Origin of the sequence: Cellulomonas sp. ATA003 (assembly GCF_031582905.1) — a bacterium.
GTDB lineage: Bacteria > Actinomycetota > Actinomycetes > Actinomycetales > Cellulomonadaceae > Pengzhenrongella.
The window spans coordinates 2231999-2289669 of sequence record NZ_CP133990.1; the positions used below are offsets into that span (position 1 = coordinate 2231999).

The 57671-nt window shown below is 74.9% G+C and carries 47 protein-coding genes and 12 pseudogenes (2 of these 59 running past the window's edge); 28 read left to right on the forward strand and 31 right to left on the reverse strand.

What is annotated here, in order from left to right:
• Positions 1–39, reverse strand: a pseudogene (locus REH70_RS20680) (DivIVA domain-containing protein); its annotated part reaches 90 nt to the left of the window's first position; the annotation flags it as partial.
• A 220-nt stretch (positions 40–259) separates the two neighbouring features.
• On the opposite strand from REH70_RS20680, the pseudogene REH70_RS20685 reads away from it, so the two are divergent.
• Together REH70_RS20685 and REH70_RS20690 are read left to right on the forward strand one after the other, a co-directional pair.
• A pseudogene (locus REH70_RS20685) lies at positions 260–1015 on the forward strand (DNA glycosylase AlkZ-like family protein); the annotation flags it as partial.
• A 119-nt stretch (positions 1016–1134) separates the two neighbouring features.
• Positions 1135–1458 (forward strand): DNA glycosylase AlkZ-like family protein, encoded by a 324-nt coding sequence (locus REH70_RS20690; RefSeq protein ID WP_396134745.1) that lies wholly within the window; start codon positions 1135–1137, stop codon positions 1456–1458.
• A gap of 121 nt (positions 1459–1579) precedes the next feature.
• Here the strand turns inward: REH70_RS20690 and REH70_RS11080 are convergent, their stop codons facing one another.
• Together REH70_RS11080 and REH70_RS11085 are read right to left on the reverse strand one after the other, a co-directional pair.
• Positions 1580–2452: a hypothetical protein gene (locus REH70_RS11080; RefSeq protein WP_310747232.1), complete on the reverse strand. Its 873-nt coding sequence runs from the start codon at positions 2450–2452 to the stop codon at positions 1580–1582.
• Between the two features lie 82 nt (positions 2453–2534).
• Positions 2535–4826, reverse strand: coding sequence for a beta-L-arabinofuranosidase domain-containing protein (locus REH70_RS11085; protein ID WP_310747234.1), 2292 nt, complete (start codon positions 4824–4826; stop codon positions 2535–2537).
• Positions 4827–5362: 536 nt separating this feature from the next.
• Here REH70_RS11085 and REH70_RS11090 point away from each other — a divergent pair.
• Positions 5363–5961 (forward strand): annotated as a pseudogene (locus tag REH70_RS11090) (alpha-galactosidase); the annotation flags it as partial.
• Positions 5962–6054: 93 nt separating this feature from the next.
• Positions 6055–6300, forward strand: coding sequence for a hypothetical protein (locus REH70_RS11095; protein WP_310754241.1), 246 nt, complete (start codon positions 6055–6057; stop codon positions 6298–6300).
• Positions 6301–6371: 71 nt separating this feature from the next.
• Here REH70_RS11095 and REH70_RS11100 read toward each other — a convergent pair.
• Both REH70_RS11100 and REH70_RS11105 read right to left on the reverse strand, forming a co-directional pair.
• Positions 6372–7101, reverse strand: a pseudogene (locus REH70_RS11100) (glutamine amidotransferase).
• A gap of 66 nt (positions 7102–7167) precedes the next feature.
• Positions 7168–7746 carry a TIGR03086 family metal-binding protein gene (locus tag REH70_RS11105; RefSeq protein WP_310747236.1) on the reverse strand — a complete coding sequence of 193 codons (579 nt, stop codon included), beginning with the start codon at positions 7744–7746 and terminating at the stop codon, positions 7168–7170.
• A 197-nt stretch (positions 7747–7943) separates the two neighbouring features.
• Here REH70_RS11105 and REH70_RS11110 point away from each other — a divergent pair, with 197 nt between their 5' ends.
• Entirely contained in the window at positions 7944–8726 is a 783-nt protein-coding gene (locus REH70_RS11110) for a helix-turn-helix domain-containing protein (protein WP_310747238.1), read from the forward strand.
• A 7-nt stretch (positions 8727–8733) separates the two neighbouring features.
• Here the strand turns inward: REH70_RS11110 and zapE are convergent, their stop codons facing one another.
• A complete protein-coding gene (gene zapE, locus REH70_RS11115) occupies positions 8734–9762 on the reverse strand; it encodes a cell division protein ZapE (protein WP_310747240.1) in 1029 nt (342 codons plus the stop codon).
• Positions 9763–10059: 297 nt separating this feature from the next.
• On the opposite strand from zapE, the gene REH70_RS11120 reads away from it, so the two are divergent.
• Both REH70_RS11120 and REH70_RS11125 read left to right on the forward strand, forming a co-directional pair.
• Complete coding sequence (locus REH70_RS11120; protein ID WP_310747242.1) at positions 10060–10719, forward strand: dihydrofolate reductase family protein; 660 nt, start codon at positions 10060–10062, stop codon at positions 10717–10719.
• Between the two features lie 9 nt (positions 10720–10728).
• Positions 10729–11262 carry a hypothetical protein gene (locus tag REH70_RS11125; protein WP_310747244.1) on the forward strand — a complete coding sequence of 178 codons (534 nt, stop codon included), beginning with the start codon at positions 10729–10731 and terminating at the stop codon, positions 11260–11262.
• Between the two features lie 68 nt (positions 11263–11330).
• Here the strand turns inward: REH70_RS11125 and REH70_RS11130 are convergent, their stop codons facing one another.
• Entirely contained in the window at positions 11331–12587 is a 1257-nt protein-coding gene (locus tag REH70_RS11130; protein ID WP_310747246.1) for a hypothetical protein, read from the reverse strand.
• A pseudogene (gene gndA, locus REH70_RS11135) lies at positions 12584–14019 on the reverse strand (NADP-dependent phosphogluconate dehydrogenase). Before gndA ends, REH70_RS11130 begins: the two are co-directional and overlap by 4 nt.
• A 116-nt stretch (positions 14020–14135) precedes the next feature.
• Between gndA and REH70_RS11140 the strand changes: the two are divergent.
• The 5 genes from REH70_RS11140 (at position 14136) to REH70_RS11160 (ending at position 20309) form a co-directional block, all read left to right on the forward strand.
• Positions 14136–14711: a DUF3000 domain-containing protein gene (locus tag REH70_RS11140; RefSeq protein ID WP_310747248.1), complete on the forward strand. Its 576-nt coding sequence runs from the start codon at positions 14136–14138 to the stop codon at positions 14709–14711.
• A gap of 234 nt (positions 14712–14945) precedes the next feature.
• Positions 14946–15521 carry a LuxR C-terminal-related transcriptional regulator gene (locus REH70_RS11145; RefSeq protein WP_310747250.1) on the forward strand — a complete coding sequence of 192 codons (576 nt, stop codon included), beginning with the start codon at positions 14946–14948 and terminating at the stop codon, positions 15519–15521.
• Between the two features lie 49 nt (positions 15522–15570).
• Positions 15571–16830: a ribonuclease D gene (locus REH70_RS11150; protein WP_310747251.1), complete on the forward strand. Its 1260-nt coding sequence runs from the start codon at positions 15571–15573 to the stop codon at positions 16828–16830.
• 94 nt (positions 16831–16924) lie between these two features.
• Positions 16925–18175: a thiolase family protein gene (locus REH70_RS11155; protein WP_310747252.1), complete on the forward strand. Its 1251-nt coding sequence runs from the start codon at positions 16925–16927 to the stop codon at positions 18173–18175.
• Between the two features lie 52 nt (positions 18176–18227).
• Positions 18228–20309, forward strand: coding sequence for a 3-hydroxyacyl-CoA dehydrogenase NAD-binding domain-containing protein (locus tag REH70_RS11160; protein WP_310747254.1), 2082 nt, complete (start codon positions 18228–18230; stop codon positions 20307–20309).
• A 16-nt stretch (positions 20310–20325) separates the two neighbouring features.
• On the opposite strand, the gene REH70_RS11165 is transcribed toward REH70_RS11160, so the two are convergent.
• Complete coding sequence (locus tag REH70_RS11165; RefSeq protein ID WP_310747256.1) at positions 20326–20490, reverse strand: hypothetical protein; 165 nt, start codon at positions 20488–20490, stop codon at positions 20326–20328.
• Positions 20491–20600: 110 nt separating this feature from the next.
• On the opposite strand from REH70_RS11165, the gene REH70_RS11170 reads away from it, so the two are divergent.
• From REH70_RS11170 to REH70_RS11185, 4 genes are all read left to right on the forward strand, one after another.
• Positions 20601–21098, forward strand: coding sequence for a DUF2975 domain-containing protein (locus tag REH70_RS11170; protein WP_310747257.1), 498 nt, complete (start codon positions 20601–20603; stop codon positions 21096–21098).
• Positions 21098–21316 carry a helix-turn-helix transcriptional regulator gene (locus REH70_RS11175; protein ID WP_310747258.1) on the forward strand — a complete coding sequence of 73 codons (219 nt, stop codon included), beginning with the start codon at positions 21098–21100 and terminating at the stop codon, positions 21314–21316. Before REH70_RS11170 ends, REH70_RS11175 begins: the two co-directional genes overlap by 1 nt.
• Before the next feature lie 113 nt (positions 21317–21429).
• Positions 21430–22008, forward strand: a complete 579-nt coding sequence (locus REH70_RS11180; protein ID WP_310747259.1) for a helix-turn-helix domain-containing protein — start codon at positions 21430–21432, stop codon at positions 22006–22008.
• A 156-nt stretch (positions 22009–22164) separates the two neighbouring features.
• Entirely contained in the window at positions 22165–22794 is a 630-nt protein-coding gene (locus REH70_RS11185; protein WP_310747260.1) for an SRPBCC domain-containing protein, read from the forward strand.
• A 39-nt stretch (positions 22795–22833) separates the two neighbouring features.
• Here REH70_RS11185 and REH70_RS11190 read toward each other — a convergent pair whose 3' ends face one another.
• A complete protein-coding gene (locus REH70_RS11190; protein ID WP_310747261.1) occupies positions 22834–23427 on the reverse strand; it encodes an MOSC domain-containing protein in 594 nt (197 codons plus the stop codon).
• Between the two features lie 7 nt (positions 23428–23434).
• Complete coding sequence (gene dxs / locus REH70_RS11195; protein ID WP_310747263.1) at positions 23435–25315, reverse strand: 1-deoxy-D-xylulose-5-phosphate synthase; 1881 nt, start codon at positions 25313–25315, stop codon at positions 23435–23437.
• A gap of 161 nt (positions 25316–25476) precedes the next feature.
• On the opposite strand from dxs, the pseudogene REH70_RS11200 reads away from it, so the two are divergent.
• The 6 genes and pseudogenes from REH70_RS11200 to REH70_RS11225 form a co-directional block, all read left to right on the forward strand.
• Positions 25477–26923, forward strand: a pseudogene (locus REH70_RS11200) (GuaB1 family IMP dehydrogenase-related protein).
• Positions 26924–26930: 7 nt separating this feature from the next.
• Positions 26931–27649, forward strand: a pseudogene (locus REH70_RS11205) (NUDIX hydrolase).
• Positions 27650–27654: 5 nt separating this feature from the next.
• On the forward strand, positions 27655–28542 hold the full coding sequence (locus tag REH70_RS11210) for an aminoglycoside phosphotransferase family protein (protein ID WP_310747265.1): 888 nt from the start codon (positions 27655–27657) through the stop codon (positions 28540–28542).
• 160 nt (positions 28543–28702) lie between these two features.
• On the forward strand, positions 28703–29602 hold the full coding sequence (locus REH70_RS11215) for a DUF4349 domain-containing protein (protein ID WP_310747267.1): 900 nt from the start codon (positions 28703–28705) through the stop codon (positions 29600–29602).
• A gap of 85 nt (positions 29603–29687) precedes the next feature.
• On the forward strand, positions 29688–30083 hold the full coding sequence (locus REH70_RS11220; protein ID WP_310747268.1) for a type II toxin-antitoxin system VapC family toxin: 396 nt from the start codon (positions 29688–29690) through the stop codon (positions 30081–30083).
• A 70-nt stretch (positions 30084–30153) separates the two neighbouring features.
• A pseudogene (locus tag REH70_RS11225) lies at positions 30154–30534 on the forward strand (rhodanese-like domain-containing protein); the annotation flags it as partial.
• A gap of 148 nt (positions 30535–30682) precedes the next feature.
• Here the strand turns inward: REH70_RS11225 and REH70_RS11230 are convergent.
• The 4 genes from REH70_RS11230 to REH70_RS11245 all read right to left on the reverse strand — a co-directional run bounded on the left by REH70_RS11230 (position 30683) and on the right by REH70_RS11245 (position 35219).
• Positions 30683–31330 carry a dihydrofolate reductase family protein gene (locus tag REH70_RS11230; RefSeq protein ID WP_310747270.1) on the reverse strand — a complete coding sequence of 216 codons (648 nt, stop codon included), beginning with the start codon at positions 31328–31330 and terminating at the stop codon, positions 30683–30685.
• A 133-nt stretch (positions 31331–31463) separates the two neighbouring features.
• Positions 31464–31913, reverse strand: a complete 450-nt coding sequence (locus tag REH70_RS11235) for a DUF1801 domain-containing protein (protein WP_310747272.1) — start codon at positions 31911–31913, stop codon at positions 31464–31466.
• 108 nt (positions 31914–32021) lie between these two features.
• The gene (locus REH70_RS11240) at positions 32022–34847 is read right to left on the reverse strand and encodes an aconitate hydratase (RefSeq protein ID WP_310747273.1); all 2826 of its coding nucleotides are present in this window, start codon (positions 34845–34847) and stop codon (positions 32022–32024) included.
• Positions 34848–35027: 180 nt separating this feature from the next.
• The gene (locus REH70_RS11245) at positions 35028–35219 is read right to left on the reverse strand and encodes a translation initiation factor 2 (protein ID WP_310754242.1); all 192 of its coding nucleotides are present in this window, start codon (positions 35217–35219) and stop codon (positions 35028–35030) included.
• A gap of 561 nt (positions 35220–35780) precedes the next feature.
• On the opposite strand from REH70_RS11245, the gene REH70_RS11250 reads away from it, so the two are divergent.
• A complete protein-coding gene (locus REH70_RS11250; protein ID WP_310747275.1) occupies positions 35781–35927 on the forward strand; it encodes a hypothetical protein in 147 nt (48 codons plus the stop codon).
• Positions 35928–35980: 53 nt separating this feature from the next.
• Here REH70_RS11250 and REH70_RS11255 read toward each other — a convergent pair whose 3' ends face one another.
• A complete protein-coding gene (locus tag REH70_RS11255) occupies positions 35981–37240 on the reverse strand; it encodes a methyltransferase domain-containing protein (protein ID WP_310754243.1) in 1260 nt (419 codons plus the stop codon).
• A gap of 63 nt (positions 37241–37303) precedes the next feature.
• Positions 37304–39307, reverse strand: coding sequence for an APC family permease (locus REH70_RS11260; RefSeq protein WP_310747277.1), 2004 nt, complete (start codon positions 39305–39307; stop codon positions 37304–37306).
• A gap of 111 nt (positions 39308–39418) precedes the next feature.
• On the opposite strand from REH70_RS11260, the pseudogene REH70_RS11265 reads away from it, so the two are divergent.
• Both REH70_RS11265 and REH70_RS11270 read left to right on the forward strand, forming a co-directional pair.
• A pseudogene (locus REH70_RS11265) lies at positions 39419–40051 on the forward strand (potassium channel family protein); the annotation flags it as partial.
• A gap of 13 nt (positions 40052–40064) precedes the next feature.
• Positions 40065–40739, forward strand: a complete 675-nt coding sequence (locus REH70_RS11270; RefSeq protein ID WP_310747278.1) for a TrkA family potassium uptake protein — start codon at positions 40065–40067, stop codon at positions 40737–40739.
• Here REH70_RS11270 and REH70_RS11275 read toward each other — a convergent pair.
• The 4 genes and pseudogenes from REH70_RS11275 to dut form a co-directional block, all read right to left on the reverse strand.
• Positions 40672–41415 carry a DUF3159 domain-containing protein gene (locus REH70_RS11275; protein WP_310747279.1) on the reverse strand — a complete coding sequence of 248 codons (744 nt, stop codon included), beginning with the start codon at positions 41413–41415 and terminating at the stop codon, positions 40672–40674. The two genes, REH70_RS11270 and REH70_RS11275, sit on opposite strands and share 68 nt — an antisense overlap.
• Positions 41408–41773, reverse strand: a complete 366-nt coding sequence (locus REH70_RS11280) for an OB-fold nucleic acid binding domain-containing protein (protein ID WP_310747280.1) — start codon at positions 41771–41773, stop codon at positions 41408–41410. The genes REH70_RS11275 and REH70_RS11280 overlap by 8 nt, the downstream gene beginning before the upstream one ends.
• A gap of 43 nt (positions 41774–41816) precedes the next feature.
• Positions 41817–42566 (reverse strand): DUF3710 domain-containing protein, encoded by a 750-nt coding sequence (locus tag REH70_RS11285; protein ID WP_310747282.1) that lies wholly within the window; start codon positions 42564–42566, stop codon positions 41817–41819.
• Between the two features lie 102 nt (positions 42567–42668).
• Positions 42669–43095, reverse strand: a pseudogene (dut, locus tag REH70_RS11290) (dUTP diphosphatase).
• Positions 43096–43194: 99 nt separating this feature from the next.
• Here dut and REH70_RS11295 point away from each other — a divergent pair.
• Entirely contained in the window at positions 43195–43725 is a 531-nt protein-coding gene (locus tag REH70_RS11295) for a DUF3093 domain-containing protein (RefSeq protein ID WP_310747284.1), read from the forward strand.
• Positions 43726–43806: 81 nt separating this feature from the next.
• On the opposite strand, the gene REH70_RS11300 is transcribed toward REH70_RS11295, so the two are convergent.
• Both REH70_RS11300 and REH70_RS11305 read right to left on the reverse strand, forming a co-directional pair.
• Positions 43807–44106, reverse strand: a complete 300-nt coding sequence (locus REH70_RS11300) for a DUF4193 domain-containing protein (RefSeq protein WP_146902053.1) — start codon at positions 44104–44106, stop codon at positions 43807–43809.
• A gap of 207 nt (positions 44107–44313) precedes the next feature.
• Complete coding sequence (locus tag REH70_RS11305; protein ID WP_310747288.1) at positions 44314–45156, reverse strand: inositol monophosphatase family protein; 843 nt, start codon at positions 45154–45156, stop codon at positions 44314–44316.
• 139 nt (positions 45157–45295) lie between these two features.
• On the opposite strand from REH70_RS11305, the gene sepH reads away from it, so the two are divergent.
• Positions 45296–46372: a septation protein SepH gene (gene sepH, locus REH70_RS11310; RefSeq protein ID WP_310747290.1), complete on the forward strand. Its 1077-nt coding sequence runs from the start codon at positions 45296–45298 to the stop codon at positions 46370–46372.
• A gap of 81 nt (positions 46373–46453) precedes the next feature.
• On the opposite strand, the gene REH70_RS11315 is transcribed toward sepH, so the two are convergent.
• The 6 genes and pseudogenes from REH70_RS11315 to REH70_RS11340 all read right to left on the reverse strand — a co-directional run.
• Positions 46454–47101 (reverse strand): thymidine kinase, encoded by a 648-nt coding sequence (locus REH70_RS11315; RefSeq protein ID WP_310747291.1) that lies wholly within the window; start codon positions 47099–47101, stop codon positions 46454–46456.
• Between the two features lie 9 nt (positions 47102–47110).
• Positions 47111–47239 (reverse strand): hypothetical protein, encoded by a 129-nt coding sequence (locus REH70_RS11320; protein WP_310747292.1) that lies wholly within the window; start codon positions 47237–47239, stop codon positions 47111–47113.
• A complete protein-coding gene (locus tag REH70_RS11325; RefSeq protein WP_310747293.1) occupies positions 47236–48303 on the reverse strand; it encodes an alkaline phosphatase family protein in 1068 nt (355 codons plus the stop codon). The genes REH70_RS11320 and REH70_RS11325 overlap by 4 nt, the downstream gene beginning before the upstream one ends.
• Before the next feature lie 8 nt (positions 48304–48311).
• Positions 48312–48887 (reverse strand): DUF5998 family protein, encoded by a 576-nt coding sequence (locus REH70_RS11330; protein WP_310747295.1) that lies wholly within the window; start codon positions 48885–48887, stop codon positions 48312–48314.
• A 120-nt stretch (positions 48888–49007) separates the two neighbouring features.
• The gene (locus REH70_RS11335; protein ID WP_310754245.1) at positions 49008–49934 is read right to left on the reverse strand and encodes an acetate--CoA ligase family protein; all 927 of its coding nucleotides are present in this window, start codon (positions 49932–49934) and stop codon (positions 49008–49010) included.
• Between the two features lie 356 nt (positions 49935–50290).
• Positions 50291–51826, reverse strand: a pseudogene (locus REH70_RS11340) (GNAT family N-acetyltransferase); the annotation flags it as partial.
• A 162-nt stretch (positions 51827–51988) separates the two neighbouring features.
• On the opposite strand from REH70_RS11340, the pseudogene REH70_RS11345 reads away from it, so the two are divergent.
• Positions 51989–54455: pseudogene (locus REH70_RS11345) on the forward strand (DNA topoisomerase (ATP-hydrolyzing) subunit A).
• Between the two features lie 66 nt (positions 54456–54521).
• Here REH70_RS11345 and REH70_RS11350 read toward each other — a convergent pair.
• Positions 54522–55238: a GNAT family N-acetyltransferase gene (locus REH70_RS11350; RefSeq protein ID WP_310747296.1), complete on the reverse strand. Its 717-nt coding sequence runs from the start codon at positions 55236–55238 to the stop codon at positions 54522–54524.
• A 430-nt stretch (positions 55239–55668) separates the two neighbouring features.
• A protein-coding gene (locus REH70_RS11355; protein ID WP_310747298.1) for a DNA topoisomerase IV subunit B crosses the window boundary here: on the reverse strand, positions 55669–57671 show its 3' portion. It continues 124 nt past the right edge of the window; the window shows 2003 of its 2127 coding nt (coding positions 125–2127); its start codon lies off the right edge, out of view; it ends in the stop codon at positions 55669–55671.

Here is a 57671-nt window from a genome sequence, read left to right on the forward strand (position 1 = left end):
CCCCTCGCGGAGCCTGGTCGTGGCGAACCGGACCGCGCGGACGTCGTGGGGGTGGGGACAGGCACGCGTGCACTCCTCGCTGTGGTCGGACGGCGTCGCAGCGCCCGGACGGGCGGTCGGCCCGACGTCGCTCCCCTATCGGTCGGTGGTCCGGCGCCGGTAGCGGTCACGGGCCGCGTCACCCGGCAGCCGTCGGGTGAACCGGCGACCCGCCGCCCTGGCGCGCCGGCCCGCAGCACCGTCGGCGCCACACTGAGCCATGGCCCTCACTCCGCAGCAGCTGAACCGGGCGACGCTCGCCCGGCAGGTCCTCCTGCACCGCGAGCCCCTCGGCGTGGTCGACGGCGTCCGGCGCGTGGTCGCCCTGCAGGCGCAGCACCCGGCGTCGCCGTACCTCGCGCTGTGGAACCGGGTGCGCGACCTCGAGCCGTCCGCCGTCGACGCGGCCTTCACCCGCGGGTCGCTGGTCAAGGGGACGCTCCTGCGGGTCACCCTCCACGCCGTGGCGGCCGAGGACCACGCCGTCTTCCACAGCGCCATGCGGCCGATGCTGACGGCGGCGATCGCGGGCGGGCGGACCGCGGCGGGCGGGCTCGGTGCGGACGAGATCCTCGCGCTCCTGCCGGAGCTGCTGCGGTTCGCGGACCGTCCGCGGACCGCCGCGCAGCTGCAGTCCTGGGTCACCGAGCGCCTCCGTGACCGCCCCGGCACCTACGCCACGGCCGACGCGCCCGGTGAGAAGGAGGTCGAGGCGGTGTGGCGGGCGCTGCGCATCATCACGCCGCTGCAGCACGCGCCGACGGGCGGCCCGTGGTCGTTCGGGCCCCGGCCGTCCTACGTCGCGGCGTCGACGCCTGCGCCGACGGAGCCACCCGGCCACGGACCGGACCACCCGCCGACCCCGGACGAGGGGCTGCGCACGCTCGTCCGGCGCTACCTCGAGGGCTTCGGCCCGGCGACGGTCGCGGACGTCGCGCAGTTCACCCGTCTGCCCCGGTCCCGGGTGCGCACGGCGCTCGTCGGGCTCGCCGGTGACGTGCGCACGCTGGCCGCGGCGGACGGCTCGGAGCTGTGGGACGTCCCGGACGGCCCGCTGCCCGACGCGGACACCCCGGCCCCCCACGCCTCATGGCGATGTGGGACAGCGCGCTCCTCGCCTACGCCGACCGCAGCCGCATCATCCCGGCGGACCTGCGCCGGGCCGTCATCCGGCAGAACGGGGACGTGCTGCCCACGCTCCTGGTCGACGGCCACGTCGCCGGTGTGTGGCGGGCGGTCCCCGGCGCGATCGAGGCGACCGCCCTCCACCCCCTGCCCGACGACGCCTGGGCGGGACTCGCGGCCGAGGCGGGCGACCTCGTCGCGTTCCTCGCGGACCGCGACCCGCAGGTGTACCGCCGCCACGACCACTGGTGGCGCGCGCTGCCGGCGGGCGAGGTCCGGCTGCTCCCCGGCTGACGCCCGGCTGACCCCGCGGGACCACGCGCACCGCCACAGCCGCCCGCTCAGACCCCCGGGACCGGCAGGTCGACGTCCACGTCCGCGTCGCGGTCGCAGTGCAGCCGGCCGTCGACGACGGTCAGCTCGGCGACGAGGACCGACGACCGCCGGCTGACGGCGGTGGGGTGCGTCTGCTCGGTCCGGTCCGGGTGCGTGAAGTAGAAGATCCACGCCCGTTCCCCGTCGCTGACCACGTCGCCGTGCAGCCCGGGGCCGACGTCGTCGGTGCGGGCGAAGCGCTGCCCGATCTCGCCCGCGAGCACCTGCCCCGCCGGTTCCCAGACGTCCAGGTCGTGCGAGCGGTACGCGGACTGACCGTGCCACGTGTCGACGACGAGCCAGTACCACCCGCCGAGCCGGAAGACGTTGGGGCCCTCGTGACCCCCGGGGTGTCGAGCACGTGCCCGCGGACCGTCCACGACGTCAGGTCGGGGCTGTCCGCGGCGAACGTGCGGCCACCGCCGTCCTCGCCCTTGAACCACATCCGCCAGCCGCCGTCGGGCAGCCGGTGCACGCACGCGTCGATGACCCGGTCCGCGCCCAGCGGCACGACCGCCACGTGCGTCCAGTGCACGAGGTCGGGGCTCGTGTAGTGCCGCATCACCATGGCGGGGGCCGACCCGCGCGCCGGGATGCCACGGATGTAGCTGACGAACATGTGGAAGGTGCCCGCGTGCTCGACGATCTCCGGCGCCCAGAAGGTGTTGAGCCCCCACTCGACCTCCAGACCGGTGAGCGTGCCCCGGTAGTCCCAGCGCACGCCGTCGGTCGAGGAGGCGACGCCGAGGCTCCCGCCGAACAGCCACGCGAGCCCGTCCTCGAACGGGGCGGTCGTGCGCCGGTTCGTGTAGACCATCCACCACGCGCGCTCGTGCGGGTTCCACACCAGCGTGGGGTCGGCGGCGCCGTCCTCGACGGGGTCGCGGAACAGCGGGGACGGGGCCAGCGCCATCAGCCGTCCTTCCGCCGGCGTCGCGCGACCGGGGTCGCACCCCGTCGTGGGAGGGGCGCCGACGTCGGGGCGCACCTCGTCGTCACGGGGCGCCGCCCAGCAGCCGGACCCGCAGCAGGTCACCGGTCGGCAGCCCGTCCCGGCCGTGGACCGACACCACGACGCGTCCCTCCGGGTCGTCGGCTCGCGGCACCGCGTCCAGCGTGTGGTCGGTGTGCACGACGCCGCCCACCGCCCGGGTGCCGACGGGCGCACCCAGCACGGTCCCGTCGACCCGCACCTCGTGCGCGCGCGGGTCCCCCGGGTCCGCCTCGGCGAAGGTGAGCCGCAGCACCACCCCGGCCGCCGCCGGGTCGCGCAGCGTGTAGGAGAACCAGCCGAGCGCGCTGCGCGAGTGGACCCCGTGGACGGAGCCCGCCCGGGTGTGCTCGCCCGCGAACGCGTGGTCGGACTCGGGCTGCTGCTCGCCCGCGACGACCTCGTCGACGACGACGGTCTCGGGGACGTCCGCACGGTCGAGGGCGGCGAGCTCGGCGCGCCGGGCGGCGACGTCCGTGCCGATCGGCCAGTAGAGCGTGTACCGCTCGTCGTGGATCTGCGAGAACGGCTCCAGGCGCACCGTGGTGGGACCGGCGCCGCCGTCGGGCTGGACGGTGAGGTCGACCGCGAGCGGCGACCGCGTGACCAGCACGGCGGCGTCCCGGGCGTCGGACGCGGCGACGACGGGCGTGGCGGCGAGCGGACGGGTCGGCCCCGCGGCGACGTGCCCCATGCGCTCGGGCCCGGCGCGGAGCCCGTCGAGCCGGTCATCCCCGTCGCGGGCGGCCAGCACGACCGGGCCCCAGCGCAGCGCGACCCAGGCCGACCCGTCGGGCGCGGCGTCGACCGCGAGGCCGGTGGTGAGGCGAACCGTGACGGTGTGGTCCGCGGACCAGGTGCGGCGCACGACGACGTACCCGCCCTCCTCCACCGTCTCGGCGGGCTCGCCGTCGACCTCGACGTCGACGGCGTGCGCCCAGCCCGGACGTCGCAGCCGCACGGCGAGGTCGGTCGGGGCGTCCACCGTCAGGCGCAGCACCGCGGTGTCCGACGTCAGCAGGTCCGCCTCGAGCCAGGCCCGCAGCCCCCCTTCGCCCGGGTCCAGCGCGGCGGCGAGGTACAGGTTGACCGCGAGGTCGCCGTCCGGGCGGGAGAAGACGAGCTGCCCGTACCGCGCGTGGTTCTCCATGCCTGACCCCACGCAGCACCACATCGACGTCTCGGGCTGGGAGTACACGCGGTAGTGCGCCGGACGCAGCGGCGTGAAGTACACGAACCCGCCGCGGACCGGGTGCTGGGAGGAGAGCACGTGGTTGAGGGTCGCGCGCTCGTAGAAGTCGAGCAGCGACGGGTCACCGCTCGCCTCGAAGAGCAGCGCCGTCAGCTTGAGCATGTTGTAGGTGTTGCAGGTCTCGGGGCCCTGACGCTCGGCGACCACCGTGGCGAAGTCGTCGACCGGGTGGAAGTGCTCCCGGGCGCTGTTGCCCCCGATGGCCACCGTCCGGCTCGTGGTGACCGTCTGCCAGAAGTGCTCGGCCGCCGCGCGGTAGCGGTCGTCCCCGGTGAGGGTCGCGAGGCGCGCGTAGCCGACGACCTTGGCGATCTGGGTGTTCGCGTGCAGGCCGTCCAGGACGTCACGGCCCGCGACCAGCGGGTCGAGCAGGGCCCGGTGCGCGAACCGCTGCGCCTCGTCGAGGTACTCGGCGCGGCCGGTGAGGTCGGAGAGGGTCGCGAACGCGTCGGCCATGCCGCCGAACTCCGTGTGCAGCATGTCCTCGAACGCCTCGTCGCTCAGAGTCCGCGTGACCGACAGCCACCAGTCCGCCCACGCCATCGCCATCTTCACCGCACGCCCGGAGCCGGCGTACGTGGCGGCGTCCAGCAGGCCGGCGAGCGTCTTGTGCAGGTTGTACAGCGGCACCCAGCGTCCGTTGAGGCTGAACGTGTCGGCGTCGACCACCCCGGCCGCGAGCTCGTCGCCGAGCGCGGCCCCCGCCGGCACGCCGCCGAGATACCCGGTGCCCAGGGCCGCCTGGCACCGCTCGAGCACGTCCAGGACGTGCTCGAGCCGGTCGCGCAGGCGGTCGTCCCCGGTGGCGGCCCACAGCTGCGCGCAGGCCGACAGGTAGTGGCCACCGATGTGGCCGCCCATCCCGTCGCCCTCCCAGTTGCCGTAGCCGGGGGCGTCCGGCACGAGACCCGCCTCGACGAGGTAGGGCGCGAGGAGCCGGTCGGGGTCGAGCGCGAGCACGTAGCGGACGTCGGCGTCCTGGGCGTCGCGGAACGGGCCGGCCAGGAGCCGGACCGCGGCCGGCGGGACCGTGACGGTGCCCATCAGCGCCCGGCCGGGGCGGAGGGGCGACGCGCAGGAGCTGGACGTCGCCGTCCGTCGCGGGGGTCGACGTCTCGCGCGCTGGGAGTCACCGGCACAGCGTAGGTGGCCGCCGGTGGCGCTAGCCTTCCGCCGGACACGAGGAGGCTCCGATGGTCGACGGCGACCGGACCACGCACGAGAGACCGGTGCCCGCCACGCACGGCCACACCCCGCCCCGGCGCGCGACACCACCCATGGGGTGGAACAGCTGGGACTGCTACGGCACGACGGTGACCGAGGCGGAGGTGCTGGCCAACGCCGAGTTCATGGCCGAGCACCTGCTGCCGCACGGGTGGGACACCGTCGTCGTCGACATCGCCTGGTCGGACCCGACGGCGCGCGCGCACGGGTACAACGCCGACGCCCCGCTCGTCGTCGACGACCACGGCCGGCTGCAGCCGGCGCCGAACCGATTTCCGTCCGCGGCGGGCGGCGCCGGCTTCGGCCCGCTCGCCGACCGGGTGCACGCCCTCGGGCTGCGCTTCGGGGTGCACGTGATGCGGGGCATCCCCCGGGTGGCCACCGCGCGCGACCTGCCGATCCTGGGCACGTCCGCGACCGCCCGGCAGGTCGCCGACCCGACGAACCGCTGCCCGTGGAACCCGGACAACGACGGCCTGGACCACACCCACCCGGCCGCGCAGGCGTACTACGACTCGACCGTCGCCCAGCTGGCCTCCTGGGGCGTCGACTTCATCAAGGCCGACGACATGCTGTTCCCCTACCAGGCCGCCGACATCGAGGCCTACAGCCGCGCCATCCTGCGCTCGGGGCGGCCCATCGAGCTCAGCCTGTCCCCCGGCCGCGACGTGGCGACCACGCACGCGGCGCACCTGAGCACGCACGCGACGATGTGGCGCGTGTGCGACGACCTGTGGGACCGGTGGGACGACGTCGTGGCGAACTTCCCCGACTGGCCCGGTGGTCGCCGTTCGCGTCCCCGGGCAGCTGGCCCGACGGGGACATGCTGCCGCTGGGACGCATCGGCATCCGTGCCGAGCGGGGCGAGGACCGGCACAGCCGGCTCACCCCCGACGAGCAGCGCACCCTGATGACCCTGTGGGTCATGGCGCGCTCGCCGCTGATGATGGGCGGAGACCTGCCGACGTCGTCGCCCCGGACGATCGCGCTGCTCACGAACGACGCGGTGCTCGAGGTGCTCACCCACTCGACGGGCAACCGGGAGGTGATGCGCGAGGGCGACCTCGTGCTCTGGGTGGCGCGGTCGACCACGACCTCGAGCCGGTACGCCGCCGTGTTCCACCTGGGGGACGAGGCGACGGTGTCCGACGTGCAGCTCGCCAACCTGGGCGCCGCGCCCGGGGACCGGGTCACCGACCTGTGGACCGGCGAGGTGGTGGCGACCGACGGCGCCTGGCTGCGCCTGGCGGTCCCCGCGCACGGGACCCGGATGCTGCGGCTCGACCCGGCCTGAGCCGGGTCCGGCGCGGCGCTGGGGTGCGACGCTGGTGCGCGACGTGCCGGCCCGACGGTCCGGCCCGACGGTCAGCGCGCGTACCGGCGGACGAACGCCCGCAGCAGCAGCGGAGGGTGGACCACGTCGGACGTCCGGAGGGCCGCGACCACCCGGTCGAGGTCGCCGGCCGGGAAGTACCCCGCGCCGGAGTAGATCCGCACCCGCTCGACGATCCCGGGCACGTCGAGCTCGGGGTGGAACTGCGTCGCGTACAGGTTCTCCTGCACCCGGAACGCCTGCACCGGGCACCCCGGCGACGACGCCAGGACGACGGCGTCCGGCGGCGGCTCGCGCAGTGCCTCCTTGTGCCCGACGAACGCGTCGAACACCGGTGGCACCGCGCCGAAGACCGCGTCGGCCCGCCCCGCATCGGTCACGGTCACCGGGACGGCGCCGACCGGCTCGCCGTACGTCCGGTCGACGACGCCGCCCCGGTGCACCCCGAGCGTCCCGACGCCGTAGCAGGCACCGAGGAACGGCATGTCCCGCGCGACGACGTCGTCGAGCAGGCCGGCCAGCTCGCGCTCGACGCGCCGCTGCACATCGGACTTCTCGTCCTCGGGGTCGCTCGTGCAGAACGGGCTCCCCGACGACGATGCCCGACCACTCGTCCAGGTCCAGGGCGGGCATCGGCGCCCGCTCGAGGTGCACCTGGTGCAGCTCGGCGGTTGTCAGCCCGCCGAACCGACGGAACGCCTCGTACTCACCCGCGGCGGCCGCCGGGTCCGCGCGCGTGGACAGCAGGAGGAACGGCTTCACGACGGTCGAGCGTATCCCCGCCGCCCGCTCGCACAGGCGGAGCGGTCAGCCGCCGGTCGGCCGCGGTCAGCCGCGGTCGGAGGCGAGCGCGCCCGTGCGCCGGCCGAGGCGGGCGAGCAGCCGGGTGGCGCGGTCGGCGTCGGCGGGCGCCTCGACGCCGGGGCGGCAGATGCCGTCCACGTACAGCGCGTCCCCGAACCCCGCGATGCCGTCCTCGACCCGGTCCAGCTCGTCGGCCGTGAACGTCGTCCCGGTGCCCGCGCCGACCGCCGTCGCCACGTCCCAGCGGTGCACCACCATGTCCCACACGTAGAACCGCACGAGGGTGTCGCCGACCGTCGTGGGGCCGAAGAAGCCGTCGAAGGCGACGGCCGGCACGGCGTCGTCGGTCAGCGCGACCTCGACCTGCGCGACGTGCGCACGCCAGGCCGCCGCGGGGTCCGTGGTGGCGTCCGGTGCGTCACCGAGCGCGACGCCGCGCTCGGTGAGGAACGAGCGCTGCGTCGCCACGAGGTGCCCGACGACGTCGCGTGCCGTCCAGTCCTCGCAGGGTGACGGGTGCGACCACGCCTCGGCGGGGACGGCGTCGACGACGGCGGTCAGCGGACGGGCGGCGGACCGGTACTGCTCCAGGGTCGTGTTCATGCCCCGGACGCTAGGGCGGTGCCCCACGATGGCTCTTGATGAAACCCGACACCGTCGCCGGACCGCGCACGCGCCCGGCCGCGACCGCTCCCGCACGGCCGTCCGCTCGGTCGTCCGCACCGCCGTCCGCACCGCCGTCCGCCCGTGACGCGGTCGACCGTGCGCACCTCAAGGACCCTCAGGACGCGTCGCACACGATGCACCGGTACGGCCCCTCGACGGACCTGCTCGACCTCGTCGGCCGCTACTGGGTGCCGGTCTGGTCGGTGCCGCCGGGGCAGGCGGCGCCGCAGCGGGTGCTCCAGTACCCGGTCTGCCTGCTCGTGGTGAGCGGCGAGTACGCCCGGTTCTACGGCGTGGTGTCCGGGGTGTCCACGACCGTGCTGACCGGTGACGGCTGGGCGGTGGGGGTCATGCTCCGGCCGGCCGCGGGCTACCTCGTGGCCCGCCGACCGGTGGCCGCGTTCACCGACACCCACGTGGACCTGGGCGCCGTCCTGGGGCCCGAACGAGCCGCCCCGCTGGTCGACGGCGTGCGCGCCTCGATGCGCGACGATCCGGCGGACCCGGCCGCGCACGCCCGCGCGATCGGCCTGCTGGAGGCGACCCTGCGCCGCCTCGGGCCGGTGGACGACGAGGGCCACCTCGTCAACCGCGTCGTGGACCTCGTGGAGTCGCGGCACGACATCACCCGGGTCGGGCAGATCTGCGCCGCGACCCACCTCACCGAGCGGTCGCTGCAGCGGCTCGTGCACCGCCGCCTGGGCCTGACCCCGAAGTGGCTCATCCAGCGGCGCCGGCTCCAGGAGGCGGCCGAGCGCCTGCGCGCCGGCACGGCGTCGCTGGGCGACGTCGCCGCCGAGCTCGGGTACGCCGACCAGCCGCACTTCCACCGGGACTTCGCCCGGGTCACGGCCATGACGCCGGGTGAGTTCGTGCGTACCGCCGGCCACGGGACGCCCGGGGCGGCGGCTCGATGACGGCGGGTCAGGCCGCCAGGGCGCGGCCCTGCTCGGCGAGCGCCCCGAGCCGGGACAGCGCGCGGTAGTACTTCTTGCGGTACCCGCCGGCGAGCATCTCGGGCGGGAACAGCCCCTGCACCCCGCTGCCGCCGAGCAGCACCGGGACGTCCCGGTCGTAGAGGCGGTCGACCAGCACGACGAGGCGCAGCGCCGTGCTCTGGTGCCCGACGGGGTGCACCCCGGTCAGGCCGACGACCTCGACGTCGTCGAGGAGGGCGCCGTAGCGGCTGGGGTGGATGCGCGCCAGGTGGTCGAGCAGCTCGCCGAAGCCGTCCACGGTGGCGCGGTCGCGACCGGCCACGACGCCGCGGACGACGTCGTCGGGCAGGCCCCCCAGGTCGGTGACGGGCACGCGGTGGCGGTAGTCCTCGCCGTCGACCCGCAGCACCTCGAAGCGGTCGGCGAGCGCCTGGATCTCCCGCAGGAAGTCCTCGGCCGCGAAGCGCCCCTCACCGAGGGAGCCCGGCAGCGTGTTCGACGTCGCCGCGAGGGACACGTCACGGTCGGCGAGCTCGCGCAGGAGACGGGACATGAGCACGGTGTCGCCCGGGTCGTCGAGCTCGAACTCGTCGATCGCGACGAGCCGCTTGGCGCCGAGCGCCTCGACGGTCGGACCGAACCCGAGCGCGCCGACGAGGTTCGTGTACTCCACGAAGGTCCCGTACGCGCTGTCGGCGGGTCCGACGGCGTGCACCAGCGAGGTGAGCAGGTGGGTCTTGCCGACGCCGAAGCCGCCGTCGAGGTAGACGGCGGCCGGCTCGGCGCGCCGGCGCAGCCCGAACCACCCACCACCGGACCCAGCTCGCGCCACCTCGGCGGAGACCGCGCGCAGCCGGTCGACGGCGCGCGCCTGGCTGGGGTGCGCCGGGTCCGGGCGGTAGGTGTCGAACGACTCGTCGGCGAAGTGCCGCGGAGGGACCAGCTCCCCGAGCAGCCGGTCGGTGGGCACCCGCGGGCTGCGGTCGGTCAGGCGGGGCACGGTCGTCGCGGTCACGATCGACCAGCCTAGGCAGGCCGTCCGGACGGCGCCGCACGGGGCAGCGCGCCGTGCGCAGGGTCACCCTCCGCCGTCCGGCAGCACCGCCACCGGCGTCCGGCAGCACCGCCCCCGGCGTCCCCCGCTAGCCTGCCGCGTCATGGTCCCCGCTCAGCCCACCGGTCCGGCGCTCGACGTCCTGCTGCCCGCCGACCCCCGCACCGACGGGTCGACCCCGAGGCCGGCGAGCCGACGCTGTCGCGCCTGTACGCCCACCCGACGCCGGACGACGGCGGCGCGTGGGTCCGGGCGAACATGATCGCCACGCTCGACGGCGCCGGGACCGGTGCCGACGGGCGCTCGGGCTCCATCAACGGCCCTGCCGACCACCGCGTGTTCGACGTGCTGCGGTCCCTCGCCGACGTCGTCGTGGTCGGGGCCGGGACGGTGCGCGCCGAGGGCTACGGCGACCTGTCGGTCCGGCGCGACCTGCGTGCCGCGCGGGCGGCCCGCGGGCAGCACGCCGACCCCGAGCTCGCCGTGGTCACGCGCTCCGGCTCGGTGCCGGACGAGCTGCTCGACGCCGCGGTCCCCCCGCTGGTCGTCACCGCGGCGGACGGCGACGCCGTCGCCGCGCTGCGGCGCCGCATCGGTGCGGACCGCGTCGTCGCGGTGGGCACGGGCGACGTCGACCTCGGCGGCGCGCTGGCCGCGCTCGCGGCCCGCGGTCTGCCGCGGGTGCTGACCGAGGGCGGTCCGCGGCTGCTCGGCGACCTGCTCGCGGCCGACCTCGTCGACGACCTGTGCCTGACGACGGCGCCCCTCGTCGTCGGCGGGCCGGCCCGGCGCGTGGTCGACCGCGGCGGGTGGCTCGCACCGCCCGCCGCCGCCCGGTGCGCGCACCTGCTGCACGGCGACGGCGTGCTGCTCGGCCGCTGGCTGCTGGACGGGCCGCGGTCCGGGGCGCTCGACTAGGGTCGACGGGTGACCGCACCCACGTCCGGCCCGGCCGTCCCGGGCCCCGCCGATGCCCCTGCCCGCACCGTCGTCGTCCTCACCGAGGACACGCTGACCAGCGCCGACGTCGAGCACATCACCGCCCTGCACCGCGAGGTCGACGTCGACTACCGCGTGCTCGTGCCCGCGGACACCGAGCGGAACCTGCTCGTGTCCGTGGTCGACCACCTTGGTCTCGGCGAGCTGCGCGAGGCGCTCGACGTCGTCCTCGGCCGGGAGCCGGAGCCCGCCGAGGCGAAGGCCGAGGCGGTCGACCAGCTCGCCGGGAGCCTGCAGGCCCTCGCGGCCGCCGGCGCCACCGCGGACGGTGAGGTCGTCGCCGACGACCCCGTCCCCGCCCTGGCCGCCGCGGTCGCCCGCGGCGGCGTGCGCGAGATCGTCGTGGTCACCTACCCGCACGCGGTCGAGGACACGTTCCACCGCGACTGGGCGTCACGCGCCCGCGACGAGCTCCAGGTGCCCGTGCTGCACCTGTACGCCGGGACGAGCGAGGTCGGCTGACCCCGGCCGGGGCGGTCCGACGCCGGCGCCCGCCGACCCGCGCCGCCGCGCGGGCCGGCGGGCCTGGCTCAGAACCCGGTGTCGGTCGGCTTGGGGTAGTGGGTGCGGAACTTACGCACCTGGTTGAGCATCGCGGTGGCGACGTACGCCCGGCGCCGCACGGACGCGTCGGCCGCGTACCGCAGGGGGTGCACGACGGCGCCCGCCCGGATGAGCCCCTGGACGCGCGCACGCAGCGCGGGCTCGCGCACGTACCGCAGGAGCAGGCGGTGCGGCAGGATCGAGTACAGGACCTCGCGGTCCACCACGACCGGCTCGACCGTGCGGCCGTGGATGCGGTCGTCGACCAGGAAGCGCATGGGGTTCGCACCGGCCGCGGTCACGTAGTAGTTGTTGCGGCCGATGCGCGGGTTCACCTCGAAGAAGCGGTAGGAGCCGTCCCGCGGGTCCACCTTGACGTCGAAGTTCGCGAACCCGACGTAGCCGGTCGCGTCGAGGAAGCGACGGGCCTGGTCGAGCATCTCGTCCCAGCGTCCGGTGACCATCGCCGCCGGGTTCCCCAGCCCGGACGGCGTGTGCTCCTCGAGCAGCACGTGCGCCGAGCACAGCAGCGTGATCATGCCGCCGTTGTCGACGTAGGCGGTGATGGACCGCATCTGGGTGTCGTCACCCGGGATGAGCTCCTGGACCACGAAGCGCCCGCGGAAGCCTGCACCACGCAGGGACACCCACAGCGCGTCCAGCTCGGCCGGGCCCGAGATCTCGAAGACCTTCTTCTTGCCCTCGAAGTGCACGTCCTGGTAGTCCGCGCTGCTGGCGGCCTTCGCGATGAGCGGGTAGGTGATGTCGACCGGCGCGGGGCGCCACGCGGGGTCGTCGGCCCCGGCGAAGTCCTGCACGATCGTGCGGGGCACCGCGATGCCCAGGCCGGTGCAGATCTCGGCGAACGTCGCCTTGTCGGAGATCCGGTCCAGCAGGGTCTCGGAGAGGAACGGCACGACGTAGTGCTTCTCGAGCCTGGCCCGGTGCTGGACGACGACGCGGACGAGCCAGTCGGAGTTGGCGAGCAGGATGAGCCGCTTGCCCGGGTGCTCACCCGCGAGCGTCACGAGCCGGTCGACCATGTCCTGCGGCGTGGCCCCCGGGCCGAGCAGCACGTTGTCGATGATGCTGGACCGCGCGATCGGGCCGAGCGCCGCACCGCTGACGACGATCGACCGGACGCCGTAGGCCTCGTGGAACGAGCGGGCGAGGGCGTAGACGCCGATGTCGGCGCCCAGGATGACCGGCTGGAGCCTCTCGTCCGGGGTGGGGGCCGCGCTCACTGCCGGGTCTCGGTGCGGTCGCCGGTCCACTCGGTGTGGAAGGTGCCGGGGCGGTCGGTGCGGGCGTAGGTGTGGGCGCCGAAGAAGTCGCGCTGGGCCTGGATGAGGTTGGCCGGGAGCCGCTCGGCACGCACCCCGTCGTAGTACGCCAACGAGGAGGAGAACGCCGGCACCGGCACCCCGTTCTGCGCCGCCGACGCCACGATCCGCCGCCACGCCGCGACACCGTTGCCCACCGCACCGGTGAAGTACTCATCCGCGAGCAGCAGCGGCAGGTCGGGGTGACGCTCGTACGCCTCGGTGATCCGGTTGAGGAACCGGGCCCGGATGATGCACCCACCCCGCCAGATCCGCGCCATCGCACCCCGGTCGATGTCCCACCCGAACTCCGCCGACGCCGCCGCGATCTGGTCGAACCCCTGGGAGTACGCGACCACCTTCGAGGCGTACAACGCCAACCGGACGTCCTCGATGAACGCCTCCCGGTCCCCGACCACCCACTCACTCGTGTGCGCCGGCAGCACCCCCACCGCGGCGGACCGCTGCGGCGCCGACCCCGACAGCGCCCGGGCGAACGTCGCCTCCGCGATCCCGGTGATCGGCACCCCCAGGTCCAGGGCGTTCTGCACCGTCCACCGCCCGGTGCCCTTCTGCTCCGCCCGGTCCGCCACCACGTCCACGAACGCCGCACCCGTCTCGGCGTCCACGTGCGCCAGCACCGTGGCCGTGATCTCGATCAGGAACGACTCCAGGTCCCCGGAGTTCCAGTCCGCGAAGATCTCCCCGATCTCCTTGGCGCTGGCCCCCAGGCCCTGCTTGAGCAGGTCGTACGCCTCCGCGATCAGCTGCATGTCGGCGTACTCGATGCCGTTGTGCACCATCTTCACGAAATGCCCCGCACCATCGGGACCGATGTAGGTGCAGCACGGGATCCCGTCGACCTTCGCCGAGATGTCCTCCAGGATCGGCCCCAGCACCGCATAGGACTCCCGCGACCCACCGGGCATGATCGACGGCCCGTTCAACGCCCCCTCCTCACCCCCGACACCCCGGACCCGACGAAGTGCAGGCCATGGGCCTTGAGCTCGTGCTCACGGCGGATCGTGTCCGGGAAGTGCGCGTTACCGGCGTCGATGACGATGTCACCGGCCTCCAGCAACGGGATCAGCTCGGCGATCACCGCGTCCGTCGGGGCGCCGGCCTTGACCATGATCACCACCTTGCGCGGCCGCTCCAACGACGCCACGAAGTCCGCCATCGACTCCGACGCCACGAACGCACCCTCGTCCCCGTGGTCCGCGACCAGGGACGCCGTCTTCGCGTTCGACCGGTTGTGCACCGCCACCGTGTACCCGTGCCGAGCGAAGTTCCGAGCCAGATTCCGACCCATGACGGCCAGACCCGTCACACCGATCTGTGCACGTGCGGACATGGGTCGGTACTCCTTCACCACGGGGATCTGTCCCGCGTCACCCTAGTGGGCAGGCCCCGTCCGCGACCGGCGCGCCATCCCTCGGGACGCCGACCGGCGCCCGTACGCTCGACGGCGTGAAGACCACCGGCCCCGGCGCCACCCCGGCGGAGTTCATGCGCGCCCTGCACTCGCTGCGCGCGGCCCGCCTGCGGCCCGAGGTCCAGCTGGAGGAGGTGCCCGCCCCCGGCCGGATCGCACCGTACTCGGTCGCGCTCACCGCCGAGGTCCGGCTGCCGCGTGACGACGAGGGGCTCGCCGCCGGCCGCTTCGTGGTGCTGCACGACCCCGCCGGCCAGGAGGCGTGGGACGGCACGTTCCGGGTCGTCACGCTCGTGCGCGGGACCCTGGAGCCCGAGGTCGCGGCGGACGGGCTCCTCGCCGAGGTGGCCTGGACCTGGCTCGAGGACGCGCTGGACGGTGCCGGCGTCGTCGCGCACGCGGCCGGCGGGACGGTGACGCGCGTGCTGTCGCAGAGCTTCGGCGCCCTCGCCGACCGGCCCGACGAGGTCGAGGTGGAGATCCGGGCGTCGTGGACGCCGCCGGACGGCGACCTCGGCCCGCACCTGAGCGCGTGGGCCACGCTGCTGTGCACGACGGCGGGCCTGCCGCCGATGCCGGACGGCGTCACCGTCCTCAGCCGCCGGCACTGACGCCGCGGCACGCGGCTCCGTCACCCCGGTCGCCCGTGCGGCGCCGACCGGCTCGGCGCCCGCCGACGCCCGACCATCGCGGTGTGACACCCCGCGGCGCCCCGTGTCACAGCCGTGTCACAGCGGGGTCCCAGGTGCGCGTCGGTTCACGCCAAGCCCCTGAACCCCTCAAGGGACGCCCCCGGGGACCCGATATGACGGGGGAGAGTTCCGCCCCTGCCGAAAGTGACCGCCGTGACCATCGAGACCCTGCGCAGCACCCCCCACGCCCAGCGTGCGGTGGCCCCGGTCAGCCCCGTGAGGCGACCCACGCCCGGCGCACAGATGTGCATCGTGGTCAACGAGCTGCCCGAGGGCGGCGGGACGACGCTCGTCGAGAACCTCGGCCGCCGCGGGTCGACCCGGGTCATCCTCCTCGCCCGGCAGGCGGCCCGCCGCGACCTCGTCCAGCTGCTGGCCGGCGGGCTGCGCGGGGGCGTCACCGCGGACCCGCGTCGACTGCAGGCCGCGCTCGCGCAGCGCGCCGCGCGCTCGCCGGAGCCCGGCGTCCCGACGACGTCCCAGCACGACCCGCAGCCGCAGCCCGAGCCGGCCCCCGCGCCGGTGCGCGAGCTGCCGGACCTGACCGCTCGTGAGCTCGGAGTGCTGGAGCTCGTGGCGGCGGGTCGGACGAACCGCATGATCGGCGAGGAGCTCGGCCTGTCCGCGCTCACGGTCAAGAGCCACCTCGCGCGCATCTCGCGCAAGCTGGGGACCGGGGACCGCGCCGAGCTCGTCGCCATCGTCATCCGCGCCGGTCGCATCGCCTGACCCGCGTCCGGCGGACGGCCTGCGGGCCCCGAGCGCCTACGGTTGCCCCATGGAGCCTGAGCCGTCCGCCACGATGACGACCGACGTGCGGACGCCCCCGCCCGAGCCCGACGTCGTCCCCCTCGTGCAGCCGGTCGACGGTGTCCCCGCCGTGGTCACCACCGCGGCGGAGCTCGCCGACGTCGTGGACGCGTTCGCCGCCGGCACCGGGCCGGTCGCCGTCGACGCCGAGCGCGCCTCCGGGTACCGGTACGGCCAGCGGACCTACCTCGTGCAGGTCCGCCGCGAGGGCGCGGGCACCGCCCTCATCGACCCGATCGCCCTGCCCGACCTGTCCGCGCTCTCCGAGGCGCTGGTCGGTGTCGAGTGGGTGCTGCACGCGGCGTCGCAGGACCTGCCCGGTCTCGCCGAGCAGGGCATGCGTCCGACCCGGATCTTCGACACCGAGCTCGGGGCCCGGCTGCTGGGGCTCGAGCGCGTCGGCCTGGCGGCGGTGGTCGCCGACCTGCTCGGGCTGGGACTGGCCAAGGAGCACTCGGCCGTCGACTGGTCGACCCGGCCGCTGCCGGACGAGTGGCTGCGGTACGCCGCGCTCGACGTCGAGGTGCTCGTGGAGCTGCGCGCCGTGATGGCGGAGCGGCTCGCCCAGGCGGGCAAGGCCCAGTGGGCCGCGGAGGAGTTCGAGGCGGTCCGGCTCACCCCGCCGCCGCCGCCGCGGCTCGAGCCGTGGCGGCGCGTCTCAGGGCTGCACGTGATCCGCGACGCCCGCCGGCTCGCCGTCGTCCGCGAGCTGTGGACGGCACGGGACCGCAACGCCCGCGAACGGGACATCTCCCCCGGCCGCGTGCTCCCCGACGCCGCCATCGTCGCGGCGGCCCAGGCGATGCCCCGCTCCGTCGAGGCCCTCACCGCCCTGCCGTCGTTCTCCGGCAAGGGCGCCCGACGCCGCATCACCGTGTGGCAGGCGGCGATCCAGCGCGGCCTGGCGACGCCCGAGGCGGACCTGCCGTCGGTGCGCGGCCCGAAGTCCGACGCGCCGCCGCCGCCGCGGACGTGGGCCGACCGGGACCCGGACGCCGCCGCGCGCCTCGCCGCGGCCCGCGAGGTCGTCACCGCGCTCTCCGCCGAGCACACGGTGCCGGTGGAGAACCTGCTGCAGCCCGACCTGCTCCGCCGGCTGTGCTGGAGCCCGCCCCCGGTGCTGGACGCCGAGTCGATCGGCGCGTTCCTCACCGCCGGCGGCGCGCGTGCGTGGCAGGTCACCCTGACGGCCCCGTTGCTCGCGGAGGCACTGGTTACCGACCAGTAACATCGACGACGGACGGCCGCGGCCCGCCGCGCCGTCCGTCACCGGCACCCGGTCCCCGGGCGCCAGGACACCGTCGTCCACGCCAGGAGGTCCGATGCCCAGCGCATCGCCACGTGCCACCGTCCGCCCGACCGTGTTCGTCGAGGGGGTGCGGACCCCCTTCGGGCGCGCCCGCCCCGACGGCCTCTACGCCCACACCCGTGCCGACGACCTCGCGGTCAAGGCGGTCCGTGAGCTCCTGCGGCGCCACCCCGAGCTCCCGCCCGAGCGGGTCGACGAGGTCGCCATCGCGGCGACCACGCAGTCCGGTGACCAGGGGCTGACCCTCGGGCGGACCGTCGGCGTCCTCGCCGGGCTGCCGCGCAGCGTCCCGGGGTACGCGATCGACCGCATGTGCGCCGGGGCGATGACGGCGGTGACGTCGACCGCCGCCGCGATCGGCGTGGGCGCGCAGGACGTCGCCCTGGCCGGCGGGGTCGAGCACATGGGCCGTCACCCGATGGGGTTCGACGCCGACCCCAACCCGCGCTTCGCGTCCGAGCGGCTCGTGAGCGGCGACGCGCTGCTCATGGGCCGGACGGCCGAGAACCTGCACGACCGCTACCCCGCGCTGACCCGCGAGCGCGCCGACGCCCTCGGGGTCGCGAGCCAGGCGAAGTACGCCGCCGCGCTGGCCGCCGGGCGGATCGCCCCCGACCTCGTGCCGGTCGCCGTCCGTGATTCCGAGTGCGGCTGGGGCCTGGCGACCGCCGACGAGCCGCCCCGCCCCGGCACCACGCTCGAGGCCGTCCGCGGCCTGCCGACCCCGTTCCGTCCCGGTGGCCGGGTGACCGCGGCGACATCGGCTCCGCTGACCGACGGTGCGGCGATGTGCCTGCTCGCCGCGGAGGACACCGCCGCCGAGCTCGGGCTCGCGCCCCGGATGCGGATGGTGACGTTCGCCTACGCCGGCGTGGACCCGGCCGTCATGGGCCTGGGCCCGGTGCCCGCGACCGAGCGCGCCCTCGCCCGAGCCGGGCTGACGATCGACGACATCGGGCTGGTCGAGATCAACGAGGCGTTCGCCGTGCAGGTGCTCGCGTTCCTCGACGCGTTCGGCATCGACGACGAGGACCCGCGGGTCAACCCCGACGGCGGCGCGATCGCCGTCGGGCACCCGCTCGCGTCGTCCGGCGTCCGGCTCATGACCCAGCTCGCGCGGCACTTCGCGGCGCGGCCGGACGTCCGCTACGGCCTGACGACGCTGTGCGTCGGCCTGGGCCAGGGCGGCACGGTGATCTGGGAGAACCCCCACCACGCCGACTACGACCCGACCGCCCCCACCCTGCAGGAGCGCAGCGCATGAGCACCCCCACCACTCCCCGGCGGCCCGGCCCGAGCGCGTCACGCGCGCGCTCGTGCGCGACGTCGAGCTGCCCGGTGGCGCCGGCGTCCTCGCGCTCGTCACGCTCGACAACGGGCTCGACCACACCAAGCCCACGACCCTCGGTGCGGCCGGGATGGCCGGTCTGCAGGACGCCCTGCAGGCGGTGCGCCGACGCGCCGACGCGGGCGAGATCGTCGCCGTCGGCATCACCGGCAAGCCGTACTTCCTCGCGGCCGGCGCCGACCTCACCGCGGTCGCGGCGATCGCCGACCGCCGCGACGCTCGGGCGATCGCCGAGCTCGGCCACGCCACCCTGCGGATCCTCGGCGAGATGGGCGTCCCGACGTTCGCCTACGTCAACGGCGTCGCGCTCGGCGGTGGCCTCGAGGTGGCGCTGCACTGCACGTACCGGACCGTCGCCGCGGACGTCACGGCGATCGCGCTGCCCGAGACCTTCCTCGGGCTGGTCCCGGGGTGGGGCGGCTGCACGCTGCTGCCCCGGCTGGTCGGCGTCCGCCGCGCGCTCGACCTCATCCTCACCCGTCCGCTCGCGAACAACCGGATGACCAAGGCGGCCGAGGCGGTGGAGCTGGGCCTCGCCGACGTGCTCCTGCACCCGGCCGACTTCCTCGAGCAGTCGCTGGTGTGGACCGCCGACGTGCTCGCCGGGCGGGTGCAGGTCGCCCGCAGCCCGTCCGACGCGGGGCCCGACGACGACGCCACGTGGGACGCGACGATCACCGCCGCCCGCGCCGCGCTCGACGCCCGCCTGCACGGGGCCAAGCAGGCCCCGTACCGCGCCCTCGAGCTCGTGGCCGGGTCCCGCACGGCGGACCGGGACACCGCGTTCGCCGCCGAGGACGACGTGCTCACCGACCTGCTCATGTCCGACGAGCTGCGCGCCGGCCTCTACGCGTTCGACCTCACGACCCGCAAGGCGCGCAAGCCCGCCGGTGCGCCGTCCGAGGACCTCGCCGTGCCGGTGCGCTCGGTCGGCATCGTCGGCGCCGGGCTGATGGCCGGTCAGCTCGCGGTGCTGCTCGCCCGCCGGCTGCGGGTGCCGGTCGCGCTGCGCGAGGTGGACGACGAGCGGGTCGCGGCGGGGCTGGCCGGGGTGCGGTCCCTCGTCGACGGCATGGTCGCCAAGGGCCGGCTCTCGGACGCCGAGGGCAACCGCGTCCTCGCGTCGATCACCGTGAGCACCGACCTGTCGACGCTCGCCGGCGCCGACCTCGTCATCGAGGCGGTCACCGAGGTGATGGCGATCAAGCAGCGCGTGTTCGCCGAGCTCGAGGACCTCGTCGGCGAGCACACCGTGCTCGCCACCAACACCTCCGCGCTCTCGGTGACCCAGATGTCGGCACACCTGCGCCGGCCCGAGCGCGTCGTCGGCCTGCACTTCTTCAACCCCGTCGCCCAGATGCCGCTCATCGAGGTCGTGCGCACCGCGTCGTCGTCCGACGCCGCGGTCGCCACCGCCTTCGCCGTCGCCAAGGCCCTCGGCAAGACGGCCGTCGGCGTCGCCGACCGGCCCGGCTTCGTCGTCAACCGGCTGCTGCTGCGGATGCTCGCCGAGGTCGCCGCGGCCGTGGAGTCCGGCACCCCGGTCGGCGTGGCGGACGTCGCGCTGCGCCCGCTCGGTCTGCCGATGGGGCCGTTCGCGCTCATCCAGCTCGTCGGGCTGCCGGTCGCGCTGCACGTGCTGCGCTCGCTGCACGAGGACCTCGGGGACCGGTACCCGCTGTCCCCCGGGCTCGAGCGCCTCGCGTCCGAGGGGCGCCGGGTGGTGCCCGTCCCCGACGGTCGCGGCGCCGAGCACGCGGTCGACCCGGCGATCCAGGACGTCTTCGGCTCGCCCGGGCGCCCCGGCTCCCTCGACGCCGACGGCGTGCGCGACGCCGTCCTGGCCGGGCTCGCGCAGGAGATCGGGCTCATGCTCGACGAGGGCGTCGTCGCGTCACCGGAGTCGATCGACCTCGCGATGATCCTGGGCGCCGGCTGGCCGTTCCACCTCGGCGGGATCACGCCGTACCTCGACCGCACCGGGACGTCCGAGCGCGTCCTCGGGCGCCGCCTGCTCGCGCCCGGGGTCGCGGACGTGCCGCGCGGCTGAGCGGGCGACGGAGCGCTCAGGGCCGCCGGCGGCGGCGGCGCGCGGTGCGCACCGCGAGCCAGACCGCCCCGGCGGCCAGCAGGACCCCCAGGCCCTGCAGGCCCGGCGAGTCGTCCGCGCCACCGGCGACGACGGCGGCGGCCCCGACCGCGAGCAGGAGGACGGCGAGGACGTAGGGCACAGGAGGACCTCTCGGTGGCGGACCGGCGGTGGGCACGCGCCGCGGGCCATCGAGTGTCGCGCAATCTCTATCGTTCGTCATTCGATGCCGAAGCCGTCGATACTCGGGGCATGACACTGACGCGCACGGTCGTGGTCCTCCTGCGAGTCCTCCTGGTGCTGCTGTTCGCCGCCTGCGTCGTGGGGCAGACGCTCGCCGTCCCGGGGCAGTTCGCGGACATCGGGCAGGGATCGGTGGACCTCACCTACCTGCGCTGGCCGCTCACCACCATCGGCGTGCTCGGGCTGCTGTGCGTCGAGGTCGTCATCGTGTGCACCTGGAAGCTGCTGACGATGGTGGAGGCGGACCGCATCTTCAGCACCGCGGCCTTCTCCTGGGTCGACGGCATCGTCTGGGCGGTCGCGGCCGCCTGGGTCCTGCTCGCCGGGACGTCGGCATGGCTGATCGCGATCATGCTGGCCACACCCGAGCTGCGGGACCCGGGGGCGCCCATGCTGCTGCTGGGGCTGGTCCTGGTGGGCGCCGTCGCGGTCATGCTCATGGTGGTCCTGCGCGCGCTGCTGCGGCAGGCCGCCGTCCTGCGGACCGACATGGATGCGGTGATCTGATGGCCATCGTCGTCCGCATCGACGTCGAGCTGGCCAAGCGCAAGATGAGCGTGGGCGAGTTCGCCGACCGGGTCGGCCTCACGCCGGCCAACGTGGCGGTGCTCAAGAACGGCCGCGCCAAGGCGGTGCGGTTCAGCACGCTCGAGGCGATGTGCCGAGTCCTCGACTGCCAGCCCGGGGACCTCCTGGAGTGGGTCGACGACGACGTCGCGCCCTAGCCGCGCGCGGCCGGCCTCGCAGAGTCGGCCCGGCGACGCGCCGCCGACGCCGGGCGACCGCGTCGTCGACCCGACCCTTGACAACAATAGTTGTCGGGGCCACGGTGGGGACCGTGCAGGACGTCGAGGTCATCGAAGACGCGGTGGCAGCCGCCGCCGCGCTGGATCCTGTCCGGGCCCGACTGCTCGGTGAGCTCGTCGTCCCTGCCTCCGCCGCCGGGCTCGCCACCCGGGTCGGCATCGCGCGCCAGAAGGTCAACTACCACCTCAAGGCGCTCGAGGCCCACGGTCTGGTGGAGCTGTCCGAGGAGCGCCGGCACGGTGGCATCACCGAGCGGGTGCTGCAGGCGTCGGCGGCGTCGTACGTCGTGTCCCCGGCGGCGGTGAGCGCGTCCGCGGCCGACCCGGACGCCACCGCCGACCACCTGTCGGCGGGCTACCTCGTCGCGCTGGCCGGTCGGCTGGTGCGCGAGGTCGGCGCGCTGGTCCGCCGAGCCGGCGCGTCCGGCAGGCGCCTCCCCACGTTCACCATCGACACGCAGATCGGCTTCCGGTCGGCCGCCGACCGGGCCGCCTTCGCGGACGACCTGACCGCCGCGGTGCTCGACCTGGCCGCTCGCCACCACCACGACGACGGGCGCCCGTACCGGCTCGTCATCGCCGCCCACCCACTCGTCGAGGAGGACGCATGAGCACGATCCCGGACGTCCCGTACCACCTGGAGTTCAGCGTCGAGGTCCCGGGCACCCCGGAGCAGGTCTGGCAGGCCATCGCCACCGCCCGGGGCATGAGCGCCTGGTTCGTGCCGACCGAGATGGAGGAGCGCGAGGGGGTTCCTGCACTTCTCCATGGGCCCGGAGATGGGCTCGGACGGCCGGGTCACCGGCTGGGACCCGCCGCGCCGCCTCGCCTACGAGGAGGACTGGGCCGCCCTCATGGGCCAGGACCCGGACGCGCTCAGCCCGCTGACGTCGGAGTTCGTCGTCGAGGCGCAGTCCGGCGGGACCTGCGTCGTGCACGTCACGAGCAGCGGCTTCGGGACCGGCGCGGACTGGGAGTCGGAGTTCTGGGCGGAGATGGGCGCCGGCTGGATGCCGTACTTCGACACCCTGCGCCTCTACCTCACGTACTTCCCCGGCCAGGAGGCGACCCCGCTGGACGTCAGCGCCTCCCATCCCGGCGACGCCGAGGCGCTGTGGGGTGCCGCGCGCGACGCGCTCGGGCTCGGCGGCGAGGGAGCGGCGTTCAGGGTGCTCGGCACCACCGGCACGGTCGCGCGGGTCGGCGAGCGGCAGGCCCTGGTCCGGCTCACCGCACCGGTGCCCGGGATGCTCAGCGTCTACACCTACGGCGAGGGCGACGGCACGGCGACGGCGGGCGTGCGGGCGTACCTGTTCTCCGCCGATGCCGCGGACTACGTGCGGCGCGAGGAGTCGGCCTGGCGTGCGTGGCTGCAGGGGCTCCCCGTCTCGGCCTGAGCCCGCTCCGACGGCGCTCCACGCCGGCGGACCGGCGGGTCACGGCAGCCGTGACGGCAGTCGGCGGACCGCCTCCCCGGCCCGGGCCGGGTCGAGCGGCACCGGGCTGACCAGCCACGCCGGACCGCGGTGCAGCGTCCCACCGGCCAGCACCCCGCAGCGCACCCCGCCCCGCCCCCGCATCGCCGCGTGCGCGCCCGGCGCCAGCACCCGGTCCATCCACACGCACGGGTTCGCCGGCCGGCCGACGCGCAGCCGCACGGAGCCGGCCGGGGTCCCACCCACCCCGCCCGACTCCAGGACGACCTCCTCGCCGAGCAGCGGCGCGAGCTGGGCGCCGCGCAGCACGACGTTGCGGCGGGTCAGCAGGGGGTCGAAGGGTTCGGCGCCGAGGTCGGCGGCGATGGCCTCGAGCGCCTCGACCGCGAACAGGGTCACGGCGGCGTCCATGTGGGCCGCCTTGCCGTAGAACCGGTCACCGACGATGCCCTTGCCGGCGACCAGCTCGGCGCTGTCGGCGTCCGTCGTCGGGACGTCCACGGCGCCGTCCCTGGGGCGCCCGAAGTACGCGTGCTCGGGGGACACGAGCAGGTGCAGGACGTCGACCTGGTACCGGTGGCCGTCGGTCGTCACGCGTGGCTCAGCGCGCGGCGGCCAGCGCGGTCACCACGTCCCGCGCGATGTCCTGCGGGCGCAGCCGCAGCTGTCCGACGATCTGGTCGCGGGTCGCGTGGTCGAGGAACCCGAGCGGGATGCCGATGGACTGCACCGGGGTGGCGACGCCCGCCTCGCGCGCCCGCTGCCCCAGGAGCGCCCCCACGCCGCCGTCGACCAGCCCGTCCTCGACGGTCACCACGTGCGTGTGCTCGCCAGCCATCTTGACCAGCGCGGGCGGGACCGGCAGCACCCACCGGGGGTCGACCACGGTGACCCGCAGGCCGTGCGCCGCGAGGAGGTCGGCCGTCTCCAGGGCCGTGGGCACCATCGCGCCGACACCGACGAGGAGCACCTCGGGCGCACCCGGCTCGCCCAGGCGCGCCAGGACGTCGACACCGTCGACGTGCTCGAGCGCCTCGATCGGATCGGTCAGCGCGCCCTTCGGGTACCGGACGACGCTCGGGGCGTCGTCGATGTCCACCGCCGTCCGCAGGACGTCCCGCAGCGTGGGCTCGTCGCGCGGTGCGGCCAGGTGCAGCCCGGGCACCACGGAGAGCATCGCCATGTCCCACATGCCGTTGTGGCTCGCGCCGTCGTCACCGGTGATGCCGGCGCGGTCGAGCACGAAGGTGACGCCCGCGCGGTGCAGCGCGACATCCATGAGCACCTGGTCGAACGCGCGGTTGAGGAAGGTCGCGTACACCGCCACCACCGGGTGCAGGCCGGCGAACGCCATGCCCGCGGCGGACGTCGCCGCGTGCTGCTCCGCGATGCCGACGTCGAAGGTGCGGGTGGGGAACTCCGCCGCGAACGGGGCCAGACCTACCGGCGCGAGCATCGCCGCGGTGATCGCGACGACGTCGGGGCGCCGCCGGCCGATGTGGACCATCTCGTCGGCGAACACCTTCGTCCAGCCGAACCGGGACGGCGCGATCGGCAGCCCGGTCTCGGGGTGGATCTGCCCGACGGCGTGGAAGCGGTCGGCGACGTCCTGCTCGGCCGGGGAGTACCCGCGGCCCTTCTCGGTCATGACGTGCACGATGACCGGCCCGCCGAAGGCCTTGGCGCGGGTCAGCGCGTGCTCGACGGCGAGCTCGTCGTGCCCGTCGATCGGCCCGACGTACTTGATGCCGAGGTCCTCGAACATGCCCTGCGGCATGACGACGTCCTTGAGGCCCTTCTTCAGCCCGTGCAGCCACTCGTAGGCGAACCGGCCGGGCATGCCCGTGCGGTGCAGCGCGCGCTTGCCCCAGTCGAGGAAGGTCTCGTACCCGCGCGTGGTGCGCAGGGTGTCCAGGTGGAAGGCGAGCCCGCCGATCGTCGGCGCGTAGGAGCGGCCGTTGTCGTTGACGACGACGACGAGCCGGCGGTCGTGTCCCTCGGCGATGTTGTTGAGGGCCTCCCACGCCATGCCGCCGGTCAGCGCGCCGTCGCCGATCACGGCGACGACGTGCCGGTCGGTCAGGCCGCGCACGACGTTCGCCTTGGCGATGCCGTCCGCCCAGCTCAGCGCGGTGGACGCGTGGGAGTTCTCCACGACGTCGTGCACGGACTCGGCCCGGCTCGGGTACCCGGACAGCCCGTCGCGCTTGCGCAGCGCGGAGAAGTCCTGGCGGCCGGTGATCAGCTTGTGCACGTAGGCCTGGTGACCGGTATCGAACACCATCGAGTCGCGCGGTGAGTCGAACACCCGGTGCATGGCCAGCGTGAGCTCGACGACGCCGAGGTTGGGGCCCAGGTGGCCGCCGGTCCGGGAGACCGACTGGACGAGGAAGTCGCGGATCTCCGCGGCGAGCCGGTCCACCTCGGCCGGGGTGAGCCGGCGCAGGTCGGCCGGGGTCCCGATCTGGGCGAGCAGGCCCATGACGTGTCCTCTCAGGGCGTCCGGTGTGGCGACGTCGCCGCACCGGGACGGGTGTACCGGCGCGGTGGCGACCCCCAGTCTAGGTCGCGCTCCCCTTCGCCGCGCCCGGCCGTGCTGTGACGCGCCGCGACCCGTCGCGCACCGTTCGTAGACTGGCGCCCATGCGTTTCCTGCCCGGCCACGAGCCGACCTCCGACCTGACCTACGGCGACGTCTTCCTCGTCCCGTCCCGCTCGGAGGTGACGTCCCGGTTCGACGTCGACCTGTCGACCGTGGACGGCAGCGGCACCACGATCCCGGTGGTCGTCGCCAACATGACGGCCGTCTCCGGGCGCCGGATGGCCGAGACGGTGGCGCGCCGCGGGGTCTGGCCGTCATCCCGCAGGACATCCCGGGGGCCGTCGTCGCGGAGGTCGTCGAGTCGGTCAAGTCCCGGCACACCGTCGTCGAGACCGCCGTCGTCGTCGCCCCGACCGACACCGTGCACACCGCGCTGACCCTCATCGGCAAGCGGTCCCACGGCGCCGCCGTCGTCGTCCACGACGGCCGGCCGGTGGGCGTGGTCAGCGAGGCGGACTGCGGCGGCGTCGACCGCTTCACCCAGGTGGGCGAGGTCATGACGGCCGACCCGACGGTCGTCGAGGCCGACGTGCTCGCCGGCCCGGGCGGCCTGGAGGCCGCGTTCGAGCGGCTGCACGCGTCCCGGCGCCGCTTCTCCCCGTGGTGGACGACGGCGTCCTGGTGGGCGTCCTGACCCGGACCGGCGCCCTGCGCTCGTCGGTGTACACCCCGGCCGTCGACTCCGGCGGGCGGCTGCGGATCGCGGCCGCCGTGGGCATCAACGGCGACGTGCGCGCCAAGGCCGCCGCGCTGCTCGAGGCGGGCGTCGACGTGCTCGTCGTCGACACCGCGCACGGTCACCAGCGCAAGATGCTGGACGCCGTCGCCGCGGTGCGCAGCCTGTCCCCCGACGTCCCGGTGGTCGCCGGCAACGTCGTCACCGCCGAGGGCACCCGCGACCTCGTCGCGGCGGGTGCGGACATCGTCAAGGTCGGCGTCGGTCCCGGTGCGATGTGCACGACCCGGATGATGACCGCCGTCGGCCGCCCGCAGTTCTCCGCGGTGCTCGAGTGCGCCGAGGAGGCCCGGCGCCTGGGCAAGCACGTGTGGGCCGACGGCGGGGTGCGGCACCCGCGGGACGTCGCACTCGCGCTGGCTGCGGGGGCGTCGCAGGTCATGGTGGGGTCCTGGTTCGCCGGGACGCACGAGAGCCCGGGCGACCTGCACGAGGACGGCACCGGGCGGCTGTACAAGGAGAGCTTCGGGATGGCGTCGGCGCGCGCGGTGGCTGCGCGCACCCGCGGTGGCTCGGCCTTCGACCGGGCCCGCAAGGGCCTGTACGAGGAGGGCATCTCCAGCTCGCGGATGTACCTGGACCCCGAGCGTCCCGGCGTCGAGGACCTGCTCGACCGGATCACCTCCGGCCTGCGGTCGGCGTGCACCTACGTCGGGGCGGCGAGGCTCGAGGAGCTCGCGGAGCGGGCCGTCGTCGGCATCCAGTCCGCGGCGGGGTACGACGAGGGTCGACCGCTCCCCGCCGGGTGGTGACCGCGGCATGAGCGACGGCGTCGGCCCGGGTGCTCCGCCGGTGGGGCAGCAGGGCCCGCCGGCGACCACGGCGGCGGCGCGCGAGCAGCTCGCCGCGCTCGCCGCACGCGGAGTGCGCTGGGACGCCTTGTCCCGCACCGCCGGACCGTCCCCGCGCCCCGCTGCCGTGCTCGTGCTCTTCGGGGTCCTCGACGCGCGCCCCGGCCTGCACCCGACCCGTGCCGTCCCGGCCGACCTCGACGTCCTCCTGGTCGGCCGGGCCACGACGTTGCGCCACCACTCCGGTCAGGTCGCCTTCCCGGGTGGGCGGGTCGACCCCGACGACGCCGGCCCCGAGGCCGCGGCGGTGCGCGAGGCGGTCGAGGAGACGGGCCTCGACCCGGACGGGGTCGAGGTGCTCGGCACGCTGGGGCAGATCGCCGTCCCGGTGAGCGACCACCTCGTCACCCCCGTCCTCGCGTGGTGGTCGACGCCGTCGCCGGTCGGCGTCGTGGACGTGGGCGAGTCGTCGCACGTGTTCCGCGCCCCCGTCGCCGACCTCCTCGACCCCGCCCACCGCCGGGTCACCGAGCACCGCGTCGGAGCCGTGGTGCACCGCTCCCCGCCTTCCTCGCCGGTGAGCACCTCGTGTGGGGGTTCACCGCCATCGTGCTCGACCGCGTCTTCGACGCCCTCGGCTGGACCGAGCCGTGGGACCGCCGCCACGCGGTCCCCGCGCCGGTCTGAGAACGGTGGCGACCCGCCCGGCCGCCGAGGTCGACGTCACTCCCGCGCTCGTCCGGGCGCTGCTGCGCGAGCAGCACCCCGACCTGGCGGACCGGCCGCTCGCCGTCGCGGCGTCCGGGTGGGACACCGTGGTGCTGCGCCTGGGTGACGACCTCGCCGTCCGGGTCCCGCGCCGCGCGAGCGCCGACGCGCTCGTCCGGCACGAGCAGCGGTGGCTGCCCGGGCTGGCCGCCCGGCTGCCGGCGCCCGTGCCCGTCCCGGTGCGCGTGGGCCGTCCGTCGCCGGCGTTCGCGTGGTCGTGGAGCGTCGTCCCGTGGTTCACCGGACGTCTCGGCGGGCTCGTGCCCCGCGCGGGGCGCAGTGCGCTCGCCGGCCCGCTCGCCGCCGTGGTGGCCGCCCTGCACACCCCGGCACCCGGCGACGCGCCGCACAACCCCGTGCGCGGCGTGCCCCTGAGCACGCGCGACCGTGCGGTCCGCGAGCGGCTCGCCACCGGGGCGGTGCCCGACGCCGACCGCGTGCTCGCCCGGTGGCGGGACGCGCTCGACGTCCCGCCGTGGTCGGGCCCGCCGCTGTGGCTGCACGGCGACCTGCACCCGGTGAACCTGCTGGTCGCGCCGGACGGCGGGCTCGCCGCCGTGCTCGACTGGGGTGACGTGACGGCCGGCGACCCGGCCACCGACCTGGCGACCGCGTGGCTGACGTTCGACGCCGCCGGGCGGCGCGCGTTCCGCGCCGGGGTCACCGCGGCGAGCGGGCCGGACGACGCCACGTGGGCCCGCGCCCGCGGGTGGGCGCTGTGCATGGCGTCGGCGATGCTGGCGCACTCCGACGACGACCCGGTGATGCGGGCCGTGGGGCGCGCGGCGATGGCGCAGGTCCTCGCCGACTGAGCAGAGGACGGCGCAGGCCCGGCGGAGGTGCCGGCGCAGGTCACGGCACGGGCCCGGCGCAGGTCACGGAACGGCACCGGATCGCGACGGCGGGCCACGATCCGATCACGGACGCCCCGGCTGATGTCACGGACGGTCACCGCCTTCCTACGGTGGCGTCATGAGATCCGTCGTCGCCGTCGTCGGCCTGCTGCTCCTGCTGCTCACCGGCTGCACCGCCGGAGGCAGCTCGGACGCCGCCGGGTCCGCCGACGGATTCGGACAGGACTCCGCCGGCGCCTCCGAGGAGGCCATGGCGCAGAGCGACACCGCGGGCTCCGGGGAGGTCGGCGGCGACCTCGGGGCCGTGGCCGCCGACGAGGCACGCCAGGTGATCACCGAGGGCACCGTGGCGATGACCGTCGAGGACCCGCGCACCGCCGTCCAGGACGCCGCGGCGCTCGTCGAGCAGTCCGGGGGCCGGGTCCAGGAGCGGGTCGAGCATGCGGGGTCCGACGACCGGCCGGCATCCGCGCGGCTCGTGGTCCGGGTGCCGGCCGCGGGGCTGACGCCGGTGCTCGCCGAGCTCGAGCGCCTCGGCACCGTCGACGACGTCCAGCTCCGCAGCACCGACGTGACGGGTCAGGCCCAGGACCTCGACGCCCGGATCCGCGCCCTGCAGATCTCGGTGACCCGGCTGGAGGACCTGCTCACGCGAGCGGAGTCGACGGCGGACCTGGTCGCCGCGGAGAGCAGCCTCACCCAGCGGCAGTCCGACCTCGAGCAGCTGCAGTCGCAGCGTGCGCGGCTCGCCGACCAGGTCGAGATGTCGACCCTCGCGCTCGAGCTCCGCGCCGACGACCCCACCCCGGTGCTCGAGCCGGCCGGGTTCTGGGGCGGCCTGGTGACCGGGTGGGAGTCGCTGGTCACCGCGCTGTCCGCGGCGCTGCTCGTCGCCGGGGTGCTGCTGCCGTGGGCCGCGGTGGCCGCCGTGCTGCTCGTGCTCTGGCTCGCGGTGCGGCGCCGGCGCCGCCGGCGATCGGGGCCCGTGGCGCCACCCGCGAACGCCCCCGCGACCTGACCCGCCCGTCCTGCTCGGCGGACAGACCCACGGCGACCCGCCCGACCCCTTAGGATCCTTCCGTTTCGCGACCCAAGGAGAAGCCGTGACCAAGTTCGTCGTCGATGCCAGTGCCGTCCTCCATCTCGCGGCGGAGGGGATCACCGTCGGAGCGGAGCACGAGCTGCTCGCCCCCACGTTCCTGCGCTCGCAGGTCATGTCGAACCTGCACGAGGCCGTGCAGCGCGGCGAGCTGAGCGACGAGGTCGCCCGTGAGCGCCTCGCGCAGGCCAACAAGATCAAGGTCCGCATGCTCGGCGACGCCCCGATGCGCCGCCGCGCGTGGGAGGTCGCGGACCGCCTCGGCTGGTGGGAGACCCTCGGCGCCGAGTACGTCGCGCTGACCGAGCTCCAGGGCGACGCGCTCGTGACCCTCGACGGCGACTTCGCCCGCGCGCTCGACGGCGTCGTCACGCTGGCGTCGGTCGACGACCTGCGCTGACCCGACCATGACGCCGCCGGCGGGCCCGGCGCCTGCTGACGGCGCCGGTCCGCTGGTGACGCTCGGCGCCATGTGTCCCGAGGGTGCCCGGAGCGCGCCGAGGCCGGAAGGCCCGACGACCGCCTCGATCGACCGCCTCCTCGCCCAGGCGCGCGCCGGTCTGGATCGCGTCGACGCCCGGTCGCTGGGCGAGGAGGTCGCGGCCGGGGCGCTGGTGGTGGACACGCGTCCCGTCGAGCAGCGGCTCAGGGACGGTGCCCTGCCCGGTGCCGTGGTCGTCGACCGCAACGTGCTGGAGTGGCGGCTCGATCCGACCAGCCCTGACCGGCTGCCCGAGGCCGACGACCCCGGCCGGCGGATCATCGTGGTGTGCAACGAGGGCTACAGCTCGAGCCTGGCGGCTGCGACCCTGCGTCAGCTCGGCTGCGTCCGCGCGACGGATCTGGTCGACGGCTTCCAGGGTGGCTGCGCGTCGGCGGTCGGCCGGAGGCGCCGCTGCCGTGAGCGCGGCTACGGTCGAGACGTGGTTCGCGGCTCTGTACCTGGTGCGCAGGCGACGGCGGTACCCGACCCGCCTCGCCGAGACCTCGCGGGCGTGCTCAGTCCTGTCTCTCGGTGCCGCGATCGGGTGAGGTCATGTCGCCGGTCTCCGGGGTGCCCGGGGCGAGCCCGTAGCGCAGGTACACGGTGCCCTGAGGGCTGGCCATCGGCGGTTGCAGGAGCGTGAGGTTCGTGGGCACGGCGCCGTCGTGGAAGACCTTCTTCCCCACGCCGAGCAGGATCGGGTGCACCCACAGATCGAGGCGGTCGAAGAGCTGCCCGCGGAGAAGGGTCTGGACGAGGTCGAGGCTCCCGACGACCTTGACGTGCTCGTGGCGGTTGCGGAGCTCACGGACGGCGCTGGTCAGGTCCGCCCCCAGGAGGGTCGAGTTGGCCCACGAGAGGTCCGGGGTACCGCGGGACGCGACGTACTTCGGCACGCGGTTGAAGAGCGCGGCGAAGTCGTCGTCCGCACCGCCCTGCTGGTGCGGCCAGTAGGCGGCGAAGATGTCGTACGTCCGGCGGCCCAGCAGGAGGGCGTCGGTGCCTTCGTACGCGGCGTCGACCTGCGCGGCGGCGACGTCGTCGAGCAGTGGCGCCTGCCACCCGCCGAACGAGAACCCGCCCTCGCGGTCCTCCTCCGGACCGCCGGGCGCCTGCCCGACGAAGTCCAGGGTCACGAAGAGCTCGATGTCGATCCGTCCCACGGCACACTCTCCCGACGAGGTCGTCCTGGTCGATGAGGATGACTCGCCCGCGCCGGGGAACTCATCGCTCAGGCGGCGCTGCGCCCAGGAGCGAGGCCGCGGCGCCGTGCCGTGTCGCGGCTGCGGCGCGCCGTCACTGCCCCGCCGGCCAGGTGCGCGTGGTGGTCACCTCGTACGACCGCCGCACCATCCCCTCCAGGACCGCCAGGTCGACCGTCGACAGGTCCTTGAGGTACAGGCAGGACTTGCCCAGCGAGTGCGGTCCCAGGCGCGCGAGGTCGTCGGTGTACGCGTCGAAGCCGTCGGCGAGGTAGACGGTCGTCGACGCCTTGCGCGGGGAGAAGCCGACCGCGCTGGCGTCCCCCTCACGGCCGGACTCGTACACGTAGTGGTACGAGCCGAAGCCGACGATCGACGGGCCCCACAGGACCGGCGGCTGACCGGTCGCGCGAGCCATGAGCTCGACGAGCGTCTCGGCGTCGCGCCGCCGGACGTCGTCGGCCACCGCGGCGACGAACGCGCCGACGTCGTCCGGGGTGGGCACGGTCTTCACCGAGGGCTGGGTGCGCTTCGTCGTCGTCATGCCGACCAGTCTCCGCCTACCCACCCACACCGGCCCAGCCCCGGGCGCACGACGACCGGCGCCCACCCCGAGGGTGAGCGCCGGCGTCGTCGTGCTGGGACCCGTGCGTCAGGCCGCGGTCACCAGCGAGCGCAGGACGTACTGCAGGATGCCGCCGTTGCGGTAGTAGTCCGCCTCGCCGGGGGTGTCGATCCGCAGCACGGCGTCGAACTCGACCGTGGTGCCGTCGCCCTTGGTCGCCGTGACCCGGAGGGTGCGCGGCGTGGTGCCCTCGTTGAGCGCGGTGACGCCCGCGACGTCGAACGTCTCGGTGCCGTCGAGGCCGAGCGACTCGGCGTTCTCCCCGGCCGGGAACTGCAGCGGGAGCACGCCCATCCCGATGAGGTTGGAGCGGTGGATCCGCTCGAAGCTCTCGGTGATGACCGCGCGGACGCCGAGCAGGCTGGTGCCCTTGGCGGCCCAGTCGCGCGACGACCCGGAGCCGTACTCCTTGCCGCCGAGGATCACCAGCGGGACGTCCGCGGCGGCGTAGGCCTGCGCGGCGTCGTAGATGGTGGTCTGCTCGCCGGTGAGGTGGTTCACCGTGAAGCCGCCCTCGACGCCGGGCACGAGCTGGTTGCGCAGCCGGATGTTGGCGAACGTGCCGCGGATCATGACCTCGTGGTTCCCGCGGCGCGAGCCGTAGGAGTTGAAGTCGCGCCGCTCGATGCCGTGCTCGGCGAGGTAGACCCCCGCCGGGCTGTCCGCCTTGATCGAGCCGGCCGGGCTGATGTGGTCGGTCGTGACCGAGTCACCGAGCTTGGCCAGCACCCGCGCACCGGCGATGTCGGTGACCGGCTCCGGCGTTGCGCCCATGCCGTCGAAGTACGGGGGCTTGCGCACGTAGGTCGACTGCGGGTCCCAGGCGAACGTCGCGCCCTCGGGGGTCTGCAGACCCTGCCAGCGCTCGTCGCCGGCGAACACGTCGGCGTAGTCCTTCGTGAACATCGACCGCTGGACCGCGAAGTCGATCGTCTCCTGCACCTCGGCCGGCGACGGCCAGATGTCGCGCAGGTAGACGTCCTCGCCGGCCTCGGTGGCGCCGAGCGGCTCGTTCTCGAAGTCGAAGTCCATCGTCCCGGCGAGGGCGTAGGCGACCACCAGCGGCGGCGACGCGAGGTAGTTCATCTTCACGTCGGGGTTGATGCGGCCCTCGAAGTTCCGGTTGCCCGAGAGCACCGAGACGACCGACAGGTCGTGCTCGTTGACCGCGGCGGAGACCTCCTCGGGCAGCGGGCCCGAGTTGCCGATGCACGTCGCGCAGCCGTACCCGACGAGGTGGAAGCCGAGCTTCTCGAGGTAGGGCCACATGCCGGCCTTCTCGTAGTAGTCGGTGACGACCTTCGAGCCCGGAGCCATGGAGGTCTTGACCCACGGCTTGGCGACGAGCCCCTTCTCGACGGCCTTCTTGGCCAGCAGCGCGGCGGCCAGCATGACCGACGGGTTGGAGGTGTTGGTGCACGACGTGATCGACGCGATCACCACGTGCCCGTGGTCCAGCTCGGTCTGGGTGCCGTTCTCCAGGGTGAGCGGGACGCGCTTGTGCGGCCGCTTGGCCGCATCGCCGCCGTCGACGTGGCGCGGGGCGGCCGAGGCGTCCGCGTGCTCGCCCGCCGCGATCGGGTCGGACGCCGGGAAGGTCTCCTCGACCGACTCGTCGAGGCCCTGGGTGTCCTGGTGCTGGAAGTCGTCGACGTAGTCGAGGATCGAGGTCGCGAAGGACTGCTTCGCCTCGGTCAGCTCGATGCGGTCCTGCGGGCGCTTGGGCCCGGCGATCGACGGCACCACGGTGGACAGGTCGAGCTCGAGGTACTCGGAGTACACCGGCTCGCTGTACGTCGCCGACGACGGGTCGTGCCACAGCCCCTGCTCGCGGGCGTAGGCCTCGACGAGCGCGATCTGGTCGTCCGAGCGCCCGGTCAGCCGCAGGTAGTCGACCGTGACCTCGTCGATCGGGAAGATCGCGCAGGTCGAGCCGAACTCCGGGCTCATGTTGCCGATCGTCGCGCGGTTGGCGAGCGGGACCTCGGCGACGCCCTCGCCGTAGAACTCGACGAACTTGCCGACGACGCCGTGCTGGCGCAGCTGCTGCGTGATCGTCAGGACGACGTCGGTCGCGGTGACGCCGGCCGGGATCGCCCCGGAGAGCTTGAAGCCGACGACGCGCGGGATGAGCATCGAGACCGGCTGGCCGAGCATCGCGGCCTCGGCCTCGATGCCACCGACGCCCCAGCCGAGCACGCCCATGCCGTTGACCATCGTGGTGTGCGAGTCGGTGCCGACGCAGGTGTCGGGGTACGCGCGGGTGACGCCACCGACCTCACGCGTCATCACGCCGCGGGCCAGGTACTCGAGGTTGACCTGGTGCACGATGCCGGTGCCGGGCGGGACGACCTTGAAGTCGTCGAACGCCGTCTGGCCCCAGCGCAGGAACTGGTAGCGCTCGAAGTTGCGCTCGTACTCCAGCTCGACGTTGCGCTCGAACGCGTCGCGCCGGCCGGCGACGTCGATCTGCACCGAGTGGTCGATGACGAGCTCGGCCGGGGCGAGCGGGTTGATCCGGTTCGGGTCGCCGCCGAGGTCGGCGACGGCCTCGCGCATCGTGGCGAGGTCGACGACGCACGGCACCCCGGTGAAGTCCTGCATGACCACGCGCGCCGGCGTGAACTGGATCTCCGTGTCCGGCTCGGCGGCCGGGTCCCACGACGCGAACGCGCGCACGTGGTCGGCGGTGATGTTGGCGCCGTCCTCGGTGCGCAGCAGGTTCTCCGCGAGCACCTTGAGGCTGAACGGCAGGCGCTCGAGGCCGGGCACCGCGGCGAGGCGGTAGATCTCGTAGGAGGTCTCGCCGACCTCCAGGGTCCCCTTCGACCCGAACGTGTCGACGTTGCTCACATCTGCTCCTTCGCTGCGACTGCTCGGCGCCCCACGGGCCGCCGGACCGGGCGCGGGTGGCCGCGCCCATCGGCGGGCCGCCCGTTTATCTTGACGTCAAGATACATCGTACCCGTTCTGCCGGGACGGCACACACCGGGGACCCACCGCCGGCGGGCGGGTCCCCCTCGGTGTCGGTGGTCAGCGCCCGCCGGCGCCGACGTCACCCCCGCCCGCCTGGGCGGCGGCGAGCGCCTCGGCCGCCTTGCGCTCGAACTCGACCGCGCGGTCGTGCGCGCGGTGGTCGTAGTCGGGCGTGCCGGCCTTGCGCGCCTCGGCGGCCGCCATCCGACCCGCCTCGACGTAGCGCCGGGCGGCTTCCTGCTCGTCCATGTGCTCCACGACCGACTCCCTGCTGTCGCGCGCCCGCCGGACGCGAGCGCCCTGACCACCGACGCTATGCCGGACCTGCCCGGAGGGCCAGACCTCGCCGCACCGCGCACGACCGGTGCCGACCGGTGCCCTGACCATCGGGTGGTCGTCCGCGACAATGGGCGGCATGACCACGACACCGACGCCGTCACGCACCCGGATCGCCCTCGTCAGCGGCGCGGGCACCGCCGCCTACTACGCCACGCCGGACCTCATCCGTGCGCGTCCGCTGCGTGCGTGGGTCAAGACGGGCTTGCTCGCCGCCATCGCCGCCGGCTCCCTGCCGGACGTGCAGGCAGCGGCCGCGGCGGTCCGCGCGGCCCGGGAGACCCCCGTCACGGATGCCCCGGCCACCGCCCCCACGGACCCGGAGCGGACCGAGGACAACACGTTCGTCGCCGAGGACGCGACGACCGAGGGGCGGCGTCCGGTCCCTCGACGCTCGCGACGCTGCCGACGTCCGGGAAGGTCGTCGGTGCGGCGTTCGCCGTTCTCTTCCTCGGGGCGTCGACCGCGCTCACCGTGGCCGCCGAGCGGTGGGTCTTCCGCCGCGGCGAGGCGCGGGCCGCTGCCGGGGTGCGTCTGCCGCACACCCGGACCGGGCTGCTGCTCGGAGTGCTCGCGGCGGGCCTCGCCCTCGTGCCGTCGCCGGACGACGCGCGCGGGTGAACCCGTGAGGCGACCCGCCCGACCCGCCCGACCCGCCTGACCCGGCCTCCCGGTCAGGCGCGGTCGAGCACCGCGATGCACTCGACGTGGTGCGTCATGGGGAACAGGTCGAACGCCCGCAGCCCGCTCAGCGCGTACCCGGCCTCGGCGAGGTACGACACGTCGCGGGCGAGGGCCGCGGGGTCGCACGCGACGTAGACGACGCGCTCGGGGCGCAGCTCGGCGATCGCCGCGACCACCTTGCGCCCGGCGCCCACACGCGGCGGGTCGAGCACGACGGCGTCCGCGTGCACGACGTCCGAGTCGGCGTCCACGGCACCGGACAGCACCCGGGCGACCTCCCCGGCGTGCAGCTCGACGTTGGCGCGGTCGTGCACGTTGCGACGTGCGTCGCGGACCGCACGCTCGTCGCCCTCGACGCTGACGACCTCGCCGGTCGGCCCGACGGCGTCCGCGAGCGGCAGGGTGAACAGCCCGGCTCCTGCGTACAGGTCGAGCACGGTGGCGCCGTCGACGTCGCCGAGGCCGTCCAGCACGGCCTGCGCGAGCACACCGGGGGCCTCGCGGTGCACCTGCCAGAAGCCGTCGGCGGCGACCCGGTAGGTGTACTCGCGCTCACCCACCCGCAGGTGCTCGCGCACCGTGCTGCGCGCGTTGGGGCGCTTGTCGGCGCGGCCGCCGACGTGCGGGACGCCGTCGACCAGCACGAGCGGCGTGCCGTCGGCCGGGGCGACCACCTCGATCCGGGCCCCGGGCGGCCACGTGCGCCCGAACAGGTCGAGCCCGGCGATCGCCTCGTCAGCGAGCGGCATCGCGGTGAGCGGGTGCACCTCGTGCGACCGGTAGCCGAGCATGCCCGCGCGGCCGGTGGCGTCCGCCACCAGGTCGATCCGCGTGCGCCAGCCCAGCCCGCCGCGCGCGTCGTCCCCGGGCGCCGCCTCGACGACGACGTCGCGGTCCAGCTTCGCGAGCCGGCGCAGCTGCTCGGCGACGACGTCCGCCTTCCACCGGCGCTGCGCGGGCAGTGCGACGTGCGCGAGCTCCCCGCCGCCGACGCCGCCCGGCCCCGCCTCGGGCCACGCGGACGGCACCCGGTCGTCGGACGCCTCGAGGACCTCCACGGCGTCCGCCCGCCAGAACGAGGCGTCCGGGGCGGTCTCGGTCAGCCGGGCGCGGACGCGCTCGCCGGGCAGAGTGTGCCGGACGAACACCACGCGGCCGCGGCCGCCGGGCGAGCCCGGGGAGGCGTCGTCGTCCAGCCGGGCGACGCAGTGGCCGCCGTGCGCGACCGGCCCGACCGTGAGCTCCACGATGCGACCATCGGCCTCCCCGTCCGGGGGGCACGGACGGGACGGGGGCTGCGCGGGCGGCGACGGTCAGAAGGCACCCGGCACCGTACCCTGCACGGTGCCCTCGAGGCCCGTCTGCCCCTCGGTCGAGGCGAGCTGCCACGGCACCGAGGCGACCACGACACCCGGGGTGAACAGCAACCGGCCCTTGAGCCGCAGCGCGCTCTGGTTGTGCAGGAGCTGCTCCCACCAGTGCCCGACGACGTACTCGGGGATGTACACCACGACGAGGTCACGCGGGCTGTCGCGGCGGATGGAGCGCACGTAGGTGAGGATCGGGCGGGTGATCTCCCGGAACGGGGAGTCCAGCACCTTGAGCGCGACGGGGAGGTCGAGCTCCTCCCACTGCGCGCGCAGCTCGGCGACGTCCTCGGGGTCGACGCCGACCGTCACCGCCTCGAGCACCTGGGGCCGCGACGCCCGCGCGTAGGCGATCGCCCGCATCGTCGGCTTGTGGAGCCGGGACACGAGCACGAGGGCGTGGACCCGGCTCGGCAGGGCGCGCGCGGCCGCGGGATCGTCACCGAGGGCGAGCTCGGCGCGCACGAGGTCGTAGTGACGGCGGATCGCCTTCATGAGCACGAACACCAGGCCCATCGCCAGGATCGCGATCCAGGCGCCGTGGGTGAACTTCGTGACGAGGACGATGACCAGGACGACCCCGGTCATACCGAGCCCGACCGCGTTGATCACCCGGGACCGCACCATGCGGCGCCGGGTCACGGGGCTGGTGACGGTGCGCATCTCGCGGGTCCAGTGCCGGACCATGCCGAGCTGGCTCAGCGTGAACGAGACGAACACCCCGACGATGTACAGCTGGATGAGCCGGGTGACCTGGGCGTCGAACGCCCAGATCAGCACGATGGCCGCGAGCGCCAGGGTGATGATGCCGTTGGAGAACGCCAGCCGGTCCCCGCGGGTGTGCAGCTGGCGGGGCAGGTAGCCGTCCTTGGCCAGGATGGAGCCGAGCACCGGGAAGCCGTTGAACGCCGTGTTGGCGGCCAGGACGAGGATGAGCCCGGTGACCACGGCGATGGACACGAACACCACGGGGTAGCCCGCGAAGACCGTCTCGGCGAGCTGGCCGATCACCGGGTGCTGGACGTACTCCTCACCCACCGGGACGCCGTCGCGCAGCAGCTGGGACGCCGGGTCCTCGACGTAGTGCACCCCCGTCGCCCGGGCCAGCACGAGGATCGACATGATGAACGTGATGGAGATCAGCCCGAGCAGCGCGAGCGTCGTGGCGGCGTTGCGCGACTTGGGCTTGCGGAACGCCGGGACGCCGTTGCTGATGGCCTCGACCCCGGTCAGCGCGGCCGACCCGGACGCGAAGGCGCGCAGGATGAGGAACGCACCCGCCAGCCCGGTCAGCCCCTGCTCGAGGCCCGACTGCGGCACGATCTCCAGCTCCGCGCTCGCCGCCTGCGGCAGGTCCCCCGCCAGGTAGCGGACCAGCCCGACGACGGCGACCGAGCCCACCCCGAGCATGTACAGGTACACCGGCAGGGCGAAGGCCGCCCCGGACTCGCGCACGCCGCGCAGGTTCGCGAGCGTGAGCAGCGCGACCACCCCGATCGCGAACGCCGTCTCGTGCCCGCGCAGCGCCGGGACCGCGGACGCCGCGTACTGGGCACCGGCGGACACCGAGACGGCGACCGTCAGGACGTAGTCGACGAGCAGCGCGCTCGCGACCGAGACCCCGGCGGTCCGCCCGAGGTTCGCGGTCGCGACCTCGTAGTCCCCGCCGCCGGACGGGTAGGCGTGCACGTTCTGCCGGTAGGAGGCGATGACCGTGAGCATGACGACGACGACGCCGAGACCGACCCACGGCGAGACGACCGTGGCGGCGAGGCCGGCCAGCGCGAGGGTCAGGAGGATCTCGTCGGGGGCGTACGCGACCGAGGAGAGCGCGTCCGACGCGAAGACGGGCAGGGCGATGCGCTTGCGGAGCAGGGTGTGGTCGAGCCGGTCGCTGCGGACCGGCCGCCCGAGCAGGAGCCGCTTGGCGGCGTCCGCGATGTCAGACATGAGTGACCACTCTAGGCACTGGTCCGACCTGCGCACCGGACCTGCGGACCCGACCTGCACCGGACCTGCGCACCGGGCGGAGTAGCGTGCTCCACCGTGCACTTCGTCATCATGGGCTGCGGTCGGGTCGGGGCGACCCTGGCCGGGTCGCTCGAGGCCAGCGGGCACTCCGTCGCCGTCATCGACCAGAACCCGGACGCGTTCCGCCGGCTGGACGCCGACTTCTCCGGCAAGAAGGTCACCGGGCTCGGCTTCGACCGCGACACGCTGGGTCAGGCCGGGATCGAGGACGCGTACGCGTTCGCCGCGGTCTCCGACGGCGACAACTCCAACATCCTCGCCGCACGCGTCGTGCGGGAGACGTTCGGGGTCGCCAACGTCGTGGCGCGCATCTACGACCCCCACCGTGCCGAGATCTACCAGCGGCTCGGCATCCCGACCGTCGCGACGGTGCGCTGGACGTCGGACCAGGTGCTGCGTCGCATGCTGCCGATGGGCGCGACGGACGAGTACCGCGACGAGTCCGGGCAGATCCGGCTCGTGCGCGCCGATGTCCATCCCGCCTGGGTGGGGACCCCGCTGCGGACGATCGAGTCGGCCACGGGCGCCCGCGTCGCCTACCTGCTCCGGTACGGCGACGGTCTGCTGCCGCCCCCGGACGGCGTCCTGCAGGAGAACGACGTGCTGCACCTGCTCGTCCGCGCCCGGGACACCGCGGCGGTCGAGCGCACCCTGACCCGCCCCCGGAGGACCACTGATGCGCGTCGTCATCGCCGGTGCCGGCTCCGTGGGCCGCTCCATCGCCCGGGAGCTGCTCGCGCACGACCACGAGGTCACGATCATCGACCGGCAGCCCAGCGCCATGCGGGTCGCGTCGGTCGCGGACGCGGAGTGGCTGCTCGCCGACGCCTGCGAGCTGCCGACGCTGACCGAGGCGAAGGTCGCCGAGTGCGACGTCGTCGTCGCCGCCACCGGTGACGACAAGGCGAACCTGGTGATCTCCCTGCTGGCGAAGACGGAGTACGGCGTGCCCCGGACCGTCGCGCGGGTGAACAACCCCAAGAACGAGTGGATGTTCGACGAGGCGTGGGGGGTCGACGTCGCCGTCTCCACCCCGCGCATCATGACGGCCATGGTCGAGGAGGCCGTCGCCGTCGGGGACCTCGTCCGGATCTTCACCTTCCACCAGTCCGGCGCGGACATCCTCGAGCTGACCCTGCCCGAGGGGTCGCCCCTCGCCGGCGCGCGCGTCGGTCAGGTGCAGTGGCCGGCCGACACCGTGCTCGCCTGCATCGTGCGCGGCGACCAGCCGATCGCCCCGAGCCCGGACGACACCCTCGAGGAGCGCGACGAGCTCATGTTCGTCACGGGTCGGATGGCTGACGAGACGGAGCTGGAGCGGATCCTGGGGTCCGGACCAGCAACCAGGTGACCCACAGGGTCAGCGCCCACAGCGGCACGCCCATGACGAGCCGCGCGGTGCCGAGCCAGCCCACGGACGCCCCCAGGTAGAGCGGGACCTGCACGAGGAGCCGGGCCCCGAACATCGCCACCCACACCCAGGTCGCCCACGCGTAGCGCCGGCGCACGACGCGGTCCGCGCGCCACGCGGTGCCCTCGCCGCGCAGCAGCCCGACGACGATCCCGACCAGGGGCCAGCCGACCAGCACGGACACGAGGCACGCGACGCCGTAGGCGGCGTTGGTCCACAGCCCGTAGGCGAAGTAGTCCTGGGCCTCGCCGGAGCGCCAGGCCCAGAACACGCCGATCGCCACACCCACCACGCCGGCGAGCGCCTGCGTGATCGGGGTGCGCTGCACGAGACGCAGGACGACCGCGACCACCGTGACGGCGACCGAGGCGACGAGCGCAGGGGTCAGGGACGACGTCGCGACGTACACCGCCACGAACACGATCCCGGGGGCCACCGACTCAGCGAGCCCCCGGACGCCGCCGACGGCGTCCGCGACCGAGAAGTCGTCGCCGAGCACGGCGGCGACACCGGCCGGCGCGGGGCGCGCCGGGGTGGCGCCGCCGGCGTCGGCGTCGGCGCGCGTCGGGCCGCTCACCGGGTCGCGCCCGGGGCCACCCGCACCCGGCTCACTCACCCGGACGGGGCTGGAGCTCGTAGCGGGGGTTGTACACCGTGCGCCGGCCGTCGATGCCGCACACGAGGCCCTCGAAGGTGCCGCGGCGTCCCGGCTCGATGCCGGCGATCTCGCGACGGCCGAGCCAGACGAGGTCCAGCGTGCCGGTGCCGTCGTACAGCTCGGCCTCGAGCGCCGGCACGCCCTGGCGTGGGCGCAGCGTGATGGAGCGGATGACGCCGTGCACGGTCGCCCGGCGCCGCTCGGGCACCTCGGCGACCGGGGTGCAGCCGCGCTTGTGGGACTCGGTGCGCTCCTCGTCGGCCTCGAGCTCGGCCTGCGAGGCGAGCGCCCGCTGCAGTACGGACCTGACGTCCATGGGTCGGTCGCCTATCGGGTCTCGGTGATCTCGGGCCCCCGGGTCAGGGGTCGAGTGCGGGCGTCGCGGCGGCCGGCGGCACCGCGGGCGCGGGTCGCTGGCCCGGCAGCCGCAGCGCGAGCAGGTCGCGGGGTGCGCGTGCCTCGGTGCCGCGGACGACGACGATGTCCGCGAAGAGCGCCTCGAGCGTGGCCGCGCGCTCGGGGTCGACGGCGGCCGCGCCGGTGAGCACGCCGCGCAGGAACCAGCGCGGACCGTCGTGCCCGATGAAGCGAGCTGGGCGGTGACCCGTGCGGCCCTCCGGTGTGCGCACGGGAAGGCGCGCGAGCAGCTCACGGCCGAAAGGCCCGGGCACCTCGTCGACCGCACCACCCTGCTTGGTCACGGACTCGGCGATCTCGCCGCGGATCTCGTCCCAGATGCCGTCCGTGCGCGGCGCGGCGAACGCCTGCACCTGCAGCGCGGAGCCGGCCAGGGTCACCCCGACGCCGGTCACCTGGTTGGTGGCCTTGTCGACCTCCATCCGCAGCTCCATGCCCACGACGCCGGGTAGCCAGACGGACCCCAGGTCGAGCCGTCGGCCCGGTCCGTCCACCTCGGAGACGTCCCACGGCCCACCGGGCGCGGGGCGACCGGGCGACGACGCGGCCTCGGCGAGGACGGCGTCGTCGCCCACCTCTGCCTCGCTGCCGCCCTGCGCGGGCGTCGGCTCGGCGCCGGCGGTCTCGACGTCGTCAGCCGCCTGGACGGACGCCGTATCGCGGTCGTTCGCGCCACGTCGGAACAGACCCACGTGTGCTCTCCTTCGCTCCTCGGCCACGGCGCGGGCCGCCCGGGACGGGCGTGCCTGCGCGCTGTGCACCATGTCGACAGTAATAGCCCCAAGGGGGCCGACCTACTCCCGGTGCGCCCACCCACCGCTGGAACCGAGGCCGGCGTCACCGCGGTGCGACCCCGGCAACCGCTCGGCGCGGACGAACCGTGCCCGCTCGATGCGCTGCACCACGAGCTGGGCGATGCGGTCACCTCGCCTCAACCGGATCGGCTCGACGGCGTCGGTGTTGAGGAGGGTGACCTGGATCTCCCCGCGGTACCCGGCGTCCACGGTGCCCGGGGCGTTGACGACCGTGAGCCCGTGCCGGCTCGCGAGCCCGGAGCGGGGATGGACGAAGGCGGCGTACCCGTCCGGCAGGGCGATGCTCACCCCGGTGGGCACGGTCGCGCGCGTGCGGCGCGAGCTCGACGTCGACGCGGGCGACGAGGTCGGCGCCGGCGTCACCCGGGTGGGCGTAGGTGGGGACGGGCAGCTCGTCGTCGAGCATGACCAGCAGGACCTCGAGGTCGGGGGAGCCACGGGCGACGACTCTAGCCGCGTCCCCGCCGGTGCCCGGCAGGCCTCGACGACCTGGGATGCTGGAGCCATGGTCGACCCCGCCGCCACCCGTCCCACCACGCATGACGAGCGCCTGTGGTTCGGCCCGGCCGGGTGGGTCGGCGTCGCGGGGTTCGGCCTCGTCGGCGTGATCGCCCTGTATCCGGTGAGCCCGGCCGCGGGCGTCGTCGGCGGCGTGGTGACCCTCGCGGTCGCGCTCGTGCTGGCGGCGCGGTGGGCGACCCGGGTCCGGGTGGCCGACGGCGAGCTGTGGGCCGGCCGGGCCCACCTGCCGCTGGCCCTCGTCGGCGAGGTGGTTGCGCTGGACGCCGAGATGACCCGCGCCGAGCTCGGGCCACGCCTCGACGCCCGCGCGCACGTGTGCCTGCGCGCGTGGGCCCGGACCGCGGTGCGGGTCGAGGTCGTCGACCCGCAGGACCCGACGCCGTACTGGATCGTGTCGACGCGGCACCCCGAGCGCCTTGCCACCGCCCTGGCCACGGGGCGCGACCGGGCCGGTGGCCCCGGACGCGGACGGCCGGCGGCGCGGGACGAGAGGTCCCGCGGCCACCGGCCGTGAGGTCGCGACGCGAGAGGTCGTGACGGGTGTGGTCGTGACGGGCGGACGGTCAGCGAGGACCGGACGCCGGGGTGCGGACCGTCAGGCGGCGCACTCGGTGCAGACCGGCTGACCGTTCTTCTCGAAGGCGAGCTGGCTGCGGTGGTGCACCAGGAAGCAGCTCGAGCAGGTGAACTCGTCGGCCTGCCGGGGCAGGACGCGGACGGAGAGCTCCTCGCCGGAGAGGTCGGCGCCCGGGAGCTCGAACCCTTCGGCGGCTTCGGTCTCGTCCTCGTCCACGACTCCCGAGCTCTTGTCGGAGCGGCGCGCCTTCAGCTCCTCGAGGGAGTCCTCGCTGAGGTCCTCCTCGGTCTTGCGCGGGGCGTCGTAGTCGGTTGCCATCTGTGTGGTCACACTCCGTGTCGTGGTCGTGCGGTGGTGAGGTACGGACTCAATGCACGAGAGCACTGGTTTGTTCCCCCGGGGCGCTGCGGATTGTGCCGTATATCGGCGCCGACCGCACTCCCCGACCGCGTGGCGTGCCCGGCCGGCGCGCCACGCCCCGCGCGGCGTGCGGCGCGTGCGGCCGCAGCCGTCCGTCGGGCCCCCTCAGGCGCAGTCGGTGGCGCGGTGCTCCTCGAGGAACGCGACCAGCCGCTCGACGCTGCCGCGCGGCCCGGCCACCGTCATGGTCTCCCCCGCCGGCGCGCCGTGCAGACCCCCGACGACGGCTCCGGCCTCCGCGGCGACGAGGGCGCCGGCGGCGAGGTCCCAGGGCTTGAGCCCGCGCTCGTAGTACAGGTCGAGGTTGCCGGCGGCGACCGAGCACAGGTCCAGCGCGGCGGAGCCGATGCGGCGGACGTCGCGGATGTGCGGCATGAGCTCGGCCAGGATCGTCGCCTGCTCACCGCGGCGCTGCGCGGTGTACGCGAAGCCCGTGCCGACGAGGGACTCGGCGAGCGGGCGCGGCGGGTTGGCCCGCAGCGCGCGCCCGTCGCACGCGGCACCCAGCCCGCGCCCCGCGGTGTACGTCCGGCCGTCGGAGACGCTGTGCACCGCACCGGCGACGGCGGTCCAGCGCTCGGGCACAGGCGGCCCGGCGACGACCGCCACCGAGACCGCGTAGGCGGGGATGCCGTAGAGGTAGTTCACGGTGCCGTCGATCGGGTCGAGCACCCAGGTCAGCCCCGACGTGCCCGCGACGGGCTCGTCCTCCTCGCCGAGGATGCCGTCGTCCGGCCGGTGCCGGGCCAGGAGCGAGCGCAGCAGCGCCTCGGAGGCGAGGTCCCGCTCGGTGACGACGTCGATGGGGCTCGACTTGGTCGCGGCGACGTCGACCTGGTCCGGACGACCGTCGCGCACCAGCGCGCCGGCCTCGCGGGCGAGGCTCGCCGCCAGCTCGACCAGGCGGGCGGTGGTGTCGGCATCGGGCAGCGCGGTGGGTGTGGTCACCGCCCCATCCAACCTCAAGGCGCGCGGGGCTCGGCGTGGTGGCGGCAGGAGCTCGGCACGGACGGCGCACCGGACGAGATGTCACCGATCCGGCGGCGCAGGTGGCACGCTGTGGGACGGAGTCCGGGAGGTCACGTACATGGGTGAGCTAGAGCTGGTGGGTCTGCACGAGGACGGGGAGCACCTGGTCCTGGTGGGCTCGGACGGGCAGCGGTTCCGTCTGCGGATCGACGAGCCGCTGCGCGCGGCCGTGCGCCGCGACCGCCCGCAGCTCGAGCAGCTGCGCGCGGAGCGCTACGGCTCGCTCGCACCGCGGGAGATCCAGGCCCGCATCCGGGCGGGGCAGTCGGCGGCCGCGGTCGCCGAGAGCGCGGACATCGCGATCGAGCAGGTGCGCCGGTACGAGGGCCCCGTGCTCGCCGAGCGCGAGCACGTGGCGGGCCTGGCCCAGCGGACCCGCGTCGGCCGGGACAGCGACGCGCCCGTCCTCGGCGACCTCGTGCCGGACCGTCTCGCGGCCCGCGGCGTCGACCTCGCCACCATCGAGTGGGACGCGTTCCGGGACGGTCCCGCGCCGTGGACCGTCGTCGTGCGCTTCGTCGCCGGTGGCGAGAAGCGCGAGGCGCTGTGGACGTTCGACGCGCAGGCCCGCGCCGTGCAGGCCCTCGAGGACGAGGCGCGCTGGCTGTCCGAGACCGAGCTCGCCGACGAGGTCATCCCGCGCCGCCACCTGGCCGCGGTGCGTGACGTCGTCTTCGACGTCGGCCCCGACGGCTCCGTGCGTCCCCTCACCCCGCTCGTCGACGACGTCGTCCTCGACCCGGAGGACGAGCCGGTGCCCATGGATGCCACCGCCGCCCTCCTCGACGACCTGCGCACCAAGCGCGGCGTGCGCCAGCCGTTCGACGACAGCGAGCCCGACGAGGAGTTCGAGGGCTTCGGCCCGCAGCGCGCCTTCGACCTCGGTGGCGCCGAGCTGCCCCCGGCGGCCCACCCGCCGCACTCGGACCCGTCCGCTGCGACCGACGACACCGTGCTGCCGGCGCCGTCCGGGCCGCGCCGGATCACCGAGCCGGAGACCCCGGTCGCGCTCGAGCCGGACGAGCCGCTGCCCGACGACGCCGCACCGCCGCTCGTGGAGCGCCCGCGCGGTCGCCGCGGTCGGCCGAGCGTCCCGAGCTGGGACGAGATCGTCTTCGGCGCCAAGCCGGAGTGACGTCGCCGGGCCGGCTGGCCCGGAGCGACCGGTCGGCCGGGGTGGCCGGGATGGCCCGGCCCGACCCGACCCGCACCGGCCCTACACGTCGAGGGTGAGGGTGTCCGGCGACGGCGAGGCGGACCGGGCGGCCGTGGCCGTCATCCGGCGCAGGTGGTGCCGACGGCACAGGACCTCGTAGGCGACGTCGTCGTCGTGCGGCGCGGTGTCCCCGACGACCACCTGCTCGCCCTCGACGACCATGATCCCGTTCACGGTGCGCGCGTTGTGCGTCGCCCGCGCCCCGCACCAGCACAGCGCCTGCACCTGGAGCACCTCGACGCGGTCGGCCAGCTCGATGAGCCGCTGGGAGCCGGGGAACAGCCGGGTCCGGAAGTCCGCGGTGATGCCGAACGCCAAGACGTCGACCCCCATCTCGTCGACCAGGCGGGCGAGCTGCTCGACCTGGGTGGGCGAGTAGAACTGCGCCTCGTCGCAGATGAGGTAGTCCACCCGGTCCCCGCGCATGCGCCGCTCGACCACCTCGTGCCAGAAGTCGGTGGAGTCGTGCACCTCGTGGGCGCGCGTCTGCAGGCCCAGCCGGGAGGACAGCACGTCGCTGCCCGCGCGGTCGTCGCGCGTGAAGATGATCCCGCCGCGGCCGCGCGCGGCGTGGTTGTGGTCCATCTGCAGCGCGAGGGTCGACTTGCCGCAGTCCATGGTCCCGGAGAAGAACGCCAGCTCGGCCACGGCGGCCCCCTAGCGGCGGTGGACGGTCAGGAGGGGCACGACCATCTCGGCGCGGGTGAAGGACCCGTGCATGCCCACGAGGTCCATCGACGCGGAGGACTGCGTGCGCGAGTCCACCACCGTGCTGCGGCCGGTCATGGCGACGACGACGTCGCCCAGGGCCGGGCGCACGTGGTCGGCCACCGGCCCGAACCACCCCGCCGCGACGGCCTCGTCGCGCGTCGCGACGACCGCCGCGGGCCCGAGCGTGCCACGCCAGCGCGCCGCGACGGCGGCGACCAGGTCCGGGGCGTCACCGCGGGTGTGCACGTGCAGCGCGCGCGGCTCCCCGCGACGAGCTCCACGCCCTGCGCGAGCGCGGGCGTGGTCGCGACGTCCCAGCGGCTGGACCGGTCGACGTCGACCATGCCGTGGTCGGCGGTCACGGCGAGCAGCGTCCCGGGCGGCAGCGCGCGGGCGAGCCGCGCGAGCTCGCGGTCGAGCTCGCCGAGCGCCTCGCCCCACTGCCACGACCCGACGCCGTGGTGGTGGCCGATCTTGTCGACGTCGCCCCAGTACAGGTAGACGAGCGCCGGGCCCATGAGCGAGAACACCGCGGCGTCGACGCGGTCCGCGAGGCTCTCGGCGCGCATGTACCCCCCGCCGCGCAGCACCGCCTCGGTGAGCCCGGACCCGGCGAAGCGTGCCGGGCCGACCGACGTCACCGGCACCCCGGCGGCGTCGACCTGCTCGAGGACCGTGGGCTCGCGCTGCCACTCCCGCGCCGGGCCGACGTCGGTCCACGAGACGAGGTTCGCGAGCGCCCCCGTGCCGGGGTGCCGCGCGGTGTAGCCGACCATGCCGGTGCGCCCGGGGCCGCGCCCGGTGCCGAGCAGCCCGAGCGACGCCGCGGTCGTCGACGGGTAGCCCGTGACCAGCTCGCGCCCGTCGCCGAGCAGCGAGCGCAGGAACGGGGCGTGCCCGGACCGGTCGGCGAGGTTGTCCCACCCCAGGCCGTCCACCAGCACGACGCACGCCCGCTGCACGCGGGGCAGCCCCAGCTCGGCGCGGCACCGCGCGGACTCGCCGTCGCCGAGCGGCACGCCGAGCGCGTCGGCCACCGCGGGCAGGACCGCGCCCAGGCTCGCGCCGTCGTACCGGGGCGCCACGAGGCCGGCGGCACCGAGGTCGGGTGCGGACGCGGGGACGGCCGGGCCCGCCACCGGCACCGTCATCGGGTGCGCGCGGAGGCCGCCGAGAGCCGGCGCGCGAAGTCCGCGGCGGCACGCACGGCGCCGGGGCCCTCGGCCCCGGAGCTGATGCGCACGACGATGTCGTCCGGCGTCATCGTGCCGGTCAGGCCGTGATCGGCCTCGCAGGACGGGTCGGGGCAGGTCGCGGGCTCGAGGTCGAGGCGGGACACCGCACCCCACCCGATCGACAGCGTGAGCTCGGCCGCGACGACCCCGGCGACGTGCTGCTCGGGGTTGGTGATGACGTGGGTCAGGGCCACCGACCGCAGCTCGGTCAGCGGGACCGACTCCGTGGTCGCCGAGGCGCTCGTCGCCGGGTGCTCGCTGTCGGCGGGGTGGTCGTCGACGTGCGCGACGACGAGCCGCGACGCCGTCAGCACGAGCACGGTGACATGGCGACGCACCTCGCTCGCGTCGAAGGTCGTCTCGGCGTGCACCAGGTGCGCGACGACGGGCTCGTCCGCGAGCGCCACGTCGAGGACGTCGGCGACGAGCTCGGGGTAGTACCCGGCGCGGTGCAGGTCGGCTTGCAGGTCGGTGGTGGCTCCGGTCACCGGGTCATCCTTCCACCCCGGCGCGGGGGCGGGCACCTCGGCCGGCCGGGGTGCGCGGCCGGGCACGCGGGCGGGCGCCGGGGCGGCGCCGGTCGGCGCCCGGGCCCGACCGCGCCGGCGTCAGGCGGGCAGCGACCGGCGGGAGGTGTCCGTGCGGCTCGCGGTCGCGAGCTCGACGCGGGCGGACAGCACCGCGGCACCGTGCTCGGCGACGACGACGGGGTGCAGCTCGAGCGTGCGCACCTCGGGGTGGTCGGCCGCCAGGACCGAGACGCGGGCGATGACGTCCTCGAGCGCGTCGACGTCGGCGGGCGGGAGCCCGCGGTAGCCGAACAGGCGCGGCGCGGCGCGCACGGACCGGACGAGCTCGGCGACGTCGACGTCGGTCAGCGGCGGGATCGCCTGCGCGATGTCACCGAGCAGCTCGGTCGCGTCGCCCGCCAGCCCGAACGAGACCACCGGGCCGAAGAGCGGGTCCTCGGTGGTCCGCACGACGCACGCGACACCGGCCGGCGCCATCCGCTGCACCTCGAGCGGCGCGTAGTGCGCACCGAGGTGCGCGGCGCGCTCCTGGAGCCCCTGCACACCGACGCGCAGGTCGTCCGGGTGGTCGATGTCCAGCCGCACCCCGCCCAGGTCGGCGCGGTGCCGCAGCCGGGACGCGGTGCTCTTGAGGGCGACCGGCCAGCCGAGCTCCTCCGCGGCCGCCACCGCCTCGTCCGGACCGGTGACCGAGCGTGCGGGCCACAGCTCGATGCCGTAGAGGTCGAGGAGCTCGGCGGCGTCGGTCCGGGACAGCCGCACGGGGCCGTCGCCGCCGGCGCGGTCCAGGTGGGCGCGGATGACCCGTCGCGCCCGGTTGCGGTCGATGCCCACCGGGACCACCGGGTGCCCGTGGTCGCGGCCCCGCCAGGCGGCGTACCCGACCACCGCACCGAGCGCGGCGACCGCGCCCTCGGGGTCGAGTACGCCGGGACGGTCCAGGAGCGACCGGTGCCGTCCGTGGCGGTCAGGGTGTCGGTGACACCGTGCAGACCGAGCACGCACGCCGCCGTCGTCACACCCGACCCGGCCGCGGCCCGGGCCACGGCGCGGGCGAGCCGGGTCGACGCACCGCCGACCGTGGGCACGTGGACGGCGATGACGACGTCGCAGTCCCCGTTCCGGTAGAGCGCGTCGAGCGACGCGTCGAGCTCCTCGTCGGTGGTGTCCGCGCTGAACGTCACGACCTGGCCACGGTTCTCGAGCTTCGCGGCGACGGCCGCCTCGGACGCGATGGCCGCCATCGACGACGACCCGGCGACGATGCCCACCCGCCGACCCCGCGGCACGGGCTGCGAGGCGAAGAGCTGGGCGATGTCGAGCAGCGCGTGGGTGTTGTCGGCGCGCACCACCCCGGACTGGCGGAACACCTCCTCGACGGTCCGCCGCGTGGAGCGCGTCTGCCGCACGGCGTGCCCGGGCGGGACGACCGGGCCGGACTGGCCGGCCGTGACCACGACGACGGGCTTGACCGCCGAGAGACGGCGCGCGATCCGGGAGAACTTGCGCGGGTTGCCGATCGACTCCAGGCACAGCCCCACGACCTCGGTCGCCGGGTCCTCCTCCCAGAACTGCATGAGGTCATTGCCGGAGACGTCGGCGCGGTGCCCCGCGGAGACGAACGAGGAGACCCCCAGGCTGCGGTTCGCGACCGACGCGAGCAGCGGCACCGCCATCGGCGCGGACTGGCAGAACAGGCCCAGCACGCCCGCCCGCGGGAGGTCCTCGGTGAGCGAGGCGTTCATGGGCGGCTCCGCGGCCGCGTCGAAGAACCCGTACGACGCGGGGCCCACGAGCCGCATCCCGGCGGCATGCGCCGCGCGCACGAGCTCGCGCTGCAGCGCCAGACCGGCCTCGCCCGTCTCCGCGAAGCCCGTGGACAGCACGACGACGCTGCGCACCCCGAGCGGCCCGAGGCGGCGCACGACCGACACGACGTCCGCCGGGGAGCGCGACGACGGCGGCCTCGACCGGTCCGGGGACGTCGGCCAGCCGATCCCAGTACTCGACGAGCGTGGCCTCCCCGGTGCGCTGCCCGGTCCGGACCACCAGGCCTGACGGGGCAGACCGGCGTGCCCGGTCGTCTCGGGGAGCCCGACGACGTGCAGCCGCGCGGTGCCGCTCGTGGACAGGTTGGTGAACGCACGCCGCACGAGCAGGTCGAGCGCGGACGACTCGGGGGCGCGCGCGGCGCCGACCAGCAGCACCGTCCGGGCACCGAGCAGCCGCTGCACGCTGCGCGCCTCGGCGCGGTGCTCGCGGTCCGCGGTCACCGCGAGCGACCGGTCGGTGGGGTCGATGTCGAAGACGACCGTGACGACGCCGTCGTCGACGGTCTGGGAGACCTCGTACCCGGCCTCGCGGAACACCGCGATCATCCGCCCGTTCTGCGGCAGCACCTCGGCGGTGAAGCGCCGCACGCCCACCTCGCGCGCGGCGGCGGCGAGGTGCTCGAGGAGCACCGACCCCAGGCCGCGGCCGTGGTGGGCGTCGGCGATGTTGAACGCGACCTCCGCCTCGTCCGCGGTGATCCGGTCGAAGCGGGCCACCCCGATGATCTGCTCGGTGGGGCGCGGGTCGGTGCCGCCGTCGGGCTCGCCGGCCGACTCCTCGTCCGCCTCCACGGCCCGGACGGCGATCAGCGCGACCCGGTCGACGTGGTCGACGGTCGTGAAGCGGGCGAGGTCGCGCTCGGGCAGCCGCTCGAGCGCCGCGAAGAACCGCATGTACGTCGACCGCTCCGACTGCGCGACGTGGAAGGCCTGCAGGGCCGGCGCGTCGGCCGGGGTGATCGGCCGGATGTGCGTCGTCTCGCCGTCCCGCAGGACGACGTCGGCCTCCCAGCCCTCGGGGTACGGGGCGGCGGCTCGCGGGCGCGGGTCGGTCGGTCCAGCCATGTCGCCCAGGCTAGGGGTGCGTCCCGCGCGCCGGGTGCCGGACAGGCCGGTGCGCACGGGACAATGGACCGTCGTCCCGCGGTGCGGGCCCCGCCCCGCCGCACCCGTCCCCCGTCGCGCCGCCCGGCGCGCACCCGCGACCACCGAGGAGCCGCATCACCCATGGCGCGCCGCACCGCCACCCCGCCCCGGCCGACGAGGACTTCACCGAGCACGTCGTCGACATCGACGTCTCGGAGGAGATGCGCGGGTCGTTCCTCGAGTACGCGTACTCGGTCATCTACACCCGCGCCCTGCCCGACGCCCGCGACGGGCTCAAGCCCGTGCAGCGCCGCATCGTCTACGGCATGGCGGACATGGGTCTGCGTCCCGACCGCGCGCACGTGAAGTCCGCGCGCGTCGTCGGCGAGGTCATGGGCAAGCTGCACCCGCACGGGGACGCGTCGATCTACGACGCGCTCGTGCGGCTCGCGCAGCCGTGGGCGCTGCGGGTGCCGCTGGTGGACGGCCACGGCAACTTCGGCTCGCTCGACGACGGCCCGGCGGCGGCCCGCTACACCGAGGCGCGGATGGCCCCGGCGGCGCTAGCGCTGACCGCCGGGCTCGACGAGGACGTCGTCGACTTCGTCCCGAACTACGACAACCGGCTCACCCAGCCCGCGGTTCTGCCCGCCGCGTTCCCGAACCTGCTGGTCAACGGCGCGTCCGGCATCGCGGTCGGCATGGCGACGAACATGGCCCCGCACAACCTCGTCGAGGTGGTCGCGGCGGCGCGCCACCTGGTCGCGCACCCGGACGCCACGCTCGAGGACCTCATGCGCCTCGTCCCCGGCCCGGACCTGCCGACCGGCGGCAAGATCGTCGGGCTCGACGGCGTCCGTGACGCGTACCGCACCGGTCGTGGGGCGTTCCGCACCCGGGCGACGACCCGGATCGAGAGCGTCACGCCCAAGCGCAAGGGCATCGTCGTCAGCGAGCTGCCCTACATGGTCGGCCCGGAGAAGGTGATCGAGAAGATCAAGGAGGGAGTGCAGGCCAAGAAGCTCGCCGGGATCAGCGACGTCATCGACCTCACCGACCGCTCGAACGGGCTGCGGCTGGTCATCGAGATCAAGACGGGGTTCAACCCCGAGGCCGTGCTGGAGCAGCTGTACCGCTACACGCCGCTCGAGGAGTCCTTCAACATCAACAACGTCGCCCTGGTCGACGGCCAGCCGCGCACGCTCGGTCTCGTCGAGCTGCTGCGCGTGTGGGTGGACCACCGCCTCGACGTCGTGCGCCGCCGGAGCACCTTCCGCCTCGGCCGACGCCGCGACCGGCTGCACCTGGTCGAGGGCCTGCTCCTCGCGATCGCGGACATCGACGAGGTCATCCAGGTGATCCGCACCTCCGACGACCCCGACACCGCCCGGACCCGGCTGCGTGAGGTCTTCGACCTGTCCGAGACGCAGGCCGAGTACATCCTCGAGCTGCGCCTGCGGCGCCTGACGAAGTTCTCCCGGATCGAGCTGGAGAAGGAGAGCGCCGAGCTCGCCGAGGAGATCGCGGCGCTGCAGGCCCTGCTCGACGACGAGGCGCTGCTGCGTGGCGCCGTGTCCGACGAGATGGCCGAGGTCGCCCGAGCGCACGGGACCCCCGCCGGACGATCCTGCTCGACTCCGCCGGCGGTGGGCCGGTCGCGACCGGCCGCAGCGCGACCCCGCTTGAGATCGAGGACACCCCGTGCTGGGTGCTGCTCTCGGCGACCGGGCTGCTCGCCCGCACGACCGACGACGCCCGCCCGTCCCGCGAGGGCAGCCGGCACCGCCACGACGTCCTGCGCGCGACGGTCCCCGCCACCACCCGGGGCGAGGTCGCCGCGGTGACGTCGCGCGGCCGGCTCGTCCGGGTCCCGGTGCTCGACCTGCCGTCGCTGCCCGCGACCGACGCCGCGCCGAGCCTGTCCGGCGGCGTGCCGGTCGGCGAGCTCGTCGCGCTGGAGCCGGGCGAGACCCTCGTGTCGCTCACCTCCCTCGACCCGGCCGCACCGACCCTCGCGCTCGGGACCGCGGCGGGGGTCGTCAAGCGCGTCGCCCCGGGGGACGTCCCGGCCAATCGCGACGCGTGGGAGGTCATCGCGCTGCGGGACGGCGACCGCGTCGTGGGCGCCGCCCCGGCGTCCGACGGCGACGAGCTCGTGCTCATCAGCTCCGACGCGTCGCTGCTGCACTTCGCGGCGTCCGCGGTCCGTCCGCAGGGCCGGTCCGCCGGGGGCATGGCCGGGATGAAGCTCACCCCGGGCCAGCAGGTCGTCTACTTCGGGGCGGTGTCCCCCGCGACCGCCGAGGACGACGACGCCGGGCTCGCCGTGGTCACGATCGCCGGGTCCTCGTCGGCGCTCCCAGGGACCGAGGTGGGCAGCGCGAAGACGACGCCGTTCGCCGTCTACCCCGGCAAGGGCCGGGCCACCGGCGGCGTGCGTGCGCACCGGTTCCTCAAGGGCGAGGACTCCCTCGTCCTGGCATGGGTCGGGCCCACACCGCCGCGCGCGACCGGCTCGGCCGGGCAGCCGGTCGACCTGCCGCCGGTGGACCCCCGCCGGGACGGCTCCGGCGTCGTCCTGCCCGCGCCGGTGCACGCGGTCGGGTAGGGACCGGTCGCCCGCGCGCGACGGCCGACCGCCCGTGGGCGCGTCGGCCGTCGCGCCGGGAGCGGGTCAGAGCTCGACGGTGTACATCACCGAGCCGTGCCGCACCTCGTACCCGAGCCGCTCGTAGAGGCCGTGCGCGCCCGAGGGGTTCTCGGTGTCGACGTCGAGCTCGGCGTACTCGATGCCGTCGGCGCGGAACGCGGCCATCGAGGCCGCGAGCAGCGCGGGCGCGAGGCGACGGCCGCGGTACGCGCGCCGGACCCCGAGGATCTCGGTGTACCCGCTCGTGTACCCCACCACGGACCAGTCCTGCTCGTAGCGGCCGCTCATGGCGTACGCGGCGACCACCGGGGCGCCGTCGACCGGCTCGGCGGTGTCGTCGACGACCGCGAAGCTCCACGCGGGCGCGAACTTCGCCCGGCCCGTCGTCCAGCTCTCCGGGGTGGCCGGCTCGCTGCCCCAGTGGTCGCGGAAGGCGTCGTTGTGCGCGACGCGGACGGCGTCGTCGAGCTCGGGCGACCACGGCGCGACCCGTAGGCCGGCGTCCAGCTCGACGACCGGTGGCGGGGTGGACAGGTCGCGGCGCATCGTGCGGTACCAGCGGCGCGGCTCGAGACCCGCCGCTGCGAGCAGCCGGCGGTGGGCGTCCGCGTCCTCGTCGGCGTAGGCGGCCAGCCGCGCCGGGAGGTCCTTGCCGGACTCGGCCAGCTTCTGCCGACCGCGGCCGAGCTGCCAGGCGAGCAGCGCGCGCCCCACCCCGCGCCCACGCCACCCCGGGTGCACCCCGCCGTCCAGGAAGCGCGCACCGTCGTGGTGTCGCCCGGGCGCACCTCGACCGTCCCGTAGGCCCGCAGGACGCCGTCGGCGTCGCGGCCACCGAGGGAGTCGCGGGCCATGTCCTTCCAGTCGCCGTCCCACTTCTCGCCGACCTCGTCGGGGTCCGTCCGGTACGGCGGCTGGTCGGCCTCCTCCATCGCGGCGATCAGGGCGTGCAGGTCCCCGGCGTCGGAGCGCTCGAGCGGCCGCCACCGCAGGCCCAGGTCGTCCGGCGGCTCGGTGAGGCTCGCCGGCGGCTGGGCACGCTCGGCGATCGGGCGCAGCACCGGGGCAGGCGGGGACTGGGTCGCAGTGTCGGTCATGCCCGGCACGCTATCGACCGTCCCCGCCGGGCCGCGAACCGAATTCCCGTCGCGGTCCCGGCGCCCCGGCGTGCTCAGACGTCGATGCGGCTCGAGTCCACCTGGTGCGCACCCGCGACGATGAAGTCCTTGCGCGGTGCGACGTCGGTCCCCATGAGCAGCTCGAAGACCTTCTCGGCGGCCTCGGCATGCTCCATGCGCACCCGCCGCAGCGTGCGGTGACGCGGGTCCATGGTCGTCTCCGCGAGCTGGTCGGCGTCCATCTCCCCCAGGCCCTTGTAGCGCTGGATGTCCTCCTTGTAGCGCCGGCCGGACCGCTCGAGCTTCTTCAACGTCGCGGTGAGCTCGGCCTCGGAGTACGTGTAGATGTACTCGTTCTTGCGCGACCCCGCGCCGATGACCTCGACCCGGTGCAGCGGGGGCACCGCGGCGTACACCCGCCCGGCGTCGACGAGCGGACGCATGTACCGGAAGAACAGCGTGAGCAGCAGCGTGCGGATGTGGGCGCCGTCGACGTCGGCGTCCGTCATCAGCACGATCTTCCCGTAGCGCGCGGCCTCGAGCTCGAACGACCGCCCCGACCCTGCGCCGATCACCTGGATGATCGCGGCGCACTCGGCGTTCTTCAGCATGTCCGTGATGGACGCCTTCTGGACGTTGAGGATCTTGCCGCGGATCGGCAGCAGCGCCTGGAAGTCCGAGCTGCGGGCCAGCTTGGCGGTCCCGAGCGCGCTGTCGCCCTCGACGATGAACAGCTCGCTGCGGCTGACGTCGGCGCTGCGGCAGTCCGCGAGCTTGGCGGGCAGGGACGACGACTCGAGCGCGTTCTTGCGCCGGGAGATCTCCTTCTGCTTGCGGGCGCTCATCCGCGCCCGCATCTCGGCGACCACCTTGTCCAGCAGCAGGCTCGCCTGCGCCTTCTCGTCCCGCTTGGTGGAGGTGAGCAGCCCCCCGAGCTCGGTGTCGACGACCTTGGCCACGATGCCCCGCACGGGCGCGGTCCCGAGGACCTCCTTGGTCTGGCCCTCGAACTGCGGCTCGGCGAGCCGGACGGTCAGCACGGCGGTCAGCCCGGCCAGGACGTCGTCCTTCTCGATGCGCTCGTTGTCCTTCGTGGACACCTTGAGCCGGCGCGCGTTCGCGTCGACCGCCTTGCGCACGGTGCGCAGCAGCCCGGCCTCGAAGCCCGCCAGGTGGGCCCCACCCTTCGGCGTCGCGATGACGTTGACGAACGTGCGCAGCTCGGTCTCGTACCCGGTGCCCCACCGCAGTGCGATGTCGACCTCGCACTCGCGGGTGACCTCGCGCGGGGTGAGGTGCCCGCGCTCGTCCAGCACGGGGACCGTCTCGGTGAACGAGCCCGTCCCGGTCAGCTTCCAGGTGTCGGTCACCGGTGCGTCCGGGGCGAGGAACTCCACGAAGTCGCGGGTCCCGCCGTGGTGGACGAAGGACTCCTCGTGCGGGCCGTCCGCACCGGGGGTGCCCGGCAGGCGGCGCTCGTCGCGCACGGTGATCGCCAACCCGGGGACGAGGAACGTCGTCTGGCGGGCGCGGGTGACGAGCTCGTCGTAGGAGAACACCGCGGTCTTGGGGAAGACCTGCCGGTCGGCCCAGTAGCGCACCCGGGTGCCGGTGCGCGCCTTGGGCACCTTGCCCACGACGGCGAGCTCGGAGTTGTCCACGAACGGCGTGAACGGGGCGTCGGGCCGGGGGCCGGCGACGCCGTCGTCGAACACCCCGGGCTCCCCGCGGTGGAAGGTCATCCGGTGCGTCCTGCCGCCACGGTCGACCTCGACGTCGAGACGGGCGGAGAGCGCGTTGACGACGCTCGAGCCCACGCCGTGCAGACCGCCGGAGGCGGCGTAGGAGCCGCCGCCGAACTTGCCGCCGGCGTGGAGCTTGGTGAACACGACCTCGACGCCGCTGAGGCCGGTCTTGGGCTCCGCGTCGACCGGGATCCCGCGGCCGTCGTCGCGGACCTCGACGGACTGGTCCTCGTGCAGGATCACGTCGATGATCGAGCAGTGCCCGGCGAGCGCCTCGTCGACGGAGTTGTCGATGATCTCCCACAGGCAGT

Bases quoted from the DNA above. Each gene is read 5' to 3' on its own strand.
- REH70_RS11085 (WP_310747234.1), bottom strand. From the start codon at position 4,826: ATGGGCACCGTCACGGTCCCGCCGGCCGCGGTCCGGCTCCTGGCCGGC.
- REH70_RS11175 (WP_310747258.1), top strand. From the start codon at position 21,098: ATGGCCATCGTCGTCCGCATCGACGTCGAGCTGGCCAAGCGCAAGATG.
- REH70_RS11260 (WP_310747277.1), bottom strand. From the start codon at position 39,307: ATGTCTGACATCGCGGACGCCGCCAAGCGGCTCCTGCTCGGGCGGCCG.
- REH70_RS11095 (WP_310754241.1), top strand. From the start codon at position 6,055: ATGCGCGAGGGCGACCTCGTGCTCTGGGTGGCGCGGTCGACCACGACC.
- REH70_RS11150 (WP_310747251.1), top strand. From the start codon at position 15,571: ATGGAGCCTGAGCCGTCCGCCACGATGACGACCGACGTGCGGACGCCC.
- REH70_RS11270 (WP_310747278.1), top strand. From the start codon at position 40,065: ATGCGCGTCGTCATCGCCGGTGCCGGCTCCGTGGGCCGCTCCATCGCC.
- REH70_RS11120 (WP_310747242.1), top strand. From the start codon at position 10,060: ATGATCGCCACGCTCGACGGCGCCGGGACCGGTGCCGACGGGCGCTCG.
- REH70_RS11105 (WP_310747236.1), bottom strand. From the start codon at position 7,746: ATGAACACGACCCTGGAGCAGTACCGGTCCGCCGCCCGTCCGCTGACC.
- REH70_RS11280 (WP_310747280.1), bottom strand. From the start codon at position 41,773: ATGGACGTCAGGTCCGTACTGCAGCGGGCGCTCGCCTCGCAGGCCGAG.
- REH70_RS11080 (WP_310747232.1), bottom strand. From the start codon at position 2,452: ATGGCGCTGGCCCCGTCCCCGCTGTTCCGCGACCCCGTCGAGGACGGC.
- REH70_RS11170 (WP_310747257.1), top strand. From the start codon at position 20,601: ATGACACTGACGCGCACGGTCGTGGTCCTCCTGCGAGTCCTCCTGGTG.
- REH70_RS11215 (WP_310747267.1), top strand. From the start codon at position 28,703: ATGAGATCCGTCGTCGCCGTCGTCGGCCTGCTGCTCCTGCTGCTCACC.
- REH70_RS11300 (WP_146902053.1), bottom strand. From the start codon at position 44,106: ATGGCAACCGACTACGACGCCCCGCGCAAGACCGAGGAGGACCTCAGC.
- dxs (WP_310747263.1), bottom strand. From the start codon at position 25,315: ATGGGCCTGCTCGCCCAGATCGGGACCCCGGCCGACCTGCGCCGGCTC.
- REH70_RS11155 (WP_310747252.1), top strand. From the start codon at position 16,925: ATGCCCAGCGCATCGCCACGTGCCACCGTCCGCCCGACCGTGTTCGTC.
- REH70_RS11320 (WP_310747292.1), bottom strand. From the start codon at position 47,239: ATGACCGGCCGCAGCACGGTGGTGGACTCGCGCACGCAGTCCTCCGCG.
- REH70_RS11185 (WP_310747260.1), top strand. From the start codon at position 22,165: ATGGGCCCGGAGATGGGCTCGGACGGCCGGGTCACCGGCTGGGACCCG.
- REH70_RS11245 (WP_310754242.1), bottom strand. From the start codon at position 35,219: ATGGACGAGCAGGAAGCCGCCCGGCGCTACGTCGAGGCGGGTCGGATG.
- REH70_RS20690 (WP_396134745.1), top strand. From the start codon at position 1,135: ATGTGGGACAGCGCGCTCCTCGCCTACGCCGACCGCAGCCGCATCATC.
- REH70_RS11110 (WP_310747238.1), top strand. From the start codon at position 7,944: ATGCACCGGTACGGCCCCTCGACGGACCTGCTCGACCTCGTCGGCCGC.
- sepH (WP_310747290.1), top strand. From the start codon at position 45,296: ATGGGTGAGCTAGAGCTGGTGGGTCTGCACGAGGACGGGGAGCACCTG.
- REH70_RS11295 (WP_310747284.1), top strand. From the start codon at position 43,195: ATGGTCGACCCCGCCGCCACCCGTCCCACCACGCATGACGAGCGCCTG.
- REH70_RS11235 (WP_310747272.1), bottom strand. From the start codon at position 31,913: ATGACGACGACGAAGCGCACCCAGCCCTCGGTGAAGACCGTGCCCACC.